Genomic DNA, 55,591 nt, shown 5'->3' on the forward strand with positions numbered 1-55,591 from the left:
GGAAGGAGCCGCCCCAGTTGGCGCCCTTGGGCGCCTTGGCGACGTCCCACTTGCCCTTGTTGGCCTCGCCGGCCTTCTCGCCGATGTGGCCGAGCATCCAGGCCGGGCAGACGGCGGTGGCGAACGTGCCGTTGGCCAGGCCCGGGTCCCAACCCGGCTGGAACTGGCGGAGCTTGGCGGTCAGACCGGCCTCGGCCGCGTCGGCGGCGAGGTTCCAGGCCTCCTTCACGGCCGGGTTCTTGTCGTAGATCAGGTCGCCCTCGGCGTTGTAGTACTGCTCGGGATAGCCGTAGACCATGGCGTTGAACAGGCCGCTGGCCGCGTCCATGTACGCCACGTCACCACCCTTGAAGTCCTTCTCGAAGGTGCGGCCGACCTCGACGTACTTCTTCCAGTCGCCCTCCCACAGCCTGGCGACCTCCTCGCGGTCGGTGGGCAGGCCGGCCTGCTCGAAGTAGTCCTTGCGGTAGCAGACGGCCATCGGGCCGATGTCGGTGCCGAGGCCCAGCACCTTGCCGTCCTCGGTGGTGATCTGGGACTGCTTCCACGGCAGGAAGTGGTCGGTGCCCGGCACGTCGGAGAAGTCGGCGAACTTGTCGGCCTGGGTGTCGACGATCTCCTTGGCGCGGCCGATCTCGATGCCCTGGATGTCCTTCAGGCCCTTGCCGGCGGCGAGTCTGGTCTGGAGTGCCGTGTAGTACGTCTGCTCGTCGCCGGCTATCTCGGCCCTGATGTCTACGTTCGGGTTCTCCTTCTCGTACTGCTCCAGCAGGCCGGTCTCCTCGAAGCCCATCACCCCGTACATGCCCATGGTGATGACGACCTTGCCGTCCTTCTTGCCACCGCCCGTCGCGGAGTCGTCCTCGCCACCGCAGCCGACGGCGAGGGAGAGCGCCCCGGCGGTCGCCAGGACCGCGACGGTTCTTCTGCGCGATGAGCTGTGCGGGGTTGCCATGGTGTGTTCCTCCAAGGGGCGGCGCGGACGCACCGGAGCGTGGGGTGCGGGGAGTACGCCGAGGACTACGACAGGTGGCTTTTGTAGGTGGGCACGTTCCCACCAAGGGGTGGGAACGTGCCCACCAGTGGAGTGAAGACTGATGGCAGCGCTCGGCCATGTCAATGACTTGTAAACAATTTACGCCGGGACGGGGAGTCGGCCGTTCGCCTCACGACGCCCGACCGGTGCTCTCCCCACCCCCGGGTCTGCCACAATTGCCGCTGGTCACGTCCGCGGCCGGTGCCGTCGCGGTTGCCGCCGGGAGGAGCACATGCCAGGGACCCGCCGCCCCACGATCAAAACAGTCGCCGCCCGTGCCGGGGTGGGGCGGACGACGGTCTCCCGCGTCATCAACGGCTCGGAACTCGTCAGCGCCGACGCGCGCGCCAGGGTCCTGACGGCGATCAAGGAGCTGAACTACGTCCCCAACTCGGTCGCCCGCGGGCTGGTCACCAACCGCACCAACGCCGTCGCGCTGGTCATCCCCGAGTCGGAGAGCCGGCTCGGCTCGGAACCCTTCTTCGCCGCCCTGATCCGCGGCGTGAGCGGCGCGCTCTCCGAGACCCGGACCCAGCTCCAGCTGATGCTGGTACGCGACCAGGCCGAGCGGGACCAGCTCACCGCGTCGGTGGCGACCCGCCGGGTCGACGGAGTGCTGCTGGTCTCGGTCCACGCCCACGACCAGCTCCCCGGCCTGCTGGAGGAGCTGGGCCTGCCCACCGTGCTGGCCGGGCGGCGTGACGAAAGGGAACGCCTGAGCCACGTCACCTCCGACAACGCCGGGGGCGCCGCCGCGGCGGTCCGGCATCTGCTGGAGCGCGGCCGGGGCCGGATCGCCACCATCGCCGGGCCGCTCGACATGGACGTCGGCCGCAGCCGGCTCGCCGGCTGGCACGATGCCCACCGCGAGGCCGGGGTCGCCGCCGACGCGTCCCTGGTGGAGGTCGGCGACTTCACCGAGGAGGGCGGTCGCAGGGCGATGCGTTCGCTTCTTGAACGTGCGCCGGATCTGGACGCCGTCTTCGCCGCGTCCGACCTCATGGCCGTCAGCGCCCTGGCCGAACTGCGCCGCCAGGGACGGCAGGTGCCGGGTGATGTCGCCGTCGTCGGTTTCGAGGACTCCGTCCTCGCCCGTCACACCAACCCGCCGCTGACCACGGTCCGCCAGCCCGTGGAGGAACTCGGCCGGACGATGGCGCGGATACTCCTCGACGAGATCACCGGGGCCGACCGGTCCCCGCGGCGGCTGACGCTTTCCACGGAGCTGGTGGTGCGGGAGTCGTCCTAGGGGGTGTCTCGTCGCTCCTCCAGGGCCTTTCCCACGGATCGGCTCTCGCGGGGACCGAGGCGGCGAGTTGTCATCGCTGCCGCCCGGCCGGCACATGACGCGGTCCAGGGTGTTCGGATGGACGTGACGGCCGTACCGATTGCGATCACCGGTGTCGCGGGAACTCTCCGGGCCGCGTCGCTCGCCCAGCGGGGCGCCGACCGGGCCAAGAAGCGCGGAGTCCGTCGGCGCGGGTTGAGCCCGGCGAACTCGGCGTTCGACTTCGGGTGCGGTGCGAGGCCGGTGGCCTGCTGGTAGAAGGCCGCCAGGACGAGCGGGTCGGCGCAGTCGAGGGGATCGCGCTCAGCTTCAGCAGCGGGCATGGCGCCTCGGGACCGGTCGGGGAGCTGTCGGGGACGCGGAGACCGGGGTGTGCCGGCCGGACCCGTCAGCCGAGGACGAGGGGGATCCTCCCGGCCAGCTCACCCAGTTCGGCCCGCTCCGTGTCGGCCGGGGCGCGCCGTCCGGTGCCGACCAGCAGCGCCGTCCCGTCGGAGAAGGACGCGGGGAACGCGGTTCCGGCGATCTTCTCCAGCATCTCGCGGGACCGGGCGAGCCCTTCCGCGGGCGGCCCCGCGACGTGCGGGAGGTGTGCGGTGAGGTCGAGGTGGTGCAGTGTCCACTCCAGGACGTACGCGGAGAGGTAGTCGCCCGCGGTGAGGACCTGCTCCTGGGTCTTCACCCGTAGGGCCGGGTCGGCGAGTTCCGCGGCGCGGCCGGCGGCGGAGCCGACGTCGTCGAGGTGGAACTTGAGCAGCCCCGGATCCTGGTAGGCGGCGGCCAGCCGGACGGTGAGCGCGTCGAGCGGGTCGTCACCGGCCGGCGGTGTCTCGGAGACCTGCCAGTAGGTCACGGCGTCGCGGGTCGGTTCCGTCGCGGCGGGGGTCACGAGGGTGATCAGGACGTCCTGCGCGTCGATGACCAGATGACACACCAGGTCCCGCACCAGCCAGCCGGTGCAGCCGGACCGCTGCGCGAAATCCTCGTCCGAGAGCCCGGCGACGGCCGTGCGCAACGCCGTCCACGCGTGTGAGAAGAGATCCACCTCGGCACGCTAGTGCGGTGTCCGGGCCCGGACAAGCGCATTGTCGGGCGGTCGCCGGGGGCTGTCCCCCCGTGGAGTGGCCGGTCTCTCGGTTCCACGCAGCGAGACCTGGGCCACCGTCCCGCATGCGAGAGATGACGTCATCAGCGTGCTCGCCGACACGGGGATGGGAGGCTGACCCACCGCGCCGTGGACCGGGCGGCCGGCCTCCCGTCCGGGACCACGTCCGCCCGTCCACCGTCCCGAGCTGCGGGACGTCCTCGTGGCACGCGAGAACGCGGGGCGCGCGGCCGTGCGCGGCTTCCTCGCCGCCCAGGGTCCCGGACCCCGAGGAACGCACCGTCCCTTGCTGACGTGCGTGGACGGACTGGTCTTCGACCGCCTGGTCGACGGCGGGGACGTCGGCGAGCGGGACGCGCGCGGGCTCGTGGCGGCCGCCCTGCGCTGAGCCGCCCGGTTCAGATGAGGTGGGCGAAGACCACGAGGTTGTCCGTGTAGTCCTTCGCCGCACGGTCGTAGTCGCCCGCGCAGGTGATGAGCCGGACCTGGGCCTGGGGCGTGTCGGCGTACACCCGGTCGTCGGGGAAGTCGTCCTTGTCGAACGTCTCGACGCTGTCGACCACGAAGGACGCCTTGCGCCTGTCGGCTCGTTTGACGTGGAAGACGTCGCCCTTCTTCAGCTCGCCGAGGTTCACGAACACGGCGGGAGACTTCGCCGTGTCGACGTGCCCGGCGATGACCGACGTACCGGCCTCCCCCGGCGACGGCCCGTCGGCGTGCCAGCCCACCAGGTTGACGTCGTCGGCGGGCGGGGCTTCGAGCTGCCCCTTGGGGCCGATGGCCAGCTCCGTGAAGGGGGCGTCGACCGAGATCTTCGGGATGAGCAGGCGTACGGGCTTCGAGCGCGGCAGATGCTTCCGGGCCGACTGCCCGGCGGGCGGAGCCGACGCGGCGGACGCCATCACGTCCTGCGGCGCGGGGAGGGAGTCGGACGACGTACCGGACGGCGTGTCCTGCCGGCCCATCAGGCTCGTGACGAGGATCAGAACGGCCACGGCACTCATCGGCAGCAGGCCGACGCGGGATCCCCGCCCGCTCGGGGCGGGGTCGTGATCAGCGTGATGAGGCGAACCAGCTGCCATAGGAAACCACCTCGCTAGGGCACGGCAGCGCAGGGGACGGGGTGACGGAAGAGCCACCGGCCGGGCCGCCACGCGGCGCGCGCGTGGCGACCGCAGCGGCTATCGCAGCGGGCACGGGTCAGCGCGCGCTCTCCGCCGTCTTCCTGCGACGCATCGCGTACAGGCCGGTACCGGCGACGGCGAGGGCGGCCAGACCGCCCGCGGTCACCGTCTGTCCGGCGAGGGCGCCGCCTCCGGTGTGCACACCACCGCGGGGCTTCTCGTGGTCACCGCCCCAGGAGTCCTTCTCCTTCCAGGAGTCCTTGTCGTGCTCGTCCTTGTACGACCCGGAGTCGTGGCCCCCGTCCTCGTGCGAGCCCCACTCCTCGCCGCCGTCCTTGTGGGACCCGGAGTCGTGGCCGCCCTCCTTGTGCGAGCCCGACTCCTCGCCGCCGTCCTTGTGGGACCCGGAGTCGTGGCCGCCGTCCTTCTCCTGCTCCTTGCTGTACGAGGAGTCTTCGTGGTCCGAGCCGGGGCCGGTCGCGTAGGCGCCGGGCGCACCCAGGGCGAGGGCCGCCGAGGCCCCCGCGATGGCCACGAGCATGCGAGCAGAGCGCATCTGACATTCCTTCCGCCGACGGCCGGGCAGCTGGCACTCAGTCAGCTGACCAACCCGGCCTCGACGTCCTCAACCGTCGGACAGTCGCCTGCCCGCCGCTACTCGGGGCGATCAGTCGGGTGAGCCCGAACACCGCCAAGCGGATGACGGGGCCAGGGGCATGAGGGTGGGGCGCGCCGCTCCCCACCGCCACTCCTTCCCCCAGCGCCCCCTCCCCCACCAGGCGCTCCGCGCGGCGCGCACTGTCGAGCGCGGTGAGATCACCACTACGCTGGGTGCCGGATGCCCGGCGCGGCGCACCTGCGGGCCCGCGTGACCGGGCGGCGGCCGTACCGTTCGGGAGGCACCCATGGACTACTACGATCTCGGCACTCACACCCGTCCGGTGACGACCACGTCGGCCGAGGCCCAGCTCTGGTTCGACCGCGGTCTGGTCTGGACGTACGCCTTCCACCACGAAGAGGCCGTCCGCTGCTTCGAGGCGGCGGTCGCGGCCGATCCCGAGTGCGCCATGGCCCACTGGGGCATCGCCTACGCCCTGGGTCCCAATTACAACAAGCCGTGGGAGTTCTTCGACGAGAAGGACCTCACCCGGACCGTCGAGCGCACCCATGCCGCCGTCGAACGGGCGCACGAGAAGGCCGCCGGTGCCACACCCGTCGAACGGGCGCTGATCGGCGCGCTGCGCGCCCGTTACCCTCGGTCCCGCCCGGTCGAGGACTGCTCGGTGTGGAACGAGCCGTACGCCGGCAGCATGCGCGCCGCCCACGAGCTGGCCCCCGACGATCTGGACGTCGCCGCCCTGTACGCCGACGCGCTGATGAACCTGACGCCGTGGCGACTGTGGGACCTGCGCACCGGCGAGCCCGCCGAGGGCGCCCGCACGCTCGAAGCCCGGGCCGTCCTCGAACGGGCGATCGACACGCCGGGCGGGCGCGACCATCCGGGCGTCCTGCACCTGTACATCCACCTGATGGAGATGTCCCCGACACCCGAGTCGGCCCTGCCCGTCGCCGACCGGCTGCGCGGCCTGGTGCCGGACGCCGGCCACCTCCAGCACATGCCCTCGCACATCGAAGTACTGTGCGGCGACTACCGGCGGGTCGTGTCCGACAACAGCGCGGCGATCGCCGCCGACGAGAAGTTCCACGCGCGCGCCGGGGCGATGAACTTCTACACGCTGTACCGGTCGCACAACTACCACTTCAAGATCTACGGCGCGATGTTCCTCGGCCGGTCCGAGGTCGCCCTGGAGACGGCCGCCCGGCTGGAGGCGTCCATCCCCGAGGAACTGCTGCGGGTGCAGAGCCCGCCCATGGCCGACTGGCTGGAGGGCTTCCTCGCCATGCGGGTGCATGTGCTGATCCGGTTCGGCCGCTGGGCCGACATCCTCGGTCTGCCGCTGCCCGAGGACCGCGATCTGTACTGCGTGACCACCGCCATGCTGCGCTACGCCCGTGGCGTCGCCCTCGCGGCGACCGGCCGGGTCGCCGAGGCCGAGACCGAGCGGGAGCTGTTCCACGCGGCGCTCGACCGGGTCCCCGGGACGCGGACCCTGTTCAACAACACCTGCGCCGACATCCTGGCCATCGCCTCCGCCATGCTCGACGGCGAACTCGCCTACCGCAAAGGCCACTTCGACGAGGCGTTCGCCGCCTTGGAGCGGTCCGTCGCCCTCGACGACAACCTGCCGTACGACGAGCCGTGGGGCTGGATGCAGCCCACCCGGCACGCCCTGGGCGCCCTGCTGCTGGAACAGGGGCGGGTCGTCGAGGCCGAGGCCGTCTACCGGGCCGACCTGGGCCTGGACGACACCCTGCCGCGCGCCTGCCGGCACCCCGGCAACGTCTGGTCCCTGCACGGTTTCCACGAATGCCTGCTCCGGCAGGGCAGAACGGCGGAGGCGGGCATCGTCGCCCAGCAGCTGGAGGTCGCCACCGCCCTGGCGGACGTCCCCGTCGAGGCGTCCTGCTTCTGCCGCACCACCCCCACGGCAACGGCACCGCCCCGCTGCTGCGGGGCGGACGGATGATGCCACCGCCGCCACGTACGGGGCCGTGACGCGGCGCACCGCCCTCGCGGGCCGCACGTACGCGCCTCGCCCCCCATCAGCCCGTACGGCCGAGGCGGGCCACCCGAGTCGGCCGAGGGTCGCGCCGATCGCACCGGCCGGCAGCAATCCCCTCCGACGTCCGGGTGCGGCCTGATCATGTCGTCCGGACTCACCGCTCGCCGTTCCGGCGGACGCGGCGAGCGTGCTGGTGCCGGCCATCGACCGGGCGATGACCAAGCTCCGGCCGGGCATCGCACCCGGGTTTCCGTCCGGGGCACCGTCCGGCGCCTTCCGTGGGTCTTGGAGCGGATTCGGCTTCTGCATGAAATCGCTTTCTGTGGTTGCGCGAAGCCTTGTCACAGCACTGAGGTCACCCTATCCTCGCCGCACGGAAAGCGCTTTCCCAAGCGGGTGCGGGCCGCTCCTGATCCGGCCAGAGCCGCACTTCCGGTACGCCACCCGCCGGTCGCAGCGGTCACCGCACAGCGAGCACGCACGGCACCACCGCACCACTGCACGCCTGCACGCCTGCACGCCTGCACGCCTGCACCACGCATCAGCACCACCCGGCGTTCGAGGACGACTGACGAATGGGGAGACGAGGATGAGACGACCTGCCGCGCTGCGGCTCCACGCGGCACTGGCCACGCTGGCACTCGCGGCCGCGACCGGTGCGGTCCTGTCGGCGCCCGAGGCATCGGCGGCCACCGGCGGCGCCACGGGGTACGCGACCCAGAACGGCGGCACCACCGGCGGCGCCGGCGGGCAGACCGTGCGGGCCACCACGGGGACGGCGATCCACCAGGCCCTGTGCACCCGGGCCAGCAGCAGCACCCCGATCACCATCCAGGTCGAGGGGACCATCAACCACGGCAACACCAGCAAGGTGTCGGGCGGCAGTTGCAGCACCGCCGACGGCGTGATCGAGCTGAAGCAGATCAGCAACGTCACGATCGTCGGGGTCGGCAGTGGTGCCGTCTTCGACCAACTGGGCATCCACATCCGGGAGTCCAGGAACATCATCATCCAGAACGTGACCGTCCGGAACGTCAAGAAGTCCGGCTCGCCCACGTCCAACGGCGGTGACGCCATCGGCATGGAGAGCGACGTCCGCAACGTCTGGGTCGACCACGTCACCCTGGAGGCGTCGGGCGGGGAGTCGGAGGGCTTCGACGGCCTCTTCGACATGAAGGACAACACCCAGTACGTGACCCTGTCGTACAGCGTCCTGCGCAACTCCGGCCGCGGCGGCCTCATCGGCTCCAGCGAGACCGACACCTCGAACGGTTACGTCACGTTCCACCACAACCTGTACGAGAACATCGACTCCCGCGCGCCCCTGCTGCGCGGCGGGATCGCCCACATCTACAACAACCACTACACGCGCCTCAACGAGTCCGGTATCAACTCCCGGGCCGGCGCCCGCGCCAAGGTGGACAACAACTACTTCGAGGACTCCAAGGACGTCCTGGGCACCTTCTACACGGACGCGGCCGGTTACTGGCAGGTCGCCGGCAACATCTTCGACAACGTGACGTGGTCCGGCCGGAGCGGCGACCACAACCCGGCCGGGCCGAATCCGCAGTCCAACACCACGGTCGGCATTCCGTACTCCTACAACCTCGACGCCGCCAGTTGCGTGCCGGGCGTCGTGAGCCAGACGGCGGGCGCCAACAAGGGCCTGCGGGTGTCGGACGGCAACTGCTCACCGCAGACGCCCGCCCCCACACCCACGCCGACCACCCCCACCCCGGCCCCGACGACGCCCGCGCCCACCCCGACGCCGACCCAGCCCGCCGGGACCAACCTGAGCATCGGAGCGGGCGCGGACGGCTCCAGCAAGGCCGACGGGACGAGCTACGGCAATGTCCGGGACGGCAACATGAGCACCTACTGGTCGCCGGCCGGCACGACCGGTTCGGTCTCCGTCAAGTGGGGCTCCCCCACCACCGTCTCCACGGTCCACATCCGCGAGACGTCGGCGGCCGCCGGCCGCATCGGCTCCTGGCGGGTCCTCGACGCCGACACCGGTACCGTGCTCGCGACCGGCAGCGGAGCCGGGGTGATCGCCGTTCCCCGGACCACACTGAGCAAGATCACTTTTGAGATCACCGGCTCGAACGGCACACCGCAGGTGGCCGAGTACGAGACGTACGCCGGGTGGTGACCCGGTACCGCCGCGCCGCCGGGGAAGCACCGGGCAGCGCGGCGGTGTCAGGCCGTGAGGCCGTCAGGCGGCGGGGCGGTTCCAGAGGTCGCAGTGGTGGTCCTGGGGGAAGGTGACCGTGGGGGTGATCGCCTCCGGGGCGAGGGTCTGGACCTTCGGGTACGGATTCCAGCGCGGGGCGCCCACCGCGTACGGCAGGCCCGTCCTGGCGAAGTTCGTCCAGTGGCCGAGCATCGTGTCCGTCAGGGCGACCTGGCCCGGGGTTCCCGTGACGCCGCCGAAGACGTACCGGATCTCGGAGCCGTGCGGTGCCCCGATCGGGAAGCTCAGCGGCGGGTTCAGATAGTCCATGGCGTGCCGGTCGGCGAACTCGTACGGGTAGGAGCGGGTGTGCTCCGCCATGAGGCCGGCGGTGCGGGACTGGAGGCAGGCGAACTGGGAGTCGGTGAGGACCGCGCCCAGGGCCTCCGCGGGGCTGCCGTGGCCGGACAGCGGGTAGCGGGCCAGGATCTCGTCGGCCCGTGCGCCGTGGAGCGCGCGGACCGCCGCCGGGTAGCCCTCGGCGGTGAGCCGCCGGCCGGTGAGGTCGTAGGTGGTCGCCACGGTGAGCCGGCCCTCGTCGCAGGCAGGCGAGGTCCGCGCAGCCGAGGGAGTCGGCCCAGGCCTTGCCGTTGTTCTGCTGTGACTCCTGGGTGGGCAGGGGGAAGCCGCAGCCGGACTGGGCGATGGCCCGGTCGAAGAGGCCGGTCGCGGCCGGGGAGACCAGGTGCCGGCAGACGCCGTCCGCCGACGGTCAGTTGCCAGTCGCCCTGGCCGCCGGTGACCCGGACGGCTCCCCCGGGCGCCGGCTGGGTGGTGTCGTCGCCGTAGACCTGGAACTCCCACAGGGAGTAGCCGTAGCCGGTGGGGCGGGTGACGCCCTGGAGACGGACGTAGCGGCCCGTTCCGGAGACGCGATGTCGTCCGTGCCCCCGTCCCCGGCCGTGACGGACTTGACGGTGCGCCAGTCGCTGCCGTTGTCCGACAGCTGGATGTCGTAGGCCTTGCCGTAGGCCGCCTCCCAGGTCAGCACGACCCGGCTGACGGCGGCGGACTGGCCCAGATCGACCTGGTGCCACTGGTTGTCGCTCCACTGGCTGGCCCAGCGGGTGCCGGTGAGGTTGCCGTCCACGGCGGCCGGGGCGGTGAACGCCGCGCCCTCCGCCGACGACGCGGTGGCGGGCCTGCCCTGCGACAGCAGGGTCTCGGCCGCCGAGGCCGGGGCCGCCGTCAGCGCGGTGACGGATCCGGCGAGCAGGGCGCCCAGGGTCACGAGGGAGGCTGTCTACGGGCTCGGGTGTGTCTTCTTCTCCTGGCGGTGTGCATGGCGGCTCCATGTGCGGCGGGAGGAGGGAGGTCGGTTCCGCCTTCCGGGCGGCGCGGCGGGGACCGGGAGGACGCCGCCCGGAAGGGACCGTCAGGGGTAGGAGACGACGGTCGAGGGGATGGTCTCGCTGCCCTGGGTGGGGGCGCCGGTGTCGTTGATGACGTGCTCGAAGTGGCCGTTGCCGCCGAGCGAGACGGTGAGCAGGCTGTGGAACTTCACGCCGGGCTTGACCGGTGCCTTGAAGCCGTGATCCTGGCGGATCGTCGGGTCGACGTTGTAGTAGCAGTAGCTGCCCATGCCCCAGCCCTCATGGGTGTTCACGGAGTCGTCGACCCGGTAGGCGGCGTAGCCCTTGGTGGTGCCGTTCTGGATGGCGGCCTGGTTGGGGGCGTCGTACGCCTTCTCGTTCTGGAAGAAGATCGTCCGGCCGCGCTCGCCGTACCACTCCACGTCGTACTTGTTGAAGTGCTCCACGAACAGACCGGTGGCCAGCACGTCGTCGCCGTTGACGCGGACGCCGTAGTCGGCGCGGTTGGTCTCCCAGCCGACGCCCTCGCCGTGGTCGGCGCGCCACACCCAGGTGTGGTCGATGATCGTGTCGTCGTTGTTGACGACCATGCTGGTGGTGGCCTTGCCGGCGCCCGCGCCGCCGATGCGGAGGTACACGTCCTGGACGGTCGTGGGGTTCGCGGAGTGGTCGGCGGAGGCGTTCTGCGGGCCGACCTCCAGCAGCGTCGGCGAGTTGACCGGCCCGGCGTCGATCAGGAAGCCCGCGAGCCGTACGCCGTCGACGTCGGCGACCCGCATGGCGGTCACACCGTTGTCCGGGATGATGGTGGCGAGGCCGAGGCCGAGCACGATGGTGTCGGGCCGGTTGATCTGGATCGTGCGGTCGACGTGGTAGACGCCGGGCGTGAACAGCAGGTGCAGGCCCTGGGCGAGCGCCTGGTTGATGGTGGCGGCGGTGGCGCCGGGCTTGACGACGTAGAAGCGGCTGAGCGGGATGGACTGGCCCTGCGGGGTGCCGCTCGCCCAGGTGGTGCCGCGGGCGCCGGTGCGCTTGGCGGGCGCGAACACCTTGTACTCGGTGCCGTCGAGGTAGAGGAACGGCTTCTCGCGCGAGATCGGGGTGTTCGCGAGGGTGGTGTAGCGCGGCTCGGGGAAGCTGTTCGCCGGGGCGCCCTCGACGCCCGAGAAGACCTGGTTCCACACGGAGTTGGACCAGCCGCCGATGGCACTGTCCCGCGTGTACCACTGCTGCTGCGAGTAGTTGCCGACCTGGCCGTCGATCTTGGAGTCGGCGATGTAGCCGCCGCTGGCCCAGCCGTAGCCGTTCGGGGCGAGGTTGAGGCCGCCCTTGACGTGCATGCGGCGGAAGGAGGAGGCCTGCGAGACCGCCCACCGGTTGGTGCCGTTGACCGGGTCGACCGCGAGGTTCTCGGCACCGCGCCAGAAGTTCTGGGTGGCGTTGCCGTTGAACCAGCCCGCGTCGACGGTGATGTCGCCGTTGATCAGCGTGTCGTCGGGCTTCAGGCCGAGGCCCGCGATCTGGGTGTAGAAGCCGATCTGGGCGTTGAGGTTGTTGTAGGTGCCCGGCTTGAAGAGGAACGCGTGCCGGCCGGTGCCGAACTGCGCGGACTCCTGCTGCTTGAACACCGCGTCCAGCTTGCCCTGGATGTCGGGGGTGGAGGGGTCGATGACGTGGACGTTCGGGCCGAGGTCGCCACCGCCGGGGAGCTGGGGGGTGTCGCCGGTGCCGCCGTAGACCTGGAACTCCCACAGGGAGTAGCCGTAGCCGGTGGCGCGGGTGACGCCCTGGAGACGAACGTAGCGGCCGGTCCCGGAGACGGCGATGTCGTCCGTGCCGCCGTCCCCGCCCGTGACCGACCTGACCGTGCGCCAGTCGGTGCCGTTCTCCGAGAGCTGGATGTCATAGGCCTTGCCGTAGGCCACCTCCCAGGTCAGCACCACCCGGCTCACGGCGGTGCTCTGACCCAGATCGACCTGGAACCACTGGTTGTCGCTCCACTGGCTCGCCCAGCGCGTACCGGTCAGATTGCCGTCCACGGCGGCCGGGGCGGCGAACGCCGCACCCTCCGTCGACGACGCCGTGGCCGGCCTGCCCTGCGACAGCAGCGTCTCGGCCGCCGCGGCCGGGGCCGCCGGGACGAGCGCGAGCAGCGTGCCGACCAGGGACGAGACCAGGGCTCCGGCGGTGGCGCGTCTGACGGCCGGGCTGGATCGCCGGAAGACCGGCGGTATCCCGACTGAAGGCATGGGGTCTCCTCGTGTGGGGAGGGGGAACGGTTGCGAGAGAGCGGGAGAGCGCTCTCCCGGGAACCTTGCCCGCCTGTCAGTGAACGGTCAAGCATTCCGTCACGCTTTTCTTTAGGCTTGCCTTAAGCCTTTCGAGGAGTGATCGGCACCTGCGCGTACCCGCTCGGCGACAGCGCGTTAGGGTGCGGGAGTGACCAAGAGGGGACCGACTCTGGAAGACGTCGCACGTGAGGCCGGAGTCTCCCGTGCGACGGCGTCGCGCGTGGTCAACGGCGTGCGCAACGTGGACCCGCGCATCCAGGAAGCGGTGCGCCGGGCGATCACCCGCACCGGCTACACCCCCAACCAGGCGGCCCGCTCACTGGTGACCCGCCGCACGGGCGCGGTGGCACTCGTGTTCTCCGCGACGGGCGAGGCCTTCGCCGCACGGGTCTTCGCCGACCCGTTCTTCGGACGCGTGGTGGACGGAGCGCTGGGCTTCCTGCGCGAGCGGACCGTCCAGCCGGTGCTCCTGGTCGCCGAGTCCGAGCAGGCCAGGGTCCAGGTCGTGCAGTACTTGCGGCAGGGCGCGGCGGACGGCGCCCTCGTGGTCTCCCTGGACGCCGACGACCCGCTGCCGGCGATGCTGGTGGCAGCGGGTGTTCCCACCGTCCTCTTCGGCCGTCCGCCCGGCCCCCTGCGGGTGGGGTACGTCGACCTCGACAACGCCGCGGGCGCCCGGCTCGCGGCCGGACACCTCCTCGCGCGCGGCCGACGGCGCCTCGCCACCATCGGCGCCCCCACCTCCGCCCCGGCCGCCCGGGACCGCCTCGACGGCTTCCGCGCCGCGCTGACCGAGGCGGGGATCACCGACGTCGCCGTGGTAAGGGGGCGGTTCACGGCCGAGAGCGGCAGGGCGGCGATGGCCCGCCTGCTGCGGGAGCATCCCGGTCTGGACGGAGTGTTCGCCGCCAACGACCTGATGGCGCAGGGCGCGTGCCAGCACCTCCGGGAGCGGGGGCTGGCCGTGCCCGGCGATATCGCCGTGGTGGGCTTCGACGACTCCCGGGCCGCGACGGAGTGCCGGCCCGGACTGACGACGGTGCGGCAGCCGGTGGAGGAGATGGCCGCGGCGATGGCCCGGCTGCTGGTCGACCGGCTCCGGGGCACCGCCGAGGACGGCTCCCGCGTGCTGTTCGAGCCGGAGCTGGTGGTACGCGAGTCCGCCTGACCGGCCGGCCGGGCGGGGCCGGGAGCGAGCGCCTCACCGGCCCGGGAGCGGCGCGCCGGAGGCGGGCCGCGCGCCCGCCCGCAGCACGCGCCCGCCCGCAGCACGCGCCCGGCTCAGGCTGCGGCGGACGCGGCGTTCCGGTGCGCTCGGATGATCTCGGCGTAGCGTCGGCCGCTGCTCTTCATGGTGCGCTTCTGGGTCGGGTAGTCCACGTGGACCAGCCCGAAGCGCTTGTCGTAGCCGTACGCCCACTCGAAGTTGTCCAGCAGCGACCAGGCGTAGTAGCCCGCCAGCGGGGCGCCCTTGCGCAGGGCACGGGCACAGGCGGCCAGGTGTTCCTCCAGGTAGCGGGTGCGCTCGGGGTCGTGGACGGTGCCGTCGGGGGCGACGGTGTCCGGGTAGGCGGAGCCGTTCTCGGTGACGTAGATGCGGCGCACCCCGTAGTCGTCGGTGAGCCGCATCAGCATGCCCTCCAGGCCCGCCGCGTCGACCGGCCAGTCCATGCCGGAGCGGGGCACGCCGGCCACCCTGACCTCGCGGGCGTACGGCACGGGGCCGTCGGGGTCGTCGACGACGACGGACGGGAAGTAGTAGTTGAGTCCGTGCCAGTCGGTCGGGGTCGCCATCACCTCCAGGTCGCCGGACCGCTCGGGCAGTTCGACGCCGTACAGCTCGCGCATGTCGGCGGGGAAGCCGCGGCCGTACACCGGGTCGAGCCACCAGCGGTTGGTGTGGCCGTCCAGGCGGACGGCCGCGGCGGCGTCCTCGGGACGGGCGGTGGCGGGTTCGACGGTGGAGTGGTTGGTGACCAGGCCGATCTGCGCGCCGGGCGCGGCGGCGCGCACCGCTCGCATGGCCAGGCCGTGGGCGAGGAGCAGATGGTAGGAGGCGCGCACGGCGGCGGTGAGGTCGGTGAGGCCGGGGGCCATCCGGCCCTCCAGGTGGCCGATCCAGCCGGAGCACAGCGGCTCGTTGAGGGTGGCCCACCGGGTGACCCGGTCCCCGAGCCGGCCGGCGACGGCGGAGGCGTAGGCGGCGAGGTGTTCCGCGGTGTCGCGCTCGGTCCAGCCGCCGCGGTCCTGGAGGGCCTGGGGCAGGTCCCAGTGGTAGAGGGTGACGGACGGGGTGATGCCGGCGGCGAGCAGGCCGTCGACGAGCCGGTCGTAGAAGTCGAGGCCCGCGGGGTTGACGGGGCCGTCGCCGCCGGGCATGACCCGGGGCCAGGCCACGGACATCCGGTAGCCGTCGGTGCCGAGTTCCTTCATCAGGACGATGTCCTCGGGCCAGCGGTGGTAGTGGTCGCAGGCGACGTCGCCGTGGTCGTCGTTGTCGACCCGGCCGGGCGTGTGGCTGAAGGTGTCCCAGATGGACGGGGCGCGGCCGTCCTCGGCCACCGCGCCCTCGATCTGGTAGGCGGATGTCGCGGTGCCCCAGGTGAAGTCGGCCGGGAAGGCCGCCAGGTCGAGGGCGTGCGGGGCTGCGGATTCGGGCACGGAGGAACCTCTCGGGAGTGGGCGAAGCGGGCGGCTGAGACGCTGTCGTGGCGGTGCGGGGCGCTACTTCACGGCGCCGGCGGTCAGTCCGGCGACCAGGTAGCGCTGGAGGAGCAGGAAGCCGGCGACCACGGGCACGCTCACCACGAGGGAGGCGGCCATGATCTGGTTCCAGTAGACGTCGTTGAGCGTGGAGTAGCCCTGGAGTCCGACGGCGAGGGTGCGGGTGGTGTCGTTCGTCATGACGGAGGCGAAGAGGACTTCGCCCCAGGCGGTCATGAAGGCGTAGACGGCGACCGCGACGATGCCGGGCACGGCCGCCGGGACGATCACCCGGAACAGCGCGCCGATCGGACCGCACCCGTCGACCTTGGCGGCCTCGTCCAGGTCGCGCGGGATGGAGTCGAAGTACCCGATGAGCATCCAGATGGAGAACGGCAGCGAGAAGGTCAGATAGGTGAGGATCAGGCCGCCGCGCGAGCCGAACAGGGCGATGCCGGTGGCGTTGCCGATGTTGACGTAGATGAGGAACAGCGGCAGCAGGAACAGGATGCCGGGGAACATCTGCGTCGACAGGACCGTGACCGTGAACACCCGTTTGCCGCGGAAGTCGTAGCGGCTGACGGCGTAGGCGGCGAACACCGCGATGACCACCGAGCAGACGGTGGCGGCGACCGAGACGATCAGGGAGTTGACGAAGTAGTCCGCGAGCGGAACGGTCTCCCAGATGTCGAGGTACGGCCGGAGCGTGAGCCCGGAGGGGATCCACTGGAACTTCTCCGAGACGTCCTCCAGCGGCTTCAGCGAGCTGGAGAGCATCACGTACACCGGCAGCAGGACGAACACCGTCAGGACGGTGAGGAAGATCCGCCGGGTCCACAGGAAGGACGGCGGGGCGGCCATCGGCGAGCGGACGGCGCGTCGCTTCGAGGTGTCAGGCACGGGCCTTCGCCTTCTTTCCCCGGCTGGTGACCAGCAGGTAGACGCCGGTCACGACGAGCAGGAACAGCAGCAGCAGGACGGACATGGCCGAGCCGGTGCCGAAGTTCCAGGTCTGGAAGGAGGACTGGTAGATGTGCAGGGAGATCAGGTCGGCGGACTCGGGGGCCGCCCTGCCGAACAGCACGAACGGTGTGTTGAAGTCGTTGAAGGTCCACAGGAACAGCACCAGCACGAGCACCTGGTTGACGGGACGCAGCGAGGGCAGGGTGATGTGCCGGATCTGCTTCCGGACGCCCGCCCCGTCGAGGGCCGCGGCCTCGTACATGTCCCTCGGGATGTTCTGCAGCCCGGCCATCAGGGTGAGGAAGGCGAACGGCCAGCCCTTCCAGACCGAGACGGTCAGCAGCGCCCAGAACGCGTTGTCGCCGACAAGCCAGAAGGCGGGGTTGTCGCCGATGCCGAGCTGGTCGTGGAGGACGTGGTTCACCAGGCCGTTGTCACGCTGGAACATGAACACCCAGGTGATGACGGCGGCGTAGACGGGCAGCGCGTACGGGACGAGGAAGAGGGTGCGCAGCAGGCCGCGGCCGCGGAAGTTCTCCTGGAGGAAGATGGCGGCGGCGGTCCCGAGCAGCCAGCACAGGCCCACCGAGCAGACGGTGAACAGGCAGGTGGTCAGGAACGACTTCAGCAGCGCCTCGCCGACGGGGGCGTTGAAGTCGACGGCCATCCGGAAGTTGTCGAGACCGGCCCAGGGCGCCTCGGACCAGTTGGAGATGTAGAACTGGGTCAGCTCCTTGAAGCTCATGACGATGCCCATGAGCATCGGCACGAGATGGACGAGGAGTTCGAGGAGGAGGGCGGGCAGGAGCAGCAGGTAGGGCAGTGAGACGTGGCGCAGCCGCCCGGAGCGGCGCGTGGTCCGCTTGGCTCCGGGGCGGTTCTGCCGCCGCTTCGTCCCCGGCCCGGACGTGGCGTGGCGGGATGCGACGGTGATGGTCATGGCGGGGTTCGCGCCTACTTCTTCGGCATCTGCTGCTGGGCCTTCTCGAGCTTCTCGCGCACCGACTGCTCGGTCACGGCACGCCCGGCGGCGGCGTCGGCGAACAGTTCCTTGACGGCGGTGCCGACGACGGTCTCGAACTGGGACTCCTCGGGCACCTGCGGCAGGGCGGCGGCGCTGGTGGCGAGGGTGTCGCGCAGGACGGCGACGGCCGGGGCGCTGAAGGCGGGGTCGGACTGGGCGCTCTTGACCGGCGGGATGGAGCCGTAGGCCTTGTTGAGGATCTTCTGCTCCGCGTCGCTGGTCATGAACTTCACGAACTTCAGCGCGCCGTCGAGGTTGTCGGTGTTCTTGAACACCCCCATGTTGATGCCGGCGACCATCGAGTTGGTGGCCGTGCCCGTGCCCGGCTCGCCGGACTGGACGGGGGCGGGGGCGACGCCCCAGTCCTCGTCCTTCATGCCCTGGGCCTTGAAGGTGGCGGAGGCGGTCTGCCACAGCACCATGCCGGTCTTGCCCTTGGAGAAGTCGCTCAGCGACTGGTTCTGGGCGTACTCGGCGTTGCCCGGGGCGACGATCTTGTGCTCGGCCATCAGGTCGACGTACTGCTTGACCGCGGTGACCGCGCCGTCCGAGGTGAAGTCCGGCTTGCCGTCGGGGGTGAAGAAGTCGGCGCCGTGCTGTTTACCGAGGACGAAGACCTGGTGGATGTTGTTCGAGAGGTTGGAGCCCTCGACGCCGATGCCGTTCTTGCCCTTGGCGGTGAGCTTCCTGCCGGCGGCGACCAGCTCGTCCCAGGTGGCCGGCGGCTTGGCTATCCCGGCCTCCGCGAACAGCTTCTTGTTGTAGTAGAGGGCGTACGCCATCGAATACAGCGGCACGGCGGCCGGGTCCTGCCCCTGGACGCCGGTGGAGCCGAGCGCGGACTCCACGAAGCGGTCCCTGCCGCCGATCTTGTCGAAGTTCTTCTCGTCCCAGGGCAGCAGCGCGCCGCTCGCCTGGAGCGAGGCCGACCAGGTGTTGCCGATGTTGAGGACGTCGGGGCCCTGGCCGGAGGTGGTGGCGGTGAGGATCCGGTTCAGCAGGTCGGACCAGGGCACGACCTCCAGCTTCACCTCGATGCCGGTCTGCTTCTCGAACTTGTCGAGTTCCGGCTGGAGGACCTTCTTGTCGACCTCGATGCTCGCGCCCTGGTTGGAGGCCCAGTACGTGAGGGTCTTGGGCGAGTCGTCGCCCCCGCCGGTCGCGGAGCCGCCGCCGCAGGCCGAGGCGGCGAGCGCGAGGGACAGGGTGACGGCACCGGTGACTGCGGCTCTGAATCTGCGCATGCTCCTGGGACCCTTCCGGGGGACGCGAGGGGAACCGGTACGACGCGCGCCCCTGCTGGCCGTACCGACTTAATTTATGGCGTGAGTTAATAGCCACGCGAAGTGCGCGTCAAGGCCCTCGGCGCGGGTACGTCGCGCTCGGCGACGCCGGACAACGGGCGCGGTTCCCCCGGGTGGCGCCCCCCGGCCGTGTGACCTGCGACGCAGGTGCCGCGCGGCTCCAGTGCAACGGTTGTGTTGCGACGAGCCGTGCAGCCGCCCGTCACCGCTGTCAGCGGACCGGGGGCAGCTCCCGTTCGAGGACCACCATGGTGCGGCCGGGGCCGTCGTAGTCCTCCACGATCCGCGCCTCGAAGCCGAGGGCGCGGTGGAAGGCGACGGAACCGGTGTTCCCCACGGACGTGATGGCCTTCATCCGCCGTGCGCCCTGCCGCCGCGCGGCCCGCTCGAACTCCGCGTAGAGACGCCGCCCGAGCCCCACGCCCCGGCTGTCGTCCCGGGTGGCGACGAGATGCGTGTAGCCGGTCGCGTCGGGAGTGACGAAGCCGATCAGGTACCCGCGGATGCCGTCACCGGCGCGCGCCGCCAGACAGGTGGCGGGGAACTCCTGCACCAGCGCGACGAGGTGGAGCGACCGGAGGTCGCGTTCACCCCAGTAACGGGAGTGCTCCGCCAGGACCAGGTGGAGGTCGGCAGGCCGGGCCTGGGTGATCTCTATGTCCATGGGACGATCATGGCAGCTGCCGCTGGGCGCCCGGTGAGTGAGACGTGGTCAGGTCCCCGGCGGGCGTCCACCCCACAGGAATGCCGGGGGCCCACCGTCGTCCCCTCGCGCTCCGCTGGGCCCCGCACACCCACGCGGGGGCCGCGACCCTCGCACCCGGTGGCGGGGGCGCCACCACGCTCGCGAGCCCCTCGCCCGTCTGCGCCCTGCACCCTCAGGTTGTCCGCCCTCCCCCGGCGCCCGCCCGGAGGTGAGGCGGCCCCCGGACGCCACCCCGCGCACGCGGGGGCGCCAGGAGTGCCTTTCGCGCCGTCCGTGTCGAGGCCGGGGCCCGACCGTTTTCGCCCATAGGATCCCGGCGTGGCACACACCATCGACGAGCTCGTGGAACTCCAGCGCGCGGCCGACGCGGCACAGGCCGAGCTGCAGCGCGTCCAGAAAGCCTTCGGCAAGCCCACCGAGGGCCGTTGGGCCGCCGAGCAGCACACCGAGTGGGAGACGGCCTGGCGGGCCTGGAGCGATCTCTCCCGCCAGGTGCAACTGGCCGTCACCGAGCACGCGGAGGCAGAGGGCACGCCGCGGAGCGAGGTCGAGGCGGAGGTACGGCGCAGGTCCCGGCACCAGGAGCCGGACCAGCCCGGCGGGGAGTGACCGTCCGCGCGCCCCGGCGCCCCGGGAAGAGCCTCTTGGCGTGTGGAGTGAGGTTCTGTACCGTGGGGCCGTTCGTGTCGATCAGGACGAGGAAAGCAGGGAGGTGAGGTTGATGACCGCGTTCGAGGCCACCGCGTCCGGCGCCCGGGTCCCCCTCACGTCCCGGGTCGTGGCCTGACCTCGTCCCGTCCGTCCTCGCCGGGAGCGTGAGCTCGCGAGGACCCTCACACGAACCTTCCACGGAACGGATCCGTACCTGCCATGAGCGACATCTGGACCACCCGCGCCGAGACCCCCGGCGACAGCACCGCCATCCGTGAGATCCTCCTCGCCGCCTTCCCGACGGCGGAAGAGGCCGACCTGGTGGACGCGCTGCGCGCCGACCCGGCCGCGTGGATCGACGGGCTGTCGATCGTCGCGGCGGACGGGAGCGGACAGCTCGCCGGTCACGCGCTGCTGACCCGCTGCCACATCGGCGAGGTCCCGGCCCTGTGCCTGGGCCCCTGCGCCGTGCGGCCCGAGCGGCAGCGGAGCGGAGCCGGCTCGGCCGCCGTCCGCGCCGCCCTCCAGGCGGCCACCGAGGCGGGCGAGCGGTACGTCGTCGTCCTGGGGCACCCGACGTACTACCCCCGGTTCGGCTTCACCCGTGCCTCCGCCTACGGGATCGAGCTGAGCATCGACGTCCCGGACGAGGCTCTCATGGCCCTCGCCCTCGACGCGGGGCACTCGCTGCCGGGCGGCACCGTCCGCTACGCCGCCGCGTTCGGGATCTGACGGGCCCGCCGGGCGGGGACGCGTCGGTGTCCCCGCCCGGCACCCCCGAGGGCCGCTGCCCTGCGCGTCGCGCAGCACCCGGCCATCGGTTCACGGCCGCCCGTGCGCGAACCGCCGCCACTGCCCCGCCCCCGTCGCAGCGCTGCCGCGCCGTCACGGCGGGCGGGGTACCTGGCCGGCCACGTCGAGGGCGATCGCGGGGCCAGCCGGTCGGTCGACTTCCGGCACTGCGTCGTCGGGCTCGGCCTCGCCGCCGAGCAGCGGGGAGGTTATGCGGTTGTCCAGCTCCGCCCGGGTGCCGCGACCCAACGGGCGGGCCCGAACCCAAGCTGGTACCCATGGGCCACCAGCGGCTTCTTCGCCGCCTCACTGAACCGCCTGAACCGTCTGCACCGCTGAGCCGTCTGCACCGGGTGAGCGGAGATCTTCTCAGCCGGCGGCGACCTGGCGCTCGCCGCCGGGCCGGGCACCCTCGCCGCGCGCGTGGAAAACCAGCGCCAGGTGGTCCGGCTTGACCGTGACCACGGCCTGGGGGCGGGGTGGGCGGGAGGCGAGGGTGATGCGCGGCCAGGTTCGCAGGACCGTCGCGAGGATGATCTGGAGTTCGGCCCAGGCGAAGTTCTCGCCGATGCATTTGCGGCGGCCGTCGCCGAACGCGAGGAAGGATCCGCGGGTGGCCGGGGCGCGTTCGGGGGTCCAGCGGTCCGGGTCGAAGGTGTCCGCGTCGGGGAAGTGGGCGGGGTCGTGCTGATGGAGGTAGGGGCTCCAGACGACGTCGGCGCCGGCGGGGATGCGATGGCCGCCGAGGTCCATGTCCTGGGTGGCGGTGCGGGTCACCATCCACGCGGGTCCGTACTTGCGGATCGCCTCCTGCAACACCCGCCGGGCGTACGGCAGTTTCTCGAGGTCGTCGTAGCGCAGGGGCCGGTCCCCGCAGACGGCGTCGAGTTCGGCGCGCAGCCGGTCCTCGACCTCGGGGTTCCGGGTGATCTCGTACAGGGTCCAGGCGAGGGTCGTCCCGGTGGTCTCGATCGCGCCCGTGAGCAGGGTGATCGCCTCGTCCTGCAACTGCTGCCGGGTCAGCGGGTCCTCGGCGTTGAGGAGGGTGCTGAAGAGGCCGTCCGCCTCGTCGGCGGTGCGGGCGGCGGCGTGCGGGCAGCCCGCCGCCGCGGCGTCCGCCACCACGCCGGGGGGCGGTGCCGAACGGTGGTCGATGGCCTGGTCGATCAGGGCGCGCAGCCGGGTGACACGGCGGGCGTGGGCGCGGTTGGCGGGCAGCGGCAGCTTGGTGATCCAGGAAGGGAGGACGGTCTGGCGGATGGTGCCCTTCATGATGGCGGGCATCAGGGCGGTGAACTCGGTCCGCAGGTGCGGGGGCAGGTCCGTGCCGAACAGGGCGACGAGGAAGGCGGCGAGGGTGATGTCGTTCATGTCCGCGTAGACGTCGCGGGGCCGGTCCGCCGGCCAGGCGGCGACCGTCTCGCGCACCTGGGCGATCATCGCCTCGCCGCGGGTGGCGATGTGCGCCTTGTTGAACATCGGCTGCATCAGCCGCCGGTTGCGCAGATGGGTGTCGCCGTCGGCGACCGTGGCCAGTCCGTCACCGAAGAACACCCGCAGCGCGTCGATGATCTTGCCGCCCTTGGTGTAGTGGGCGGCGTCGGTCACCAGCACCCGCCGGGTGAGCGCGGGGTCGGTGACCACGTAGGCGGCTGTGGGGCCTATGTTGATGCGCACGACGCTGCCGTGCTCCCGCAGCGAGGTCATGAACGGCAGCGGGGTGCGCGCCAGGTGGTGGGCGTGGCCGATCAGGGGGAGGCCGCCCGGTGCTGTCGGTGTGGGGGTGGGGGATGCCTGAGTGCTCACAGTGCTCGGCGCTCCTGTAGTGGGGGCTGGGTGCGGTGCGGCCGATGCATTCCCAGGACCCACGGTGTCGATGCGGGACCCCGGTGATCACTGCGTCACACCGGAGGCCGTGATCGCCGGCCCCTCAGGACGGCAAGGGCGCCGTCGCCCGGGCGACCCCGTACGTGGCCGTGAGCGGTCCGTCCCCGCCTCCTTGACCTCGGCCTTGGCCGAGTTCCTACGGTGCGGCCATGGAGCTGGGGCGGACGTTCGCCCTCGACGCGACCGCGCTCGGTCCGGGCCCGGCGCAGACCGGCGCGTTCGCGGACCCGGCGCCGGTGCGGCGGCTCGGCCTGGACGCCACCCGCCGGCCGCTCCACGTCCTGCTCGCCGGCCGTCCCAGCCCGCACCCGCTGCACGCCCCGCCGCCCGCGCGGCTCCCGGCCTTCCGCAGCACGGCCCTCTGCTCCGGCGTCAGTACTCTCGGGCGAGGGCCCAGACGTGCAGCCGGGACTCCTCGGTCGTGTACCAGGTGCCGTCGCCGAGCGCGGTGGGGACACCGGACACCGGGAAGGGGTAGGCGATCTCCTCGGGCGGGCGGGCCGGCGAGGTACGGAGCAGCCAGTGCCGGCCGGCCCCCCACTCCTCGTCGCTCTCGACGGTGCCGGTGACGAGGGTGGTCTCGTCGAGGAAGCCGCCCGCCCAGTCCCAGAACGTCCGGCTCTCGTCGTCGTCGGGGTCGACGTCGGGATGGGGCGGTACGGCGGTCTCGGCGTCCCACCGGTCCAGGACGGAGCCGTCCCCGGTGCGGTGCACGGCAAGGGTGCCCTGGTCGTGGTCGACGGTCAGCAGGCGGTCGCCGGACGGGCTCACGCCGATCAGGACGAGGTCCTGGTCGGCGAAGTGCTCCACCGTCAGACGCTCGCCGTCCCAGCGTCCCCAGCGCAGCGGTGCTCCGTCCTGGCCCTCGCCGATGGTCAGCCCCATCTGGCGCGGATCCGGGTGGGGCACGTGCACGCTGCCGGCGGCCGCCGCCCGGGCGTCGGCCCGGGCCAGCACCCGCCCGTCGCGGGCGTCGAGCACCAGCCACTCGTCCACTGTCTCGGAGTCGAGTTCCCCTTCGGGCAGCGGACCGCGGACGTGTGCCCAGACCAGCCGGCCGTCGGGCGAGAAGGCCGCGGACCCACCGTCCGGGTAGCGGTGGTCCTGGTCGTCCGCGTACTCCTCGAAGGACCGGTGCGTCTCCCGGCAGGCGCCGTACCAGCAGCCGTGCCGGACCTCCCATCGCACCGCGCCCGCCGGGTCGACGGCGCGCACCGCGTGTACGCCCGTGAAGACGGCCAGGTCGCCGTCGGGGGCCACGGCGAACGAGCCGAACCGGCGCGGCCACGGCGCGGGGAAGCGGCGGACGGGACCGCCCGTCGCGCGGAAGGCGCTGTCGAGCCGGTGGACGACGAGGGCGCTGTCGTCGCGTTGCACCAGCGCGCTGCCTCCGGCCCGCGCGAGGAGTTCCAGGGAGCCTCGCGGGCCGGGAACCGGGGCCCGCAGTGTGGTGACGAGTCGGGTGGACGAGGACGGCACGTGGCTCTCCCGGGGTGCGGTGCGGACTCGGCGCACCCTAAGACATGCCACCGACAACCGGCCGCGCCGGGGCGTTCACCTGAGCGGTGCCGTGCGGGGTGGTGGCGTCCTCGCCGGCGTCGATGTGGTTCGCAAACCGTCGGCGGGGGCGGAACGGGGTACGGCCGCCGGGCACGAGCGGCACCCGGCGGCCGTACGGATACGGCGGAGCGGACCTCACATGCCGGCGGCGTCCACCACGTCGCCGAGGTCGACGAACTTGAAGCCGGTCGCGGTGCGGGTGCCGCCCTCGCCGTCCGGGACCTCGGGGGTCTCGTGGCCGTCCTGGACGACCAGCAGGCCGTTCGGGTAGCGGCTGCCGAGCGGGGCGTTGAGGACGGCGGCGCCGTCGCACTCCTCCGAGCCGTCGAGGACCGCCGAGGCGGCGCCGACGCGGAAGCCGCCCTCGTACTCGTTGTCCTCGCTCACCTCGCGGTCGTACAGGGCGAAGGTGTCGTCACCCTGGCTGGAGGCGAGGAGGTAGCCGTCGCCGTCGGGCTCCTGGAACAGGGTCAGGCCCTCGACGTCCGCGGACAGGCGCTCGCCGCCGTAGCCGGGGTCCGCGCCGGCCGTGCACTCCTCGGTCGCCTCGTCGTAGACGCCGGGAACACCGAACTCACGGACCTTGTCGACCAGGACCGGCTTGGTGGTGAGGTCGGCGCGCACGCGCCAGATGCCGATGTCCTCCTGACCGGCGTAGAGCGTGCCGGTCGCCGGGTCCACCACCATGCCCTCGACCTGGGGGAGTTCACCGGGCTCCGCGCAGGGGGACCAGGTGGTGCCGTTCGGCAGGCGGAAGGAGGAGGGAAGGTCCAGGGTGCGGACCGTGCGGTAGCCGACCGTGCCGCCGGCGGCCGGGGTCAGCTCGACGAGCGCGACGCGGGTGCGTTCGCGCCGGCTGACCAGGGCGTAGGTGCGGCCGGTGGCCCTGTCCTGCCAGGTGGCGAGGCCGTACGCGGTGCGCTGGTCGTTGATCTCGGCCTGGTCGGCGGAGAACACCGGGGCGGCGGCCGGGGCGGTGATGTCGGTCAGCGGCGCGCCGGGCCGGGTGGGATCGATGCGGTAGATCCGGAGGCGGTCGTTGCCGCGGTCGCTGACCACGGCCACGTCGGCGCGGCCGGTGGAGGTGCGCAGACCGGTGACGAGGTCGACGTTGTTGTAGCGGCCCGGGGCGTCGTCCTCGGCGGGCGGACGCGGGGCGGACAGCGACTGCACCAGGCGGGCGTCGAGGTCGTACACCCGCAGGCCGCCTTCCTTGGCGGTCGCGATGACGAGGCTGCGGTCGGGGTCGGCCGCGTTGCGCCAGATCGCCGGGTCGTCCGCGTCGGAGTTGCCGCCCGCCTCGTCGTCGTAGAGGGCGGGGGTCTCGCTCGTCGGGGTGACCGTCGGCAGGCCCGCGTCGTCGTCGGCCCCGGCGGGAGCGGCGGTCACGAGGGCGAGCAGGGTGGCGCCCAGAGCGAGGGTGGCGACCCTGCGCGGCGTGCGGTGCGTTCTCACAAGCGCTTCCTTCGTCGGTGTCGAGGACATGCCGATGGTGCGGGGAGAACCTTGCGTACAGGGGGCCGTGATCTGTACACGCGAGCACAAGGGATACGCCTGTACGTCAGCTGCCGTTAACGCAGGAGCCGCCGGGGCGGTTCAAGCCTGCGGTGCGGCTCCGCCGCGGCGGCCGGGCCGTCGGCGGCGTTCCTCCGGCAGCGCCTCGAAGGCCCGGGTCGGGCCGGCCATGAGGTCGAGTACGTCGACGCCGAAGTGCCCGGCGACGGCGTCGCAGTCGGCCAGGCTCCAGGCCGCGCTGCCGGACTGCCGACGACTGACCTGGGCCTGACTGACGCCCAGTGCGGCGGCGATGTCCGTCTGGGACTCGCCGGTGGCGTGCATCAACGCGGCCACGGCGGCCCGAACACGCTCCTCCAGAGTCATCCGCATAACGCGCAATGTATCACCCAGAAAGCATGTGCCATGCGTTTTACGAATGATGCCGGGCTCCAGAGCATCGCTTGACCGGACGTCAAATATCAGCCACGCTGAGCCTGTGACGCAGGTCACAGCGGAAGCTTTGGAACCGGGCATTCCGGGCCCGGCTGCGATTACCGAATATCGAACACCGGCTGTTTCGTTTTGAAAGAGAAGCTCCACGCCCTGAACGACCTTTGAATCGCAGGAAGTGAGCTGCGTCTCGCCCGTGAATGGCTGGATCATGAAGGCTCACACCCCTGAATGTCACGCACCGTTGGCGCGGAAACCGCAGCACTTAACGTCCTGTTCATGACTCAGCTGGACGCACGGCCCATGGCCGGAAACACAGGCGACGGGGGCCCCGCCGACGGCATGCGTGCCAAAGGCCTGAGCGGGAACTCCGTCGGGCTGCTCGGCAGCGCCGTGATCGGCGTCTCCACCGTGGCCCCGGTCTACTGCCTGACCTCGACCCTCGGGTCCACCGCCGGTGAGGTCGGTCTGCAGATGCCGGCGGTGTTCCTCGCGGGGTTCCTGCCCATGCTGCTGGTCGCCTTCGCCTACCGCGAGCTGAACAAGGTGATGCCGGACTGCGGCACCTCCTTCACCTGGACGGTGAAGGCGTTCGGCCCGAAGGTGGGCTGGATGTGCGGCTGGGGACTGGTGATCGCCACGATCATCGTGCTCTCCAACCTGGCCGGTGTGGCGACGTCGTACTTCTGGCTGCTCGCGGGGGAGATCACCGGCAGCGACGACGTGGCGGCGCTCGACGGGAACAAGGCGGTGCACATCGTCACCTGTCTCGCGCTCGTCGCCATCGCGACCGTGATCAGCTATCGCGGGATGACCGCGACCAAGGGCGTCCAGTACGCGCTGGTCGGGCTGCAGCTGGTGGTGCTCGCCGTCTTCGTGGCGATGGCCTTCGGCAAGGCCGGCAGCGCCGGCTTCCCGACCTCGACGGACTTCTCGTGGTCCTGGATGAACCCGTTCGCGGTGCAGTCGTTCGGCGCCTTCACCGCCGGCCTGTCCCTGTCGATCTTCATGTACTGGGGCTGGGACGCCTGTCTCACGGCCAACGAGGAGACCAGCGGCAGCACCAGGACCCCGGGCCGCGCGGCCCTCGTCGCCATGATCGTGCTGGTCGGCTCCTACCTGGCCACCGGTGTGGCCGCGCAGATGGTCGTCGGCTCCGGGGACAAGGGGCTCGGCCTGGCCAACCCCGACACCTCCGACAACGTCTTCGCCGCGCTGGCCGGCCCGGTGATGGGCCCGGCGCTGGGCGTCCTGCTCTTCGTGGCCGTCCTCGCCTCCGCCGCGGCGAGCCTTCAGACCACGTTCATCCCGGTGGCCCGTACGGTGCTGGCGATGTCGGCGTACGAGGCGCTGCCCGCGTCGTACTCCGAGGTCCACGAGCGATTCCGCACCCCCGGCCGCGCCACGGTGATGGCGGGCGTCGCGACCGGCGTGTTCTACACGGTGATGACCCTGGTCAGCGAGCACGTGCTGGTCGACACCATCTACGCGCTCGGCCTGATGATCTGCTTCTACTACGCCCTGACCGCTTTCGCCTGCGTCTGGTACTTCCGCGCCGAGGTGCTGCGCTCCGGCCGCGACCTGCTCTTCAAGGGCCTGTTCCCGCTGGTGGGCGGCCTGCTGCTGAGCGCGGTCTTCACCAAGACCCTGATCGACATGTGGGACCCGGCGTACGGCAGCGGCTCTTCGGTCTTCGGGATGGGCTCGGTGTTCGTGATCGGCGTGGGTCTGCTCCTCCTGGGCGTCGTGATCATGTACGCGATGCGCCGGCACAACCCCGCGTTCTTCCAGGGCAGGACCCTCACCCGGGCGACGCCTTCGCTGATCGCCGAGGACTGAGGACGGGCGAGCGGACGGACGCGTGGACGGCGGGACACCTGACGGGTGCCCCGCCGTCCACGCAGGTGCGCCGCGGTCCGCGCTCGGACCTGGTGGGTCGTGACCCACTGCCACGACCGGCACTCCCGCGCCCGGATGGCGATCCGCGCGAAGCGGCACCGCGACCGGCACGACGACCCCTTCTGCCCGAGTCCCGGCGGGACCGGTGGTTCGACGAACGCGAACGCAGGGCCACCGATCCCCGGAGCGACGGGATCGCCTCCGAATTCCACGACGACCGCTGGCTGGACACGGCGCGCACGCGGGAGTGAGTGAGCGGTGCGGCAGCGGGTTACTCGGAGGCCATGAAGCTGCATCTTCCCGGGCGCCCGGGGCACAGGGACCAGCGTGAGGACCGGAAGCCGGCTCCGGAGGAGGCCGGGCCCGGCCCGGAGGTGGAGCGGGCGGCTCCCGAGACACCGTCCAAGCTGCCGAAAGGTGCCTGGGGCGCGGTGCTCAAGGGCAGCGTCCGGGAGTTCAAGGACGACGAGCTCACCGACCGCGCCGCGGCCCTGACGTACTACGGGGTCCTGTCCCTCTTCCCCGCGCTGCTGGTGCTGGTCTCGCTGCTCGGCATCTCCGGCAGGTCCACCACGGACAAGGTGATGGAGAACCTGGAGCAGCTGGCCCCCGGCTCGGCCCGCGACATCATCACGCGCGCCGTCGAACAGCTCCAGGGCAACGCGGGGACCGGCTCCCTGATGGCGATCGTCGGCCTCGTCCTCGCGGTGTGGTCCGCGTCCGGATATGTGGCGGCGTTCATGCGCGCGGCGAACGCCGTCTACGACGTCCCGGAGGGGCGGCCGGTGTGGACGATCCTGCCGGTGCGTCTGGGGCTGACCGTGGCGCTGATGATCATGGCGGTGATCAGCGCGCTGATCGTGGTCTTCACCGGCGGCCTGGCCCGCCGGGCGGGTGACGTCCTTGGACTCGGCGACACCGCGCTCACGGTGTGGGCCATCGCCAAGTGGCCCGTCCTGGTGCTGCTGGTCACCCTCATGATCGCGCTGCTGTACTGGGCCAGCCCCAACGCCAGGGTGCGCGGCTGGCGGTGGATCACGCCGGGCAGCTTCCTCGCCCTGGTGATCTGGATGATCGCCTCCGGCGGGTTCGCCTTCTACGTCGCGAATTTCGCCTCGTACAACAAGACGTACGGGACCATGGCCGCCGTGATCATCTTCCTCGTCTGGCTGTGGATCACCAATCTGGCCATCCTGCTCGGTCTGGAGTTCGACGCCGAGACCGTCCGCCAGCGGGCCATCGCCGGGGGCCATCCGCCGGAGGAGGAGCCGTACACCGAGCCCCGCTCGACCCGCACCTGGGACGACGACAACCCGCCCGGCGAACGCTAGGGGGCGTCTCGTCGGGGTCGGGCCCCCCGCGCCAAGAGTTGCCCCGGTCCGCGCCAACAACTGCTCAACACCGGCCCATGAATCGCCCATGCCGGGCCATGATTCGGCAGCGCGGCCGAACAAGCGTCCCTTCGGGCATACGTTCCTCGCCGTGAAACTCGATGACACTCCGCCGGGAGCCGCCGACGAGGCGGCTCCCGCGCGCCGCTCGTTGCTGCGCGCCGCCGTGACCGGTGCCGCCATGACCGGTGCCGCCATGACCGGTGCCGTTGCAGCCGGCTCCGGACTCGTCCTGGACGTCTCCCCCGCTGCCGCCGCCCCGCCCACCGGGCGGCCCCGGCCCACCACCGCGCCGCAGGCGCTGCGCGAGCTGGCCGCCGGGAACCAGCGCTGGCGCACCTACCGGGAGCGGCACCCGGACGAGACCCCGGACGTGCGGCAGGCGCTGACCTCGGGCCAGCACCCGTTCGCGCTGGTGCTCGGCTGTGTCGACTCCCGGGTGCCGCCCGAGCTGGTCTTCGACCAGGGGCTGGGCGATCTGCTCACCGTGCGCAGCGCCGGGGAGGTGCTCGACGAGGCGGTGCTCGGCAGCATCGCGTACGGTGTCCTGGAGCTGGCGATACCGCTGGTCGTGGTGCTGGGCCATCAGTCCTGCGGGGCCGTACGGGCCGCCGTCGAGGCGGACAGGTCCGGTGGGCGGCTGCCCGCGCACATCCAGTACCTGGCCGATCAGATAGCTCCGGCCATCGACCGGAGCGCGCAGGGCGACGCCCGCGTGGACGCGACGATCGACGCCCACGTGCGGCTCGTGCGGTCCCGGCTCGCGTCGGAGCCGGATCTCGCCGAGCGGGTGGCGGACGGGCGGCTGGCGATCGTCGGCGCGCGGTACGAGCTGACCAGCCAGCTGGTGCGTCGCCTGGCCTGAAGCGGCGCCAGGGCGTTCACGCGGCGGCGCCGAGGCGTCCGCCCGATCCGCACGGGCCTCCCTGTCCTCCCTGTCCTCCCAGTCCTCCCGGCGCCCCAGCCGTCGCAGCAGCGGCCAGGCCGGCAGTACGGCGGTCACCGCGTACACCGTCATCGCGAACGGGGTGCCGACCAGGCCCGTGGCGCTGCCGTCGCTGATCTGGAGGGCGCGGCGCAGTTGCTGCTCGGCGTTCGGGCCGAGGATGGCGCCGATGACGACGGGCAGGACCGGCAACGTGCGACAGGAAGGTGGGGATCTCCGCCCCGCCCGCCGGGATGGCGCCGAACGGCGGGAGGAGCCCAGCACCGAGGTGACGGCGATCCAGGACTCGTCCGGTCAGCCAGAAGTAATGCACTTAGTTTGGCCGGAGCGGCAGGAGGAGGCCCATGACACGCGCGGGACTGACCACCGAGCGGCTGGTCCGGGCGGGCGCCGAGCTGGCCGACGAGGCCGGCTTCGACCAGGTGACCCTCTCGGCGCTCGCCCGGAGGTTCGACGTCAAGGTCGCAAGCCTGTACTCCCACCTGAAGAACTCGCAGGACCTGCGGACCGGCATCGCCCTGCTGGCCCTGGAGGAGCTCGCCGACCGCGCCGCGGACGCGCTGGCCGGGCGGTCCGGCAAGGACGCGCTGACCGCGTTCGCGAACGTCTACCGCGACTACGCCCGGGCACACCCCGGCCGCTACGCCGCGGCCCGGCTGCGCCTCGACCCGGAGACGGCGGCGGCGAGCGCGGGCGTCCGGCACGCCCGGATGACCCGGGCGATCCTGCGCGGCTACGACCTGACGGAACCGGACCAGACCCATGCCGTCCGCATGCTGGGCAGCGTGTTCCACGGCTACGTCAGCCTGGAGCTGAGCGGCGGGTTCAGCCACAGCGAACCCGACCCCGACGAGACCTGGTCCCGGGTCCGAGACCTGGTCCCGGGTCCTCGACGCCCTGGACGCCCTGCTGCGCAACTGGCCCGCGCGCTGACCCCGAACCCCTCACCGGCGGAGCTCATGAACACCCCCTGGACCACCACTCCCCTCACCGCGGACCTGGTGCGCGGCGCCCTGGACCTGGAGCGCACCGCGCACGGACTCCTGCCGCACCGGCTGCCCGCCCGGGCCCGCGCGCAGTACACCGACCCTCAGCTCGCCATGGCGGAGTCCCAGCCCTCCGGCGTACGGCTGGCCTTCCGCACCCGCGCCACCGCCGTGGAGCTGGACACCCTGCCCACCAAGCGGGTCTACGTGGGCGCCCCGCCGCGCCCGGACGGTGTCTACGACCTGCTCGTGGACGGCGAGTTGACGCAGCAGGCCACCGCGGCCGGCGGTAACACCCTGACCATCGACATGACCACCGGCTCCTTCGAGTCCCGGACCGGACCGGCCGGCACCGTCCGCTTCGACGGGCTGCCCGGCCGGGTCAAGGTCGTCGAGATCTGGCTGCCGCACCACGAGACCACCGAACTCGTCGCGCTGCGCACCGACGCCCCGGTCGAGCCCGTCCCGGCCGACCCGGGCCGCCCGGTGTGGCTGCACCACGGCAGTTCCATCAGCCACGGTTCCGACGCCGCGAGCCCCCCCATCACCGGATGGGCGAACGGTTCGCCCGGCTGGTGTTCGGCGACGGCGGGGCCTTCGCCGGCGCCTGAGTCCTCCCAGCGGGGCCGCGCATTCCCTGGTTCCGCCCGCGCGGGGCCGGGCACTGCGCGGGCGGATCCGCCTCTTGACGCGACCTCAATGTCAGGTAACCTGACATTCATTGTCGCAGGAGGTTCCGCATGACCATCGAGTACGCCACTCCGTACCGGTCCCGCTCGTTCATCCCGCCCGAGCCGGGCAAGCCGTACTTCATCGAGAAGGGACTCGGCGACCGGGCCCACCTCTTCGGCGACCTGGTCACGGTCTACGCGGGCGGCGAACAGACGGAGAACACCTTCAACTTCTTCACCGTGGAAGGCCCCAAGGGCAATCTCGTCCCGGCCCACTCGCACCCCGACACCCACGAGGTCTTCTACGTCGCCCAGGGCGCCGTGCGCCTGTTCGTCGAGGACCTGGAGGGCGAGCAGCAGGAACGCCTGCTCACCCCGGGCGACTTCGGCTTCGTACCGAAGAACTGCCCGCACTCCTACCGCATGGAGCGGCACCACTCGCTCGTCGTCGGCGTGGCCGCCGGGCCGGGCGGCACCTTCGAGCGGTTCTTCGAGACGCTGGGCACCCCGACCGACGAACTCGGGCTGCCCGCCCGGCCGTTCGTGCCCGAACCGGAGAAGTTCGCCACCGTGCCGCAGCGGTACGACGTGCGGTTCCTGCCCGGCCACCGGTGGCGCACCGGAGACGGGCAGCCATGACCTACGTCCAGGTGCTGCTGGCGGGCGCGCTGGTCGGGGTGGTCTACGGGGCCCTGCGCGTGGCGTCGCCCGCCCCTCCCCCGGTCGCCCTGTTCGGGCTGCTGGGCATGGTGGTGGGGCAGTCGGTGCTGGAGGCGGTGCTGTGAACCTCCCGCCCGCCGCGGCCCGGACGCCCACCGTGCGCGGCTGCGCCGTCTGGTACGCCCCCTCCGACCTCACCCGGCTCGCCGAGGACCGTCCCGCCGGTGCCTTCGACCCGGCCGACACCTCCTCCTTCGAGGCGCTGCTGATCGGCGCCGCGCTCACCGAAGCACCCGAACGGGCTCGCGCCGCCGGCCCGGTGAGCCGGGTGACGGCCACGGCGCCGCCCTTCCTCGTACCGCACGGCACCGCCGACACGATCGTGCCCTTCGCCCAGGGCGAGCGGCTGGTCCGCGCGCTGCGGGCGGCCGGCGGCCGGGTGGAGTTCCGGCCGGTCGAGGGCTGGCGACCATCTGTGGGTGGGACTGCCGGAGGAGGACGTCGAGCACTGCTTCTCCGCGACCCTCGACTTCGCGGCCCGGGCGGTAAGGGGATAATTCCCGCGTCCGCCGTTCTGTCGAGGCCCCGGGGAGCCATGAGTCACCGCGCCGCCAATCTGCCCCAACTGCTCGGTGAAGCCCGGCGCTGGTTCGAGGACGCGCTCTTCGCCAGCATGGAGGCCGCCGGGGAACAACCGGTGACCACCGCGCAGGCGTCCGTCTTCGCGATGCTCGACGCCGAGGGCACCACCGTCTCCGAACTGGCCCGGCGGATCGGCGTCACCCGCCAGACGGTCCATCAGGCCGTGCACGGACTGATCGGCATGGGGCTCCTGGAACAGGTCCCCGACCCCGGCTCGGCCCGCCGCCGGCTGATCCGCACCACCGCCGAGGGGCAGCGCGTCCACGAGCGGGCCCAGGCCGTGATCGCGCTCGTCGAGTCGGTGCTCGCCGAGCGCGTCGGCCGGGCCGGCGTCGACGCCGTACGGGCGGCGCTGACCGCCGACTGGGGTGAGCCGCCGCTCGTCGAGGCGCCCTGAGCACGTCGCCCCTCCGGCGTCCGGCCGGCCGGTCCGCGAACGTCACGGCGGCGGGATCACGCTTCCTTGACGCCGTGCTCCCGGCACGCCCGACCGTCGGCCACCCTCGACACGGTGGCGGAAGGAGCGGACCGATGAGCACTGCGTGTCGAGCAGGACCCTTGTCGCCGAGCCGTGCGGCGCGGCCACGGACCCGGACAAGGCCGCGGCCACGAGCACGGCCACGATCGGCGTCCTGGTCGTCGACGACGACTTCCGGGTGGCCGAGGTGCACCGCGCCCATGTCGACCGCGTCCGGCCGTTCCGGGTCCTGGGCGTCGCGGGCAGCGGCGAGGAGGCCGTCCGCGCCGTCGACGCCCTGCGTCCGGGCCTGGTCCTGCTCGGTCTCTACCTGCCGGACGTCGACCGGGTCCTCGCCGGGGCGGCGCCACCGGCACCGGTCGCCGGGACCCTGACGAAGGGCATGAGCGTGGCAACCGCCGAACTGGTGGAGGGCGCGCTGCGCGACGCGGACGGCACACTCTCCGCCGGCGAGTGCGCCGCGCTGACCGGCCTGTCCCGGGTCAGCGCCCGCCACTACCTGGAGCACTTCCGTACGACGGGCAGCGCCGAGGTGTCGCTGCGGTGCGGCGTGGCGGGACGGCCGGAGCGGCGGTACGGCTGGCGGGGCTGAACCGGCGCCGCTCAGGCGATGAGTGCCTGATCCGGTCCCAGCCGGTCCAGGAGGTGGTCCTGGTGCAGTTCCGCGACCGGGGCGAGCAGGTCGGGGTGGCGCAGCAGAGCCGCGGCCTGCCGATCGCGCACATCGGGTTCGATCAGGCGGCGGAACTCGACCGGCGTACTTCCCGGCGCGCCCTCGGTGACGGCGGTCACGGCCAGCCGGGCCAGCTCCGGATCGGTGAGCAGGCAGGCGGCCCAGCTCGCCACGACCTCGTCGACCCAGGTGCGCCAGGCGGTGTCCTCGGGCTCCGCGCCGCCCGCCGCGTCGGCGCCGGTGACCCAGTCCAGGCGGGCCGAGCCGCCGGGGCCGGCCAGGGTGACCAGCGCGGCGTCCGTCGGCGTCGGGTAGCGCAGCCAGGCCGCGACCGTGACCGCCTGCCGGGCCTGCGCCTCGCACAGGGCCGCGGCCAGGGCACCGCCGGTCGCCGGATAGGCGCGGGTGAGCCACTGGGCGGTCGCCGCGATGAGCGGGGAGAGATCTGTGAGCACTGGCGGGCCGTCCGAGCTGCCGGGGAACGGGGATGGGCGAAAAAGGTATCCCGGTGCCCGCGGTGAGGGACATGGCCGGCGCCTCGTCCGGGACGTGGCTTCGCCCACATTCGCCGGGTCATGGGGCCGGCGAGGCCAGCGGGGCGGGCGTGAGCCGGGTGCCGCAGGAGCAGCAGCGTGCGGGCGGCTCGGTGGGGCGAGCCGTGAGGGCGGGGCCGCGGGCGGCTCACCGGGGCATGAGGCCCGCCGCCACCGTCGCCCCCAGTTCCCAGCACGCCTCCAGGTCGGCCCTGCCGGGCTCGCCGGTCACGGTGACCGGCTCGGCCGCGCGGCGCCAGCCGAGGCCGGTCGTGATCGCCTCGATGCCCCGCACGGCTCCGGTGACATCGCTGCCGCCGTGCACGTAGTAGCCGAAGGGCCGGCCGCGGGTCTCGTCCAGGCACGGGTAGTAGACCTGGTCGAGGAAGTGCTTGAGCGCGCCGGACATGTAGCCGAGGTTCGCGGGCGTGCCCAGCAGACAGCCGTCGGCGGCGAGCACGTCGGACGCGGTGGCGGACAGGGCCGCGCGCCGCTCGACGCGGACGTCCTCGATCTCCGGGGCCGTCGCCCCGGCGAGGACGGCTTCGAGGATCGCCTGGCAGTTGGGCGAAGGTGTGTGATGCACGATCAGCAAGGTGGCCACGGCGGAACCCTAACCCCCGTTGTCACGCCGGTTCCCGGGTGGGACGATGCCCGCCACGACCAGCCGGAGGAGGCAGCGTGACCGACGGGGACCACCGCCCGGACGCCGCGGCGGTGTTCGACGCGCTCGGCACCACGTACGAGAAGGCGTTCGCGGGATCCGAGGCGCATCGGGCGTCGCTGGAGTGGCTGCTGGAACGGCTGGAGCCGGGCAGCAGGGTGCTGGACGTGGGCAGCGGGACGGGGCGGCCGACCGCCGAGACGCTCACGGGGGCGGGCCACCGGGTGCTGGGGGTGGACGTCTCACCGGTGATGGTGGAGCTGGCCGCGCGGCAGGTGCCCGACGCCGAGTTCCGGTGCGCCGACATCCGCCGGATGCCGCTCGCGGACGGCTCCTTCGACGCGGTCTGCGTGTACTTCTCGCTGCTCCAGATGTCCCGCGAGGAGCAGTCCGCCCTCGTCGCACGGCTGGCGCGGGCACTGCGGCCCGGCGGGCACACGGTGCTGGCGACGGTGCACCTCGACATCGAGGGCGCCGACGCCGTGTTCATGGGGCAGCCGGTCCGGGTGACCAGCTTCTCCGCAGGGGATTTCACCGCGCTGGCGGTGGCGGCGGGCCTGGAGGTGCTCCGCGCCGAGGAGACCGTCTTCACGCCCGCCCACCCCGAGGCCGTACCCGAGCCGCATCTGTTCCTGTACGCCCGGCGCGCCTGACACCGCCCGCGGCGGGACGATGGCCGTGACGCCAGGGAAAGGGTCCGGCCATGCGGGAGACGGCGATCGTGGAGGCCCCGTCCGTGCTCGGGCTGCGGCCGACCGGGGTGCAGGACCTGCCGGCAGCGCTGCTGGGCGCCGGGCTGGCGGCCCTTCCCGGTGCGGTGCGCGCCGGGCGGGTCGAGCCGCCGCTCTACGACGCCCGGCGGGACCCGTCGACCGGTGTGCTCAACGCGGCCGGCCTGGCGGAGTACGCCGTACGGCTCGCGGACGCGGTCGGCGCCGTCCTGGACGCCGGGCGCTTCCCGCTCGTCCTCGGCGGCGACTGCAGCATCCTGCTCGGCAACCTGCTCGCGCTGCGGCGCCGGGGACGGCACGGTCTGCTCTTCCTCGACGGCCACACCGACTTCTACCAGCCGTCGGCGGAGCCGGCCGGGGAGGCGGCCTCGATGGAGCTGGCCCTGGCCACGGGCCGCGGCCCCCGCCTCCTGACCGATCTCGAAGGGGGCGGGCCCCTGCTGCGGGACGAGGATGTCGCCGTGCTCGGCTTCCGTGACGCCGGCGAGTCCGCCGGGGCGGGCATGCAGCCGCTGCCGCCGGGGCTGTACGCGGTCGACCTGGACGGTGTGCGTGCCGTCGGCGCGGGGACGGCGGCGCGGCGGGCGCTCGCACGGCTCGCGCCCGTCCCGTACTGGGTGCATCTGGACGTCGACGTGCTCGACGACGCGCTGATGCCGGCCGTCGACTACCGGCTGCCCGGCGGGCTGTCGTGGGCCGAGCTGACGGAGGTGCTGCGCACGGCGCTCTCGGGCGGGCGGGCCGTCGGCCTCGATGTGACGATCTTCAATCCGCGGCTCGATCCGGACGGCGCCCTCGCGGCCCGCCTCGCGCGCTGCCTGCTCGACGGACTGGGCCGGGCCCCCGTGGGCGCGAGCGGCTGAGTACGGGCGGCGCGGTCGGCCGAGGGCCGCGCGCTCAGCCGAGGGCGCCGAGGAGTTCCTCGCACGCCTGCTGGCACGAGCGGCAGGCCCGCGCGCACAGGCGGCAGTGTTCGTGCTGGTCGGCGTGGGTGCCGCACTCGTCGGCGCAGGCCTTGCAGGCGATGGCGCACGCCTGGAGCATCGCGCGGGTGATGTTGGCGTCGTAGCCGGTGTGGCGGGACAGGACGGACGCCGTGGTGGTGCAGATGTCCGCGCAGTCCATATCGGTGCGGATGCACTTGGTCAGCTCGCCGACCATGCCCTCGGAGAGGCAGGCGTCCGCGCAGGCCGTACACGCCTGGGCGCAGGCGATGCACTCCTCGATGCACCGGGTGAGCTTGGCGCGGTCGACCTCGCCGAGGTCGGCCGGGTAGGTGGCGAGCATGTCCTCGACCGTGGTCATGGCCCTCTCCTCCAGATACCGGGGGGCAGTCGGACCCTTGCCGACTAGCCGCCGTCGGCCTGGGCAAACACGCGGGCTCCCCCCTTCACCGGCCGCGGGCTCGCCTCCGGATACCGTCTGGGGCAATGCCGGAACCGCGGAGAAGGGATGCGAGCGTGCGGGCGAGCCGGTGCGTGCGGACGGGAGGCGCCTTCGGGCAGCTGCTGCTCGTCGTCGTGCTCGCGCTCGGGGTGTTCGTGATGCACACCCTCGGGCATCCGGACGACTCGTCCGGCGCCACCTCGCACTCCGTGTCCCACGACCGGACGCCGGGGCACGCCTCGGCGGGCCACCCGTCGGACCCCTCGGACCCGCACCCGCCGGCCCCCTCGGACCCGCACCCTCCGGCCCCCTCGGACCCGGACCCGCCGGCCTCCCACGGGCCCGGCACGGCCATGGACATGGCCTCGCTGTGCCTGGCGGTCCTGCTCGGCGGGTGGGTGCTCGCCACGCTCCTGCGGGCCGCGTTCGCCCGGCGCCCGGAGTGGTCGGCCGAGCTGCCCGGCAGGATCACCGTCGTACGGCGCTCTCATCCCCCGCCGCACGGGCCCGATCTCACCCGGTTGTCGGTGCTGCGGCTGTAGGCCGACGCGCACGCGGGGGCGCACCCATGCGGCCCCCGCGATCTCGCGTACGCCGAAAGCGGCCTGCAGAACAGCAACAGAACCGACACACGAGGTGAGATCCACCATGACTGCCTTCACGCGCGCTCCGCGCCGCACGACCACGACCCTCCGCCACGGCGCCGCCGCGAGCCTGCTCACCGCCGGCGCCCTGCTCCTCACCGCCTGCGGCGGGGACGACATGAGCGGCATGGACCACGGCGGCGACAGCGCCGCCCCGTCCGCGACCGCGGAAGCCGGGGCCGGTGCAGGAGCCACGACCGGGACGGGGGACTTCAACGACGCCGACGTCACCTTCGCCCAGCTGATGATCCCGCACCACGAGCAGGCCCTGGAGATGGCCCGGCTCGCCGACGGCCGCGCCGCGGACGCCGGGATCGAGGACCTGGCCACGAGGATCGCGCGGGCCCAGGACCCCGAGATCCGGACCATGAAGGGCTGGCTGGAGTCCTGGGAGCAGCCGACGGCCGCGCCATCCCTGCCCGGCACGCACCACGGGGGCCACGGCGGTGGTGACGGCATGATGTCCGACACGGACATGGAGGAACTCGAGGGTCTGAAGGGCACCGCCTTCGACAAGGCGTTCGCCGAGATGATGATCGAGCACCACAACGGCGCGATCCGCATGGCCCGGGACGAGCGGAAGAAGGGCGAGAACGCCGCCGCCAGGAAGCTGGCCGGCGAGATCGTCACCGGCCAGACCGCCGAGGTGAAGCACCTGCGGGACATCCTCGACCGGCTCTGACCGACCGCGTCCCACCGGCCTGCCCGGGCCCGACGGCCCGGGCAGGCCACCGGCCTCCGTGCGGCCCGCCGGGCGTCGGCCGCGCCGGTCAGTCGTGCGGGGCCTGTCCGCTGACCCGGTGGTCGGCGTGGCTGAGGGCTTCCATGACGAGGCGGCGCAGGTGGCCGTCGCGCAGGCTGTAGTGGATGTGCCGGCCCTCGCGGCGGGAGTCCACCAGCCCGGCGAGCCGGAGCTTGGCCAGGTGCTGGCTGACCGCCGTGCGCGAGGCGGCGCAGCGCTCGGTCAGCGAGCCCACGTCCGACTCCCCCTGCGCCAGCAGCCACAGCAGATGCAGCCGCGTCGGGTCGGCGAGCATCGCGAACACCTCGGTGGCCTCCGCCAGGCGCGCGCCGTCCGGAGGGCGCAGATGCGCGTGGAGTGCGGGTGACACGGGCTCGCGAGCAGGCATGCGTACAGCCTAGAGGGGGCCTCCGCGCCGACCTGGCGCCCTGAAGACTCACTTATTGATCTCATAAGGCAGCCTTATGAGCCCATAGACCGGACCCGCGTACCGACTTAGGCTTGCCTTAGCTTAGGCTTCCCGGCGAGTCGCTTTTCACCGCTCGAAGGGAACCTGATCATGCCCCGGCCTCTGCGGGTAGCCATTGTCGGAGCCGGCCCCGCCGGGATCTACGCCGCCGACGCCCTGCTCAAGTCCGACGTGGCCGCCGAACCCGGTGTGTCCATCGACCTCTTCGAGCGGATGCCCGCGCCCTTCGGTCTGATCCGCTACGGCGTCGCCCCGGACCACCCCCGGATCAAGGGCATCATCACCGCCCTCCACCAGGTGCTCGACAAGCCGCAGATCCGGCTCTTCGGCAACGTCGACTACGGCACCGACATCAGCCTGGACGACCTGCGCTCCTTCTACGACGCGGTCATCTTCTCCACCGGCGCCACGGCCGACCGGGATCTGCCCATCCCCGGCATCGACCTCGACGGCTCCTACGGCGCCGCCGACTTCGTCTCCTGGTACGACGGCCACCCGGACGTGCCGCGCACCTGGCCGCTGGAGGCGGAGAAGGTGGCCGTCCTCGGCGTCGGCAACGTCGCCCTCGACATCGCGCGCATCCTCGCCAAGACGGCCGACGAGCTGCTGCCGACCGAGATCCCGCCGAACGTCTACGAGGGCCTGAAGGCCAACAAGGCCCTGGAGGTCCACGTCTTCGGCCGACGCGGCCCGGCGCAGGCGAAGTTCAGCCCCATGGAGCTGCGCGAGCTGGACCACTCCCCCAACATCGAGGTCATCGTCGACCCCGAGGACATCGACTACGACGAGGGCTCCATCGCGACCCGGCGCGGCAACAAGCAGGCCGACATGGTCGCCAAGACGCTGGAGAACTGGGCGATCCGCGATGTCGGCGACCGCCCGCACAAGCTCTTCCTGCACTTCTTCGAGTCGCCCACCGAGATCCTCGGCGAGGACGGCAAGGTCGTGGGCCTGCGCACCGAGCGCACCGAACTCGACGGCACCGGCAACGTCAAGGGCACCGGCAAGTTCACCGACTGGGACGTCACCGCGGTCTACCGCGCCGTGGGCTACCTCTCCGACAAGCTGCCGAAGCTGCCCTGGGACCTCGACTCGGGCACGGTCCCCGACCAGGGCGGCCGGGTCATGGAGGAGGGCGGCGAACACCTCCGGTCGGTGTACGTCACCGGCTGGATCCGGCGCGGCCCGGTGGGCCTCATCGGCCACACCAAGGGCGACGCCAACGAGACCGTGGCCAACCTGCTGGACGACTTCGCGGGCGGCCGTCTCCAGACGCCGGAGGCGCCCGCGCCCGAGGCCGTGGACGCCTTCCTGGCCGAGCGGAACATCCGCTTCACCACCTGGGAGGGCTGGTACAGGCTGGACGCCGCGGAGAAGGCGCTGGGCGAGCCGCAGGGCCGCGAACGCGTGAAGATCGTCGAGCGTGAGGACATGCTCAAGGCGAGCGGCGCCTAGACACGGACGTCGGCGACGCGCCGACGCCGTCTCGAGCGCCCGGCCGAGGGGCCCGGTGGCTGTCCGCCGGGCCCCTTCGCGTGCTCAGACCATGTCCGGCCGCTCCCGCACGGGCCCGCTCGAACAGCTCGTGCGGCGGGACCGGCGGCAGCAGCCGCAGGAAGGGCGCGTGCAGGTCCTTCCCCGAGGCGGTCGCCAAGTGGGAGGCCAGGTTCCGGAATTCCGGCGGCAGGTGCGGTGCCTTGGCGTCCGGCCACTCGCCGGGCACGAAGGCGGTACGCCCCGCCCTGGCCCGGCGGCCGGTCAGGACCGCACCCGCGGCCACCAGCTCGGCCTGGGCCGGCCTGTGACGAGCCGTGGTCCAGCCGTTCCAGCGGCGGATGGCGGCGTCGGTGGGGCGGGCGAGGGCCAGCAGTTGCAGATCCTCGTCGATCCCTCCGCGCAGATGTCGTCCGTCGGCGGCGAGGGCCGTCAGGGTGCCCGGATGCGGCTCGGGCCGGTACGCCTCGTACGGCGCCGTGGTGCTCTGGACCACCCGGTACATCGACGCCGCCGTCGCCCGACTCCGTGCCGAGGGCCACGAGATCGGGGACGAGGACATCGCCCGCCTGTCCCCGCTCAAGCACCGCAACCTCAACGTCCTGGGCCGTTAGTGGAACTCGACGAGGGCGACGAGGGGTAGCGGGAGCGGACTCCGGCCGGATACGTGCGCTGGCGAAGACGTACCACTCCGGTGTGTAGACGCGCTTGAACCGTTTTTGCGCCCGACGATACTTTCAGCGCTTGACCTTGACGCTCGACCTGTACGGCGTCGTCCTCGTACTGGCACTGCACGCCGCCTGCGTCACCCGACCGCACGTCGTACGCCCCGACGGCTCTCTGCGGATCCGCTACGGAGCCCTCTTCGACCTCGCCGTACCGCCGGACGCGGTCGCCTCGGTCCGGGTCGACCGGCGCTGTCCCGAGGGCCGTCTGATCACCCTCTCCGAGGACGGGGTCCTCGACCTGATCGTGGGCAGCCAGACCTCGGTGACCCTGGAGCTGAACCGGCCACTCCCCTTCACCCGCCCGCTCGGCGCGACGGAAGAGGCCCACACCATCCGCTTCCATGCCGACGACCCGCGCGCGCTGGTCAGCGCGCTCCGTCAGCCCGCCTGAGCACACAGATCGGTTCCGGCCGCACAAACGGAGCGGCTCCCCACGACCTGCGCTCAGCGCTGTGCCGCCCTCTCCCACACCGCCGCTCAGCCCCGCGCCGACTCCGCCGCGTCGTCCCTCGCACCCCGGCCGGCCTCCCGTACGCCGACGACCACCAGCGCCGTCACGAGGAGCCCGAGGACCGCCGCCTGGGCCAGTGCCCCGCCGGTCATCACCGCGGGTGCCACGTCCAGCCACGGGTAGACCGCGGCGACCCGTACCGCGAGCAGCAGCGACCCCAGCGCGGCCAGCGCGAACGCCGGGCCGGGATCGCCCGTCCCCCCGCTGCGGATCCGCCCGGCGAGCCAGGTGAGCGCGCCGGCGGCGAAGCAGGCGGCCGGCGCCCAGACGGCGTCGGCGGCGGTGGGGACGAGCACGATCGAGGCGCCCGTGACGACACAGGAGGCCAGGAAGAGCAGCCCCGGAGAGCCGCCCGGCACGGTGGCCGCCGGGGCGTCCCGGTGGTGGGCGGCGCACAGGGCGAGCGCCGGGAGCCAGGCGAACAGCGCGGCGGTGACCGCGTATCCGGGGTGCGGCGGCGCGGACGCGTCCGCCAGTGGTGCCACGAGCGGCCAGAGCGTGGGGAGCGCGGCCGTCAGCACGGCCGCGCGGGCGAGCCGCCTGCGGTCGTGGACGAGGGCGAACCAGCCCGCGGTCCACAACAGCGGAAGCGTCCACTGGACGACGGCGAGCGCGCCCCGCGCGGGCCCCTGCCCGGTGAAACCGAACAGGAACAGGGCGCCTTCGCCGTCACCACGGCTCGACGCCCAGGTGAGCGCGAGCGCCCAGTCGACGACGGCGGAGGCCGCCTGGAGCAGGACCGCGCAGAGAGCGAAGACGCGCACGGCCGAGCCGAGCCGTGCGTAGCTCCGGGGCGCTCCCGGGGCGCCGAGCCGGGTGCGTACGGCGAGCGCCGCGACGCTCGCGATCTCGCCGAGCGCGGGGCGGCTCTGCTCCTGGGTCTCCTGGTCGATCCCCCACAGGTAGGTCTCGACCATCTCCTCCTCACGGGCCTCCCGGTAGTACGCGGGGAGGAGTCGCAGGGCCGCGCGGTAGCGGGCTTCGAGCAGGGTCGTCATACCAGGCCTCCGGCGAGTCCGGGTCCCGGGGCGGGCGGAAGGCCGGTGCCGGTGGCTCCGGGGGCACGGCGGCCCTCGGCGATCCGCCGCTTGGCGGCTCCGGCACCCGCGGCCAGCCGGTCCGCCTCGGCCTGCAGGGCGCGTACGCCGTCGTCGGTGAGGCGGTAGTAGCGCCTGAGGCGGCCCTGCTGGATCTCCTCGCGGTCCAGGACGATCAGTCCGTCGGCGGTGAGCCGGTCCAGTACGCCGTACAGCGTGCCGACCCGCAGCTGCACCGTTCCGTCCGACAGTTCCTCGACGTCGCGCAGAATCCCGTAGCCGTGCCGTGGCTGATCGGCCAGTGCCGTCAGCACGAAGAACGCCGCCTGCGTCATGCTCCTCGATGCCATGCGGGCATGATATCTCGGATTGCGATATATATCGCGGGGACGAGACACCCGACAGGGGTGAACGGCATTCGACACGGCCCCTGCGGACCTGCTGGGATGCGGGAAGCACACACCGGCCAGGCACCCCGGTTGATCGACATCCGGCCTGGGCACCGATACTGGCAACGCACGACGACCCCACTCACAGATGGACCCATGCCGACCTCCACCACCGACCGCCCCACGACCCCTCCCACGGTGTGGCTGGCTCGCGGCCGCCACGCCGGTGCCGCCGCCGAAGAGGCGCTGCGGCGCAATCTGCGCGACCTCAAAGAGCGCGGCCTGATCCACGACCACATGGAGCCGCCGGAGGCCCAGGGTGACCTGGAGCGGGTCTTCGAGGCGCGCTGGGCGGCCGGCGGGGACGTGACCGTGCGGGCGCGGCTGACGGTCGCGGCTCCGTCGGACGGCGGCCAGGAGTGGGTCCTCGCCGCCGAGGCGGAGGCCCCGTGGGACCTCACGTGGCCGTCACCGGCGACGATGTTCTGGCCCGAGGGCCCCCCGGGCTCGGCGGACTCCAGGGAGTACGGGGAGGGCGGGGAGTACGGGGACTCCGAGAGCACCGGAGCCACCGGCAGTGCCGGAATCGCCGAGGAGACCGGCTGGGACCGGGCGAGCGGGTCCGAGCTGCGGCTGCGGGACATCAACCCGTTGCCCGCGGACGACAAGGACCTCCGGCGCGTGCTGCGCGACGCCGCGCCCGACACCTGGACCATCCATGTCGTGGTGCACGAGGCCATGACCCCCGACGAGCGCGGCCGGCGCCCGCTCACCCCGCTGCTGCCGCCCGGCCTGCGACACCGTGTGGTCGAGCACCGGGCCGCGCCGCACCAGCTGCGTGCCGTGAACTGGGCGCTGCGCGAATTCGGCGTGGAGGTCCCGCGGGGCGGTGCCGTGGTGCTGCCCGGCATCCCGGCCCCCGAGGGCTACGACCGGGGCGGATACTCGGTGCGCACCGTCTTCCTGGACGGCTCCCGGCCGGCCGAGCTGATCGACGCGGTGACGCGTTTCGCCCGCGCGCCGAGGCCGCTGCCGAAGGGGGCCGACGAGGTCCTCACCGCGCTGCGCGAGGACTGGCACCTGCTGACGCTGGAGGAGGAACTGGAGCGGCAGCGCGCTCTCGTGGCCATGTACGCCGAGGCGCTGGAAGCCATGACCCGCTCCCGTGACCTGTACCGGGAGGCCGCCGAGCGGGCCAATGAGGCGCTGGCCGCCTACCGGGAGTCCGCCGACCTGCCCGCTCCCGCCCCGTCGGCGCCGGAGCGGAAGCCGGACACCCGCCCCGTCTCCCCGTTCCAGCAGCTCACCCGCACCCTCGAACGCCTCAGGCCCATCGGCCGGCCCCGGCGGCCCGAGCCCGCTTCGGGCCACGGCGAGAAGACCGGAGCCGGAACCTCGGACACCGGAACCTCGGCGATCGAACCCCCGGACACCGGAACGCCGGGCGTCGACAAGCCGTAGGCGCCGGACCGGGACGGCAGCCCCACATCTCGTTCCGCCCGGGAAGACACACACCTCACCGGCCTCCCCCACCGTCCCGAGCGCCGGCCTGTCCGGATCCGGTCCCGCCCGCGCTCAGGTCGGGACCGGTGAGGCCATAGCGGGGCCATATCAGGGAATGGGGAGAGGGAACGGCCCCACCACGCGCTCCCCCGTACGCTCCGTGCCGTCGCCGGACATCAGGCCGGTCGCCCTTTTCGTATCTCGCCGGACTCAACCGCCGGGCGCCCTGAACCGTCTCAGGTTCAGGGCGCCTCGCTCGCAGAAAAACTACGGAGCGTAAGGAAACCAACCAGGCGTTCGATTCGTATAAGTTCCATGAAGGCCTTGGAGATCCGGTGGGCGATGTCAGGAAGCGGCACGCCGACGGCTTCGCCGGGGCAGCACCGACGAGGGAGAGACGATGCAACCGTTCGCGCTCCACTACGCACGCCCGGCGGCGGAGTTGGACGTCGCCACCCCCTACGCCTATGACCCCGGACGGCAGTTGAACGTGCTCTTCGACGGCCGGATCGCCGCCACCGATCACGCCCTGCTCCGGGAACTGGGGACCACGACGTCCACGGCGGGCTCCAAGACCCACTTCGACGACTGATCACGGACCGTCGAAGATGACCGTACTGATCCTGACCAGCGACCAGGACGTGACGGCCGACATGGTGGTCGTGCACCTCAACGCGTCCGGGGTGCCGGTGGTCCGGCTCGACCCCGCCGATCTGACCGGCGGGGTCTCCCTCTCGGGGGAGTATGTGCACGGCTCCTTCCGCGGCCATCTCCGCGCCGCCGGGCGCCTGGTGGGCATGGACGGGCTGCGATCCGTCTGGGTGCGCCGGCCGGGCGCTCCGGCCGCCCGCGCGGCGGCGCCGTCCCCGTGGCTGACCGAGGAGGCCTCGCAGGCGCTCTACGGCATGCTGCGCGGCACCGGCGCCCGCTGGATGAACCATCCCGACGCGGCCCGCCGGGCCCGTCACAAGCCGTGGCAGCTGCGTCTCGCCCAGCGCAGCGGGCTGCCGGTGCCGGCCACGCTGATCACGACGCTTCCGCAGGCGGCCCGGGACTTCGCGGAGCGTTTCCCGGATCTGGTGGTCAAGCCGGTCTCGGGCGCGCATCCGCAGGAGCCGCCGCGCGCGGTGCCGACCAGCAGGGTGGCGCCGGGCACCGACTTCGCCGCGGTGGCGCTCGGCCCCACGCTGCTCCAGCGCCGGATCGCCAAGCGGGCCGACATCCGGCTCACGGCGGTCGGCGACCGGCTGCTGGCGGCCCGCAAGGAGACCCCGCCGGACGCCGACCCGGACGAGGTCGACGTACGGTTCGCCGCCCCCGCCGCCCCCTGGGCGGCGGCCGAGGTCCCGCCGCGGACCGCCGACGGGGTGCACGCGTATCTGCGCGAGGCGGAGCTGGCGTACGGCGCCTTCGACTTCGTCGAGGACGCCGACGGGACCTGGTGGTTCCTGGAGTGCAACCAGTCGGGTCAGTTCGGATTCGTGGAGGTGGACACGGGCCAGCCGATCGCCCGGACCATCGCCGAGTGGCTGGCCGGACCCGCTCCGGAGCGGCCGGAGCGGGCGTGCGACGCCGGTACCACGGTGTCGTGACCGTGGCACCGGCGCCGCCAGGTGTACGGCGGTGTCGCGGGGCGGGGTCAGACCGCCAGCGACAGGCCGCTGTCCTCGTCCGGATCCGCCGCCCGGCCGTCGGTCAGCAGCAGGGCGTCCGCCTTGGCGATCGCCTCATGGATATCCGTGGTCCCCATCATCACGCAGAGCGTGTAACTGACGTCCTCCAACTCGCGTGCCGTGGCCGCGCTCTCCCGCTCCGCCTGAGCGATCCGCAGGGTCGCGTACCGGGTCAGCAGTTTTCTGACGACCTTCGGGTCCGGTACAAGCACGGGGCGCCCCTCTCTCGGTTTTTCGCTGCGTATGCCCGGTCCATGCCGGACCAATCACCTCCAGGAGGCGCTATGCGCAATTGACGCAATAGCGTTGCTTACCGCCCGGCGCGCGCGGGGCGTGCGCCGGGCGTGCGGGAAGTCTGCTCACGCCGCTTGGCCGCTGTGCAGCGCCGCGTAGGCACCACCGCGGCGGAGCAGCTCCTCATGGGTGCCGATCTCCTGGATCCGCCCGTCCCCCATCACGACGATCCGGTCCGCGCCCCGCACCGTCGACAGCCGGTGCGCGACCACGAAGGTCGTACGGCCGTGCAGCAGCCTCGCGAGCGCCTGCTGGACCAGCGCCTCGGACCGGGTGTCCAGGGCGGAGGTCGCCTCGTCGAGGACCAGCACCCTGGGGTCCCGGATCAGGGCGCGGGCGATGGCGAGCCGCTGCCGCTGCCCGCCCGACAGCCGGGCCCCGTGTTCCCCGACCAGGGTGTCGAGGCCCTTGGGCAGCCGGTCGACGAACTCCAGCGCGTTGGCGTCCCGCAGCGCCGCGCGGACGCTCTCCTCGTCGGCGTCGTCCATGCCGTAGGCGACGTTGTCGCGGACCGTGCCGTCGAACAGGATCGACTCCTGGGGCACGACGGAGACGAATCGCCGGTAGGTGCGCAGGTCGATGCCGGTCATGTCGGCCCCGTCGAGCAGCAGCCGCCCCGAGGTGGGGCGGATGAAGCCGATGACCAGGTTGAGCACGGTGGACTTGCCCGCGCCGGACGCGCCGACCAGGGCGATGGTCTCCCCCGGGGTGACGTCGAGGGTGACGTCGCGCACGGCGGCGCGTCCGCCGTCGTAGGCGTAGCCGACGCCCTCGAAGGTGATGGCACCGCGCAGCGCGGTGACCTCCGTCCTGCCCTCGTTGTCCTCCAGCTCGGGTGCCTGGAGCACCTCGCCGACCGAGCGGACCGACTCCAGGCCCTTGGAGATGATCGGGGTGAGCCCGGCCAGTGTGGTCACGGAGTTGGTGAGGGTGGTCAGGAACGCGCTGAGCATGACGACGTCGCCGGGGGTGACGCCCCAGACGCCGTAGTACGAGATCAGCGCGGCGCCCGCGAGCACCAGGACGCCGACCACGTTGAGCACCACCCAGGCCAGTGAGCCGAAGCGGCCGTTGACCAGGTCCAGGCGCATCCCGGAGGTGAGCAGCCGGCGCAGGGTGCGGTCCATGCGGCGCAGCGCCTTGCCCTCCAGGCCGTGGGCGCGGGTGACCGGGATCAGGCGGGTCATCTCGGTCACCCGGGAGGACAGGGTCTCCACCTCGTGCCGGAAGTGCTCGTTGTGGGTGCGCAGCCGTGACCGCAGCCGGGCGACGAGCAGGGCGGCGGCGGGCACCACGATCAGGAAGACGGGGAGGAACTCGGGGGTGCGGACGGCGATGATGATCAGGCCGCCGAGGAGCACGGTGGTGGCGCCGAGGCCCTGTTCGGCCGTCTGCTGGACCATCTGCTCGACCGTCTCGACGTCCCGGACGACCTTGGCCTGGAGGACACCGGCGCTGACTCGGGAGTGGTAGCCGATGGAGAGCTGCTGCATCCGGGTGCACAGGGCGGAGCGCAGGCCGGTGCCCATGCGGCGGACGCTGCCGTAGAGCAGGCGGACGTAGAGCACGTGCAGCGGGTAGTTGACCAGCAGGATGAAGAGGATGATCCCGGTGCTGGTGAGGAGCCGGGTGACCGGCTGGTGCTGGACGACCGTGTCGATGATCGACGCGGTGATCAGCGGCAGCAGCCAGATGGGGCTGTGCTTGAAGGTGAAGACGCCGACGGCGGCGGCCAGGCGCCTGCGGTCGGCGCGGAACAGATAGGCGAGGGTGCGTATGGGGTGCTCGCCCCGGTAGCGGTGGTCGAGCGGTTTCTCGGGCGGCGACGCCATAGGCGGTGGTCCTCTCCTGTGACCGGTCAGGAAGCGCTTTCTGCCCCGTTCGGCCAGAGGTACACCACGACACGGCGGGAGGGCCGGGGTGTCCGCGACGTGAGGCCCGGCCGTCGCCCTACACGCCCAGGCTGCGGGCGAGTTCGGCGCTGGCGCGGGCCACCTCGGTGTCCTGCTCGTGCACCAGGGACCGGAGGGTGCCGCGCCGCGCGCGCACGGCCTGACGGGCCGCGCGCTCCCACGCCACGGGGTTCTCCCGGTGGTTGAGCAGCTTGGGATAGGCGCTGGCGGTGTCCTCCCACTGCCGGGCCTCGGCGATGCTGGCGAGCAGCCGGATGATCTGGGCGCGGCAGGTGACCTGGGGCAGCTGGGCCAGCTCCCACAGGAAGGGGACGGTGGCGGCCGTCGCCTGTTCCACGACGAAGCCGTACTGGCAGATACGGTTCCGCAGTTCGCCGAGCGCGGCCGTCGCCGTGTCGGCGCTGCCCCGGGCGATGTCGTCGAGCAGTCCGGGAATGGCGTCGGCGGAGCCGGTGGAGTCCTGGATCTCGTGCCACGGCACCTCGTCGAGCGTTCCCAGGATGGTCCGGTGGTGGGTGCGCTCGGTGCCGGGCTGTCCCGTCGGAGCGGTGCGCATGGCGTGGGGCCTTTCCGCAGCGGTCATGGAAGTAAGGAAGTGGTCGACAGCCTGGCCCAGACGGTCTTGCCGGCCGGGGCGTGCGGGGTCCAGCCCCATTCCTCGGACAGGGCGTCGACGATGAACAGGCCGCGGCCGTGTTCCTCCAGGGCGACGGTGGCGTGGGGTGCGTACACCGGCGGGGTGTCGCCGGGGTCGGAGACGGCGAGCGTCAGGTGGTCGTCGGCGCGGGTCAGGCCGAGCCAGACCTCCGAGTCGTCCGCCGGGGCCCGCGGCACGGCGTGCACCACGGCGTTGGCGGCGAGTTCGGCGACCACGAGGACGGCGTCGTCGCCGCGGTGACCGAGCGACCAGTCCCGCAGTGTGTGCCGGGTGAAGGCCCGGGCCTGGGCCACGCCTTCCTCGCTGGTCATGATGCGCAGCGCGGCGGACACCGGGCCGGCCGCACCTCCTCCGGCCTGTTCCGGCGCCATGGCGCCGAGCGGCCCGGAGGTGTGATGCGCGGGTGACGGCACGGCATCTCCCTGATGCGACGTCATGAGGGTGCGTCTCCCCAACGGTTGACGCGCGGTCTATTATCCACGCCGTCGACTGCCGCGTGCAATTGCACGAGAAATTGCACGCATTTCCGGGTAGACAGTCGACGCGTGGGCACAGACCACAGCGAACCCAACGGCACCCCAGGAACCCCAAGGAGCGGTCGATGTCACCTGTACCGAACGGAGTGCGGGCCAGCGCGCTGGACACCCAGTGGATCAAGAGCCGCCACAGCAACGCGGAGGGCAACTGCGTCGAGGTCGCCCCGCTGTCCGACGGCGCCGTCGCCCTGCGCAACTCCCGTGACCCCGACGGCCCCGCCCTCGTCTACACCGCCGCCGAGGTGGCCGCCTTCCTGGCGGGCGCCAAGGACGGGGAGTTCGACCACCTGGTGTGAGGCGCGCGGACGTCAGGCGCGCGCCGGAGTGCGCCGCACTTCCGCACCACTGTCAACTCACCGTGATCTCCGGGCCGATGCGGCACGGAGAAGCGGTACTGCGTTAATCTGGTCATCTCCTCTGCCTGCCTTCCGGGAGTCGGGATGTCCGCCGAGTCGCAACGCGTGGTGCGCCTCCGGCCCTATCTGGACCGGGCCGAACCCGCCCCTACACTGCTGAAGATGCTGGTCGGCGTGCAGTTGGCCGGTCTCCGCGAGGACGCCGGGCTGGCTCAGGACCAGGCGGCGCGGGCCCTCGGATTCAGTGCCGCTAAGCTCTCGCGGATCGAGGCGGGCAAGGGCCGCAGGCCGCCTGCCGAGGCGGACGTCCGGGCCCTGCTGAAGCTGTACGAGGCCGACGAGCACGAGGCCTCCGTCCTGCTGGAGCTGCTGCGCCGGGCCGGGGAGCCGGGCTGGTGGCAGCGGTACGACAAACGGCTGATGCCTGAGTGGTTCGAGCGGCTGGTCGGACTCCAGGAGGCCGCCGCCGCGATCCGTACCTTCGAGATCCAGTACGTGCCCGGGCTGCTCCAGACTCCGGCGTACACCCATGCGGTGGTCCGGCGCGGGCTGCCGGTCTCGTCGGAGAGCGAGGTCCGCCGCCGGGTCGAACTGCGCACCCGGCGGGCGCAGTTGCTGCACCGGCCGGACGCGCCGCAGCTGTGGGCGATCGTCGACGAGTCGGTGCTGCTGCGGGTGCTCGGCAGCAAGGCCGTGATGCGCGAGCAGCTGGAGCACCTGATCGAGATGGCCCAGCGGCCGCATGTCACCGTGCAGGTGGTGCCGCTGGACGTCACGGACGCCTCGGCGCCCGCCATACCCGTCACCTATCTCCGCTTCGGCGGGCTGGATCTCCCGGACGTCGTGTACCTGGAGCACATCCGGAGCGCGAACTTCCTCGAAGACCTCGACGAGACCGAGGAGTACCGCGTGGTCCTCGACCGCCTCGCCGACGAGGCGCTGACGCCCAAGGAGTCGATGACGCTGCTCCGGGAGACGCTGGAGCGGCGCTACCCCGCCGAGTGACGGTTCCGGCCGTCAGGGCTTGCGGGCGACGCCGCCGAACTCGATCCATTCGTGGGTGAGCTGACGGGGCACCACCTCGGAGTCGGGACGCCAGGTGGACACCTCCACCAGACCGGGCTCCATTATCTCCAGGCCCTCGAACCACTCGGCGACGTCCTTCTCCTGGCGGACCCGGCCCCAGTGCCCCTGGGTCGCCTGGTCCATGAAGTCGGTGACGAACGTGCGGACCTCGGGGTCCTCGCTGACGAGCTGGCACATCAGCAGGAAGCTTCCGGGCGCGAGGCGTTCGGTCACCCGGCGCACCACGGCGAGCGGCCCGTCGGTGTCGCTGTCCGGGATGCAGTGGAAGACCGAGTTGAACAGCACGGCGACCGGCTGGCCGAAGTCGATCAGCCGGCGGGTCTCCGGGTGATCGAAGATCGCCTCCGTCTCCCGCATGTCGGCGTGGATGACGGTGGTGCGCTCGTCCTGTTCCAGCAGCGCGCGGCCGTGCACGAGCACCATCGGGTCGTTGTCGACGTAGACGACGTGGGCGCTGGGGTCGTGACGCTGGGCGACCTGGTGGACGTTGTCCTGGGTCGGCAGGCCGGAGCCGTGGTCGAGGAACTGCCGTATGCCGTGCTCGGCGGCGAGCGTCCGCACCACCCGCTGGAGGAAGCGCCGGTTGTTCACCGCCAGCCTGCGGGTGCTGGGCACCACCTTGTCCAGTTCCACGCAGGCCGCCCGGTCCGCGGCGTAGTTGTCCTTGCCGCCGAGGTAGTAGTCGTACATCCGAGCGGCTGTCGGTACGTTGGAGTCGATCTCCGTGGAGAGCTGCTTACCGGTGTTCAATGGATCCCCCAGCTTCGTGCCGCGCAGAGCCGCCTGGCCTCACAGGCTGTACATCCTAGGGATCGGCCGGTCGCCGATGCCAGTGTGTGGGGCAAACCGCCGGGGAAGGTGATCCGGCCGGGACCACCTTCCCAAGCGCCCTGTCGTGTCTACGAGTTGAGGTACTCCTCGACTCCCGGCGCCTCGTGCGCGTCCTCCACGATCACCATGCCGCCGACCGCCTGGGCGTCCGGCTTGAGCACGTAGGTGGAGACGCTGGCGGGGCGGTTCACGTCGGAGAAGTTCTGCGGGGTGCCGAGGCCGGTGTCGGCGTTCTTCTGGGAGCGGTGGGTCTTGACCACGTCCTCGCGGGTCAGGCTGCCCGCCTCGCAGGCCTTCTTCAGGTCCGCGCCGAGAAGCTGGGCGGCGTTGTAGCCGGAGAGCACCCCGGAGTCGACGGGCGAGCCCGGGTACTTCTTCCCGTACGCGGTCACCATCTTCTTCACGCCGGGCAGGTCCGAGCTGACCGCCGGGGCGGCGCTGACGACGTGCAGCATCGCCTCCAGGGCCTTCGCCGCGGGCGTCTTCATCAGCTGCGGCGCGAAGCCGGGGGCGCTGCTGACGATGGGGACCTGGAGGCCGCGCGAGGCGGCCACCCCGGCGAGGGAGGCCGTCTGGGCGGGGCCCGCGCTGATCAGCACGGCCTTCACCCCGGCCTCGCGCAGCGCGGAGACCTGGGCGGACAGGTCGGTGTCGGTGGCCTTGATCTTCTGGTCGACGATCTTCAGGCCCGCGCGCTTCGCCGCCCAGGTGGAGCCCTCCAGGGCGTTGGCGCCGTAGTCGCCCTCGAAGTAGACGTGACCGACCGTGTCGCCCTTCTTCAGGCCCTTGGCGCGGGTGAGGAAGTCGACCGCGGCGATCATGTCGACGTCGTAGGTGGTGCCGAGCACCTGGACGGGGTCCTTGCCGAGCAGGGAGGCGGCCCAGGCCTGCGGGAAGGTCAGCAGCTGGTCGCGTTCGATGTCGTCGATCAGGGCGGCGACCACCGGGGAGCCGATGACCTGGGGCAGGGCGACGACGTCGGTGGAGAGGTCGGCGTACGCGGTGACCGCCTTCTGCACGTCGTAGCCGTGGTCCTCGACGACGATCTCGACCTTGCGGCCGCAGATGCCGCCGGCCGCGTTGGTCTCGTCGGCCCACATCTGCTGGGCCTGGACGATGCTCTTGCCGAGGGTGGCATAGGGGCCGGTGAGGTCGGTCAGAGCGCCCAGCCGGATGCGGTCGTCGGTCACACCGGGGCCGGCCTTGACGCCGTCGGCGGCGTCCGCGGGCTTGTCGCCCTCCGCCTTGGAGCTGCATCCGGTGCCCGCGATCAGCAGTGCCGCCAGGGCGGAGGCGAGCAGGGTCTTGGTGGTGCGGGAGGTGTTCACGGGGTGTGCTCCTTGGGTCGTGCGGGTGCGGCGGACGGGACGGTCGCGGTGGCGGCTTTCGCACGGCGGCCCGTGACGCGGGCGCGCAGCCGCCGGGCCAGGCCGTGCAGGCCGTCGGGGGCGTAGAGGAGGATCAGGACGATCGCGGCGCCGTAGAGGTAGCGGGCGGCCTCGGTGGGACCGACGGCTCCCTCGGTGCTGCCGGGGGCGGCGACCAGCGGCAGATGGTCTGCGTAGCGGGTCATGAGCAGCGGCAGCGCGGTGACGAAGACGGCGCCCGCGGTGGCTCCGGCGACCGAGCCGAGCCCGCCGATGACGATCATGGCGAGGTAGTCGACGGAGAGGGCGAGCCCGAAGTAGTCGGGCACGATCCGGCGGAAGCCGAGCGCCAGCAGCGCCCCGGCCAGGCCCGCGTACATCGAGGAGACGACGAAGGCGGCCGAGCGGTAGCGGGCCACGTCGACGCCCATGACGGCGGCGGCGGTCTCGCTGTCGCGCACCGCCACCAGGGCGCGCCCGGGGCGTCCGCGCAGGATGCCGCGGGCGGTGAACCAGGTGAGCGCGAACAGGGCGAGGCCCAGATACCACAGGCGCTCCTCGGCACCGAACGGCACACCGAGCACGACCAGTTCCGGGTCGGTGTCGGCGAAGGCGAAGCCGCCGAGGGTGAGGGGCGGGACCGAGCGGCCGTTGAAGCCGCCGGTGACGGAGTCCGCGGTGAGCAGCACGTGGTGGCCGAGGAAGACCAGGGCGAGGGTGGCGACGCCCAGGTAGATGCCCTTCACCCGGCCCGCGACCGGGCTGAACAGGCCGCCCGCGGCTCCGGCGAGGAGGACCGCGAGAACGAGGGCTAGCGCGGGCGGCAGGCCCGGTCCGGGCTCCCCGGCCAGCCAGGCGTAGCCGTAGGCGCCGACGGCGAGGAAGAAGGCGTGGCCGAGGGAAAGCTGGCCCGCCGTCCCGGCCAGCAGGCCGAGGCCGACCGCGCCGATGGCCGCGGCCATCGCGAACAGGCCGATCCGCAGCCAGAAGGCGTCCACATAGAACGGCAGGGCGGCGAGGAGCAGGACGAGCGGCAGCAGCCGGCCGCGCTTGAGGAGGTCAGACACGGACCGCTCCCTTCGCGCCGAACAGCCCGGTGGGCCGCACGAGGAGGACGAGCACCATCACCGCGTAGGGGGCGACGTCGCC

At 72.3% G+C, this 55,591-nt stretch carries 53 protein-coding genes and 7 pseudogenes (2 of these 60 cut by a window edge); 28 read left to right on the forward strand and 32 right to left on the reverse strand.

Annotation, left to right across the window (positions count from 1 at the left end; all coding sequences use genetic code 11):
• Positions 1-955 carry the 5' portion of an ABC transporter substrate-binding protein gene (locus VE614_RS25140; RefSeq protein WP_324941434.1) on the reverse strand. Its footprint begins 359 nt before the window's first position, so 955 of the gene's 1,314 nt are visible here — the first part of the coding sequence; the start codon lies at positions 953-955; its stop codon lies off the left edge, out of view.
• A 313-nt stretch (positions 956-1,268) separates the two neighbouring features.
• Between VE614_RS25140 and VE614_RS25145 the strand changes: the two genes are divergently transcribed.
• Entirely contained in the window at positions 1,269-2,285 is a 1,017-nt protein-coding gene (locus VE614_RS25145; protein WP_324941437.1) for a LacI family DNA-binding transcriptional regulator, read from the forward strand.
• A 427-nt stretch (positions 2,286-2,712) separates the two neighbouring features.
• On the opposite strand, the gene VE614_RS25150 is transcribed toward VE614_RS25145, so the two are convergent.
• The gene (locus VE614_RS25150; protein WP_324941440.1) at positions 2,713-3,369 is read right to left on the reverse strand and encodes a maleylpyruvate isomerase N-terminal domain-containing protein; all 657 of its coding nucleotides are present in this window, start codon (positions 3,367-3,369) and stop codon (positions 2,713-2,715) included.
• Between the two features lie 262 nt (positions 3,370-3,631).
• Here VE614_RS25150 and VE614_RS25155 point away from each other — a divergent pair, with 262 nt between their 5' ends.
• On the forward strand, positions 3,632-3,817 hold the full coding sequence (locus VE614_RS25155) for a hypothetical protein (RefSeq protein WP_414719644.1): 186 nt from the start codon (positions 3,632-3,634) through the stop codon (positions 3,815-3,817).
• A gap of 10 nt (positions 3,818-3,827) precedes the next feature.
• Here the strand turns inward: VE614_RS25155 and VE614_RS25160 are convergent, their stop codons facing one another.
• Positions 3,828-4,511 (reverse strand): class F sortase, encoded by a 684-nt coding sequence (locus VE614_RS25160; RefSeq protein WP_414719645.1) that lies wholly within the window; start codon positions 4,509-4,511, stop codon positions 3,828-3,830.
• A 118-nt stretch (positions 4,512-4,629) separates the two neighbouring features.
• Positions 4,630-5,109: a hypothetical protein gene (locus tag VE614_RS25165; protein WP_324941448.1), complete on the reverse strand. Its 480-nt coding sequence runs from the start codon at positions 5,107-5,109 to the stop codon at positions 4,630-4,632.
• A gap of 349 nt (positions 5,110-5,458) precedes the next feature.
• Between VE614_RS25165 and VE614_RS25170 the strand changes: the two genes are divergently transcribed.
• A complete protein-coding gene (locus VE614_RS25170; protein ID WP_324941451.1) occupies positions 5,459-7,141 on the forward strand; it encodes a hypothetical protein in 1,683 nt (560 codons plus the stop codon).
• A gap of 625 nt (positions 7,142-7,766) precedes the next feature.
• Positions 7,767-9,329 carry a polysaccharide lyase family 1 protein gene (locus tag VE614_RS25175; RefSeq protein WP_324941454.1) on the forward strand — a complete coding sequence of 521 codons (1,563 nt, stop codon included), beginning with the start codon at positions 7,767-7,769 and terminating at the stop codon, positions 9,327-9,329.
• A 63-nt stretch (positions 9,330-9,392) separates the two neighbouring features.
• Here the strand turns inward: VE614_RS25175 and VE614_RS25180 are convergent, their stop codons facing one another.
• From VE614_RS25180 to VE614_RS25190, 3 genes and pseudogenes are all read right to left on the reverse strand, one after another.
• Positions 9,393-9,932: a carboxylesterase family protein gene (locus VE614_RS25180; RefSeq protein ID WP_324941457.1), complete on the reverse strand. Its 540-nt coding sequence runs from the start codon at positions 9,930-9,932 to the stop codon at positions 9,393-9,395.
• 155 nt (positions 9,933-10,087) lie between these two features.
• Positions 10,088-10,694, reverse strand: a pseudogene (locus VE614_RS25185) (discoidin domain-containing protein); the annotation flags it as partial.
• 91 nt (positions 10,695-10,785) lie between these two features.
• Positions 10,786-12,972, reverse strand: coding sequence for a discoidin domain-containing protein (locus VE614_RS25190; RefSeq protein ID WP_324941460.1), 2,187 nt, complete (start codon positions 12,970-12,972; stop codon positions 10,786-10,788).
• A gap of 190 nt (positions 12,973-13,162) precedes the next feature.
• Between VE614_RS25190 and VE614_RS25195 the strand changes: the two genes are divergently transcribed.
• Entirely contained in the window at positions 13,163-14,182 is a 1,020-nt protein-coding gene (locus VE614_RS25195; RefSeq protein WP_324941463.1) for a LacI family DNA-binding transcriptional regulator, read from the forward strand.
• A gap of 113 nt (positions 14,183-14,295) precedes the next feature.
• On the opposite strand, the gene VE614_RS25200 is transcribed toward VE614_RS25195, so the two are convergent.
• From VE614_RS25200 to VE614_RS25220, 5 genes are all read right to left on the reverse strand, one after another.
• On the reverse strand, positions 14,296-15,675 hold the full coding sequence (locus tag VE614_RS25200) for a GH1 family beta-glucosidase (protein WP_324941466.1): 1,380 nt from the start codon (positions 15,673-15,675) through the stop codon (positions 14,296-14,298).
• A 63-nt stretch (positions 15,676-15,738) separates the two neighbouring features.
• A complete protein-coding gene (locus tag VE614_RS25205) occupies positions 15,739-16,578 on the reverse strand; it encodes a carbohydrate ABC transporter permease (RefSeq protein WP_324941996.1) in 840 nt (279 codons plus the stop codon).
• A gap of 31 nt (positions 16,579-16,609) precedes the next feature.
• The gene (locus tag VE614_RS25210) at positions 16,610-17,620 is read right to left on the reverse strand and encodes a sugar ABC transporter permease (protein ID WP_324941469.1); all 1,011 of its coding nucleotides are present in this window, start codon (positions 17,618-17,620) and stop codon (positions 16,610-16,612) included.
• Between the two features lie 14 nt (positions 17,621-17,634).
• On the reverse strand, positions 17,635-18,948 hold the full coding sequence (locus VE614_RS25215) for a sugar ABC transporter substrate-binding protein (RefSeq protein WP_324941472.1): 1,314 nt from the start codon (positions 18,946-18,948) through the stop codon (positions 17,635-17,637).
• A 271-nt stretch (positions 18,949-19,219) separates the two neighbouring features.
• Positions 19,220-19,672 carry a GNAT family N-acetyltransferase gene (locus VE614_RS25220; protein WP_324941475.1) on the reverse strand — a complete coding sequence of 151 codons (453 nt, stop codon included), beginning with the start codon at positions 19,670-19,672 and terminating at the stop codon, positions 19,220-19,222.
• Positions 19,673-20,032: 360 nt separating this feature from the next.
• Between VE614_RS25220 and VE614_RS25225 the strand changes: the two genes are divergently transcribed.
• Together VE614_RS25225 and VE614_RS25230 are read left to right on the forward strand one after the other, a co-directional pair.
• Positions 20,033-20,323 (forward strand): hypothetical protein, encoded by a 291-nt coding sequence (locus VE614_RS25225; protein WP_324941478.1) that lies wholly within the window; start codon positions 20,033-20,035, stop codon positions 20,321-20,323.
• Between the two features lie 261 nt (positions 20,324-20,584).
• Positions 20,585-21,097 (forward strand): N-acetyltransferase, encoded by a 513-nt coding sequence (locus VE614_RS25230; RefSeq protein ID WP_324941481.1) that lies wholly within the window; start codon positions 20,585-20,587, stop codon positions 21,095-21,097.
• Between the two features lie 153 nt (positions 21,098-21,250).
• Here the strand turns inward: VE614_RS25230 and VE614_RS25235 are convergent.
• The 5 genes and pseudogenes from VE614_RS25235 to VE614_RS25255 form a co-directional block, all read right to left on the reverse strand.
• Positions 21,251-21,468 (reverse strand): annotated as a pseudogene (locus VE614_RS25235) (hypothetical protein); the annotation flags it as partial.
• Positions 21,469-21,526: 58 nt separating this feature from the next.
• Entirely contained in the window at positions 21,527-22,963 is a 1,437-nt protein-coding gene (locus tag VE614_RS25240; protein ID WP_324941484.1) for a cytochrome P450, read from the reverse strand.
• 453 nt (positions 22,964-23,416) lie between these two features.
• On the reverse strand, positions 23,417-24,523 hold the full coding sequence (locus VE614_RS25245) for a hypothetical protein (protein ID WP_324941488.1): 1,107 nt from the start codon (positions 24,521-24,523) through the stop codon (positions 23,417-23,419).
• Positions 24,524-24,739: 216 nt separating this feature from the next.
• Complete coding sequence (locus VE614_RS25250) at positions 24,740-26,059, reverse strand: phytase (protein ID WP_324941491.1); 1,320 nt, start codon at positions 26,057-26,059, stop codon at positions 24,740-24,742.
• Positions 26,060-26,200: 141 nt separating this feature from the next.
• Complete coding sequence (locus VE614_RS25255; protein ID WP_324941496.1) at positions 26,201-26,491, reverse strand: helix-turn-helix transcriptional regulator; 291 nt, start codon at positions 26,489-26,491, stop codon at positions 26,201-26,203.
• 339 nt (positions 26,492-26,830) lie between these two features.
• Here VE614_RS25255 and VE614_RS25260 point away from each other — a divergent pair, with 339 nt between their 5' ends.
• The 3 genes from VE614_RS25260 to VE614_RS25270 all read left to right on the forward strand — a co-directional run bounded on the left by VE614_RS25260 (position 26,831) and on the right by VE614_RS25270 (position 30,706).
• Positions 26,831-28,390: an APC family permease gene (locus tag VE614_RS25260; RefSeq protein ID WP_324941499.1), complete on the forward strand. Its 1,560-nt coding sequence runs from the start codon at positions 26,831-26,833 to the stop codon at positions 28,388-28,390.
• A gap of 344 nt (positions 28,391-28,734) precedes the next feature.
• The gene (locus VE614_RS25265; RefSeq protein WP_324941502.1) at positions 28,735-29,781 is read left to right on the forward strand and encodes a YihY/virulence factor BrkB family protein; all 1,047 of its coding nucleotides are present in this window, start codon (positions 28,735-28,737) and stop codon (positions 29,779-29,781) included.
• A 151-nt stretch (positions 29,782-29,932) separates the two neighbouring features.
• Positions 29,933-30,706, forward strand: a complete 774-nt coding sequence (locus VE614_RS25270) for a carbonic anhydrase (protein ID WP_414719646.1) — start codon at positions 29,933-29,935, stop codon at positions 30,704-30,706.
• Positions 30,707-30,802: 96 nt separating this feature from the next.
• Here VE614_RS25270 and VE614_RS25275 read toward each other — a convergent pair.
• Positions 30,803-30,979 (reverse strand): annotated as a pseudogene (locus tag VE614_RS25275) (tripartite tricarboxylate transporter permease); the annotation flags it as partial.
• Between the two features lie 152 nt (positions 30,980-31,131).
• On the opposite strand from VE614_RS25275, the pseudogene VE614_RS25280 reads away from it, so the two are divergent.
• The 6 genes and pseudogenes from VE614_RS25280 (at position 31,132) to VE614_RS25305 (ending at position 34,816) form a co-directional block, all read left to right on the forward strand.
• Positions 31,132-31,720, forward strand: a pseudogene (locus tag VE614_RS25280) (TetR/AcrR family transcriptional regulator).
• Between the two features lie 26 nt (positions 31,721-31,746).
• Positions 31,747-32,322, forward strand: a pseudogene (locus VE614_RS25285) (lipase); the annotation flags it as partial.
• A 191-nt stretch (positions 32,323-32,513) separates the two neighbouring features.
• Positions 32,514-33,083: a quercetin 2,3-dioxygenase gene (locus VE614_RS25290; protein WP_324941505.1), complete on the forward strand. Its 570-nt coding sequence runs from the start codon at positions 32,514-32,516 to the stop codon at positions 33,081-33,083.
• Positions 33,080-33,229 carry a DUF1427 family protein gene (locus VE614_RS25295; protein WP_324941508.1) on the forward strand — a complete coding sequence of 50 codons (150 nt, stop codon included), beginning with the start codon at positions 33,080-33,082 and terminating at the stop codon, positions 33,227-33,229. The genes VE614_RS25290 and VE614_RS25295 overlap by 4 nt, the downstream gene beginning before the upstream one ends.
• Complete coding sequence (locus tag VE614_RS25300) at positions 33,226-34,143, forward strand: MarR family transcriptional regulator (protein ID WP_324941511.1); 918 nt, start codon at positions 33,226-33,228, stop codon at positions 34,141-34,143. Before VE614_RS25295 ends, VE614_RS25300 begins: the two co-directional genes overlap by 4 nt.
• A 226-nt stretch (positions 34,144-34,369) precedes the next feature.
• Positions 34,370-34,816 (forward strand): hypothetical protein, encoded by a 447-nt coding sequence (locus tag VE614_RS25305; RefSeq protein WP_324942002.1) that lies wholly within the window; start codon positions 34,370-34,372, stop codon positions 34,814-34,816.
• An 11-nt stretch (positions 34,817-34,827) separates the two neighbouring features.
• Here the strand turns inward: VE614_RS25305 and VE614_RS25310 are convergent, their stop codons facing one another.
• Both VE614_RS25310 and VE614_RS25315 read right to left on the reverse strand, forming a co-directional pair.
• Positions 34,828-35,352, reverse strand: coding sequence for a hypothetical protein (locus VE614_RS25310; RefSeq protein ID WP_324941514.1), 525 nt, complete (start codon positions 35,350-35,352; stop codon positions 34,828-34,830).
• A gap of 226 nt (positions 35,353-35,578) precedes the next feature.
• Positions 35,579-36,034 (reverse strand): flavodoxin family protein, encoded by a 456-nt coding sequence (locus VE614_RS25315; protein WP_324941517.1) that lies wholly within the window; start codon positions 36,032-36,034, stop codon positions 35,579-35,581.
• Between the two features lie 77 nt (positions 36,035-36,111).
• Here VE614_RS25315 and VE614_RS25320 point away from each other — a divergent pair, with 77 nt between their 5' ends.
• A complete protein-coding gene (locus VE614_RS25320; protein ID WP_324941520.1) occupies positions 36,112-36,747 on the forward strand; it encodes a class I SAM-dependent methyltransferase in 636 nt (211 codons plus the stop codon).
• Positions 36,748-36,797: 50 nt separating this feature from the next.
• On the forward strand, positions 36,798-37,688 hold the full coding sequence (locus tag VE614_RS25325; protein ID WP_324941523.1) for an arginase family protein: 891 nt from the start codon (positions 36,798-36,800) through the stop codon (positions 37,686-37,688).
• A gap of 34 nt (positions 37,689-37,722) precedes the next feature.
• Here VE614_RS25325 and VE614_RS25330 read toward each other — a convergent pair whose 3' ends face one another.
• A complete protein-coding gene (locus VE614_RS25330) occupies positions 37,723-38,130 on the reverse strand; it encodes a four-helix bundle copper-binding protein (RefSeq protein ID WP_324941526.1) in 408 nt (135 codons plus the stop codon).
• A gap of 155 nt (positions 38,131-38,285) precedes the next feature.
• Between VE614_RS25330 and VE614_RS25335 the strand changes: the two genes are divergently transcribed.
• Complete coding sequence (locus tag VE614_RS25335; RefSeq protein ID WP_324941528.1) at positions 38,286-38,753, forward strand: hypothetical protein; 468 nt, start codon at positions 38,286-38,288, stop codon at positions 38,751-38,753.
• 106 nt (positions 38,754-38,859) lie between these two features.
• A complete protein-coding gene (locus VE614_RS25340; protein ID WP_324941531.1) occupies positions 38,860-39,537 on the forward strand; it encodes a DUF305 domain-containing protein in 678 nt (225 codons plus the stop codon).
• 88 nt (positions 39,538-39,625) lie between these two features.
• Here the strand turns inward: VE614_RS25340 and VE614_RS25345 are convergent, their stop codons facing one another.
• Positions 39,626-39,985 carry a metalloregulator ArsR/SmtB family transcription factor gene (locus VE614_RS25345; RefSeq protein WP_324941534.1) on the reverse strand — a complete coding sequence of 120 codons (360 nt, stop codon included), beginning with the start codon at positions 39,983-39,985 and terminating at the stop codon, positions 39,626-39,628.
• 171 nt (positions 39,986-40,156) lie between these two features.
• Here VE614_RS25345 and VE614_RS25350 point away from each other — a divergent pair, with 171 nt between their 5' ends.
• From VE614_RS25350 to VE614_RS25365, 3 genes and pseudogenes are all read left to right on the forward strand, one after another.
• Positions 40,157-41,521 (forward strand): FAD-dependent oxidoreductase, encoded by a 1,365-nt coding sequence (locus tag VE614_RS25350; protein WP_324941536.1) that lies wholly within the window; start codon positions 40,157-40,159, stop codon positions 41,519-41,521.
• A 505-nt stretch (positions 41,522-42,026) separates the two neighbouring features.
• Positions 42,027-42,171 (forward strand): annotated as a pseudogene (locus VE614_RS25360) (Tn3 family transposase); the annotation flags it as partial.
• Between the two features lie 130 nt (positions 42,172-42,301).
• Positions 42,302-42,679, forward strand: a pseudogene (locus VE614_RS25365) (hypothetical protein); the annotation flags it as partial.
• 86 nt (positions 42,680-42,765) lie between these two features.
• Here VE614_RS25365 and VE614_RS25370 read toward each other — a convergent pair.
• Both VE614_RS25370 and VE614_RS25375 read right to left on the reverse strand, forming a co-directional pair.
• Complete coding sequence (locus VE614_RS25370) at positions 42,766-43,797, reverse strand: hypothetical protein (protein WP_324941544.1); 1,032 nt, start codon at positions 43,795-43,797, stop codon at positions 42,766-42,768.
• Positions 43,794-44,171, reverse strand: coding sequence for a PadR family transcriptional regulator (locus tag VE614_RS25375; RefSeq protein WP_324942005.1), 378 nt, complete (start codon positions 44,169-44,171; stop codon positions 43,794-43,796). The genes VE614_RS25370 and VE614_RS25375 overlap by 4 nt, the downstream gene beginning before the upstream one ends.
• A 210-nt stretch (positions 44,172-44,381) precedes the next feature.
• On the opposite strand from VE614_RS25375, the gene VE614_RS25380 reads away from it, so the two are divergent.
• The 3 genes from VE614_RS25380 to tgmB all read left to right on the forward strand — a co-directional run bounded on the left by VE614_RS25380 (position 44,382) and on the right by tgmB (position 47,320).
• Positions 44,382-45,686 carry a hypothetical protein gene (locus VE614_RS25380; protein ID WP_324941546.1) on the forward strand — a complete coding sequence of 435 codons (1,305 nt, stop codon included), beginning with the start codon at positions 44,382-44,384 and terminating at the stop codon, positions 45,684-45,686.
• Positions 45,687-46,128: 442 nt separating this feature from the next.
• Positions 46,129-46,320, forward strand: a complete 192-nt coding sequence (gene tgmA, locus VE614_RS25385; RefSeq protein WP_086171039.1) for a putative ATP-grasp-modified RiPP — start codon at positions 46,129-46,131, stop codon at positions 46,318-46,320.
• A gap of 16 nt (positions 46,321-46,336) precedes the next feature.
• A complete protein-coding gene (gene tgmB, locus VE614_RS25390) occupies positions 46,337-47,320 on the forward strand; it encodes an ATP-grasp ribosomal peptide maturase (protein WP_324941552.1) in 984 nt (327 codons plus the stop codon).
• Positions 47,321-47,367: 47 nt separating this feature from the next.
• Here the strand turns inward: tgmB and VE614_RS25395 are convergent, their stop codons facing one another.
• The 4 genes from VE614_RS25395 to VE614_RS25410 all read right to left on the reverse strand — a co-directional run bounded on the left by VE614_RS25395 (position 47,368) and on the right by VE614_RS25410 (position 50,703).
• A complete protein-coding gene (locus VE614_RS25395) occupies positions 47,368-47,613 on the reverse strand; it encodes a DUF5133 domain-containing protein (RefSeq protein ID WP_324941554.1) in 246 nt (81 codons plus the stop codon).
• Between the two features lie 147 nt (positions 47,614-47,760).
• On the reverse strand, positions 47,761-49,527 hold the full coding sequence (locus VE614_RS25400) for an ABC transporter ATP-binding protein (protein ID WP_324941557.1): 1,767 nt from the start codon (positions 49,525-49,527) through the stop codon (positions 47,761-47,763).
• A gap of 118 nt (positions 49,528-49,645) precedes the next feature.
• Positions 49,646-50,164, reverse strand: coding sequence for a hypothetical protein (locus tag VE614_RS25405; protein ID WP_324942007.1), 519 nt, complete (start codon positions 50,162-50,164; stop codon positions 49,646-49,648).
• 23 nt (positions 50,165-50,187) lie between these two features.
• Complete coding sequence (locus VE614_RS25410) at positions 50,188-50,703, reverse strand: ATP-binding protein (RefSeq protein WP_324941560.1); 516 nt, start codon at positions 50,701-50,703, stop codon at positions 50,188-50,190.
• 164 nt (positions 50,704-50,867) lie between these two features.
• Here VE614_RS25410 and VE614_RS25415 point away from each other — a divergent pair, with 164 nt between their 5' ends.
• Positions 50,868-51,098, forward strand: coding sequence for a DUF397 domain-containing protein (locus tag VE614_RS25415; protein ID WP_324941563.1), 231 nt, complete (start codon positions 50,868-50,870; stop codon positions 51,096-51,098).
• A 144-nt stretch (positions 51,099-51,242) separates the two neighbouring features.
• Positions 51,243-52,163, forward strand: a complete 921-nt coding sequence (locus tag VE614_RS25420; RefSeq protein WP_324941567.1) for a helix-turn-helix transcriptional regulator — start codon at positions 51,243-51,245, stop codon at positions 52,161-52,163.
• A 12-nt stretch (positions 52,164-52,175) separates the two neighbouring features.
• On the opposite strand, the gene VE614_RS25425 is transcribed toward VE614_RS25420, so the two are convergent.
• From VE614_RS25425 to VE614_RS25440, 4 genes are all read right to left on the reverse strand, one after another.
• Entirely contained in the window at positions 52,176-52,994 is an 819-nt protein-coding gene (locus VE614_RS25425) for an SAM-dependent methyltransferase (protein WP_324941570.1), read from the reverse strand.
• Between the two features lie 149 nt (positions 52,995-53,143).
• Positions 53,144-54,403 carry an ABC transporter substrate-binding protein gene (locus VE614_RS25430; protein WP_324941572.1) on the reverse strand — a complete coding sequence of 420 codons (1,260 nt, stop codon included), beginning with the start codon at positions 54,401-54,403 and terminating at the stop codon, positions 53,144-53,146.
• Entirely contained in the window at positions 54,400-55,509 is a 1,110-nt protein-coding gene (locus VE614_RS25435; protein ID WP_324941575.1) for a branched-chain amino acid ABC transporter permease, read from the reverse strand. The genes VE614_RS25430 and VE614_RS25435 overlap by 4 nt, the downstream gene beginning before the upstream one ends.
• A protein-coding gene (locus tag VE614_RS25440; protein ID WP_324941578.1) for a branched-chain amino acid ABC transporter permease crosses the window boundary here: on the reverse strand, positions 55,502-55,591 show its final stretch. 807 nt of this gene lie beyond the right edge of the window; 90 of the gene's 897 nt are visible here — the last part of the coding sequence; the start codon falls outside the window, past its right edge; it ends in the stop codon at positions 55,502-55,504. The genes VE614_RS25435 and VE614_RS25440 overlap by 8 nt, the downstream gene beginning before the upstream one ends.

Origin of the sequence: Streptomyces sp. (assembly GCF_035645055.1) — a bacterium.
Lineage (GTDB): Bacteria > Actinomycetota > Actinomycetes > Streptomycetales > Streptomycetaceae > Streptomyces.

What these genes read in the sequence shown, in the direction of transcription:
- VE614_RS25145 (WP_324941437.1), top strand. Translation starts at nt 1,269, where the DNA reads ATGCCAGGGACCCGCCGCCCCACGATCAAAACAGTCGCCGCCCGTGCC.
- VE614_RS25160 (WP_414719645.1), bottom strand. Translation starts at nt 4,511, where the DNA reads ATGGCAGCTGGTTCGCCTCATCACGCTGATCACGACCCCGCCCCGAGC.
- VE614_RS25165 (WP_324941448.1), bottom strand. Translation starts at nt 5,109, where the DNA reads ATGCGCTCTGCTCGCATGCTCGTGGCCATCGCGGGGGCCTCGGCGGCC.
- VE614_RS25170 (WP_324941451.1), top strand. Translation starts at nt 5,459, where the DNA reads ATGGACTACTACGATCTCGGCACTCACACCCGTCCGGTGACGACCACG.
- VE614_RS25175 (WP_324941454.1), top strand. Translation starts at nt 7,767, where the DNA reads ATGAGACGACCTGCCGCGCTGCGGCTCCACGCGGCACTGGCCACGCTG.
- VE614_RS25190 (WP_324941460.1), bottom strand. Translation starts at nt 12,972, where the DNA reads ATGCCTTCAGTCGGGATACCGCCGGTCTTCCGGCGATCCAGCCCGGCC.
- VE614_RS25205 (WP_324941996.1), bottom strand. Translation starts at nt 16,578, where the DNA reads ATGGCCGCCCCGCCGTCCTTCCTGTGGACCCGGCGGATCTTCCTCACC.
- VE614_RS25210 (WP_324941469.1), bottom strand. Translation starts at nt 17,620, where the DNA reads ATGACCATCACCGTCGCATCCCGCCACGCCACGTCCGGGCCGGGGACG.
- VE614_RS25215 (WP_324941472.1), bottom strand. Translation starts at nt 18,948, where the DNA reads ATGCGCAGATTCAGAGCCGCAGTCACCGGTGCCGTCACCCTGTCCCTC.
- VE614_RS25220 (WP_324941475.1), bottom strand. Translation starts at nt 19,672, where the DNA reads ATGGACATAGAGATCACCCAGGCCCGGCCTGCCGACCTCCACCTGGTC.
- VE614_RS25230 (WP_324941481.1), top strand. Translation starts at nt 20,585, where the DNA reads ATGAGCGACATCTGGACCACCCGCGCCGAGACCCCCGGCGACAGCACC.
- VE614_RS25255 (WP_324941496.1), bottom strand. Translation starts at nt 26,491, where the DNA reads ATGCGGATGACTCTGGAGGAGCGTGTTCGGGCCGCCGTGGCCGCGTTG.
- VE614_RS25260 (WP_324941499.1), top strand. Translation starts at nt 26,831, where the DNA reads ATGACTCAGCTGGACGCACGGCCCATGGCCGGAAACACAGGCGACGGG.
- VE614_RS25265 (WP_324941502.1), top strand. Translation starts at nt 28,735, where the DNA reads ATGAAGCTGCATCTTCCCGGGCGCCCGGGGCACAGGGACCAGCGTGAG.
- VE614_RS25290 (WP_324941505.1), top strand. Translation starts at nt 32,514, where the DNA reads ATGACCATCGAGTACGCCACTCCGTACCGGTCCCGCTCGTTCATCCCG.
- VE614_RS25295 (WP_324941508.1), top strand. Translation starts at nt 33,080, where the DNA reads ATGACCTACGTCCAGGTGCTGCTGGCGGGCGCGCTGGTCGGGGTGGTC.
- VE614_RS25325 (WP_324941523.1), top strand. Translation starts at nt 36,798, where the DNA reads ATGCGGGAGACGGCGATCGTGGAGGCCCCGTCCGTGCTCGGGCTGCGG.
- VE614_RS25330 (WP_324941526.1), bottom strand. Translation starts at nt 38,130, where the DNA reads ATGACCACGGTCGAGGACATGCTCGCCACCTACCCGGCCGACCTCGGC.
- VE614_RS25340 (WP_324941531.1), top strand. Translation starts at nt 38,860, where the DNA reads ATGACTGCCTTCACGCGCGCTCCGCGCCGCACGACCACGACCCTCCGC.
- VE614_RS25345 (WP_324941534.1), bottom strand. Translation starts at nt 39,985, where the DNA reads ATGCCTGCTCGCGAGCCCGTGTCACCCGCACTCCACGCGCATCTGCGC.
- VE614_RS25350 (WP_324941536.1), top strand. Translation starts at nt 40,157, where the DNA reads ATGCCCCGGCCTCTGCGGGTAGCCATTGTCGGAGCCGGCCCCGCCGGG.
- VE614_RS25370 (WP_324941544.1), bottom strand. Translation starts at nt 43,797, where the DNA reads ATGACGACCCTGCTCGAAGCCCGCTACCGCGCGGCCCTGCGACTCCTC.
- VE614_RS25375 (WP_324942005.1), bottom strand. Translation starts at nt 44,171, where the DNA reads ATGACGCAGGCGGCGTTCTTCGTGCTGACGGCACTGGCCGATCAGCCA.
- VE614_RS25380 (WP_324941546.1), top strand. Translation starts at nt 44,382, where the DNA reads ATGCCGACCTCCACCACCGACCGCCCCACGACCCCTCCCACGGTGTGG.
- tgmA (WP_086171039.1), top strand. Translation starts at nt 46,129, where the DNA reads ATGCAACCGTTCGCGCTCCACTACGCACGCCCGGCGGCGGAGTTGGAC.
- tgmB (WP_324941552.1), top strand. Translation starts at nt 46,337, where the DNA reads ATGACCGTACTGATCCTGACCAGCGACCAGGACGTGACGGCCGACATG.
- VE614_RS25400 (WP_324941557.1), bottom strand. Translation starts at nt 49,527, where the DNA reads ATGGCGTCGCCGCCCGAGAAACCGCTCGACCACCGCTACCGGGGCGAG.
- VE614_RS25405 (WP_324942007.1), bottom strand. Translation starts at nt 50,164, where the DNA reads ATGCGCACCGCTCCGACGGGACAGCCCGGCACCGAGCGCACCCACCAC.
- VE614_RS25410 (WP_324941560.1), bottom strand. Translation starts at nt 50,703, where the DNA reads ATGACGTCGCATCAGGGAGATGCCGTGCCGTCACCCGCGCATCACACC.
- VE614_RS25415 (WP_324941563.1), top strand. Translation starts at nt 50,868, where the DNA reads ATGTCACCTGTACCGAACGGAGTGCGGGCCAGCGCGCTGGACACCCAG.
- VE614_RS25420 (WP_324941567.1), top strand. Translation starts at nt 51,243, where the DNA reads ATGTCCGCCGAGTCGCAACGCGTGGTGCGCCTCCGGCCCTATCTGGAC.